This is a genomic window from Parafannyhessea sp. LCP19S3_B1, from assembly GCF_052121955.1.
Classification (GTDB): Bacteria; Actinomycetota; Coriobacteriia; order Coriobacteriales; family Atopobiaceae; genus Parafannyhessea.
Genome location: NZ_JBQKDH010000014.1, coordinates 1 through 56,788 on the forward strand (window position 1 = coordinate 1; position 56,788 = coordinate 56,788).

52 protein-coding genes, 1 pseudogene and 1 CRISPR repeat array (1 of these 54 cut by a window edge) are annotated in these 56,788 nt (G+C 58.3%); of the genes and pseudogenes, 36 read left to right on the forward strand and 17 right to left on the reverse strand.

Features of this window, described 5'->3' with window-relative positions; translation table 11 throughout:
- From ACTQWE_RS08570 to ACTQWE_RS08595, 6 genes are all read left to right on the forward strand, one after another.
- The coding region (locus ACTQWE_RS08570; RefSeq protein WP_441921582.1) for a leucine-rich repeat domain-containing protein at positions 1 to 861 on the forward strand (861 nt) is incomplete at its 5' end.
- 535 nt (positions 862 to 1,396) lie between these two features.
- Positions 1,397 to 1,648, forward strand: coding sequence for a helix-turn-helix domain-containing protein (locus ACTQWE_RS08575; RefSeq protein WP_441856317.1), 252 nt, complete (start codon positions 1,397 to 1,399; stop codon positions 1,646 to 1,648).
- 57 nt (positions 1,649 to 1,705) lie between these two features.
- Positions 1,706 to 2,851, forward strand: coding sequence for a Mu transposase domain-containing protein (locus ACTQWE_RS08580; RefSeq protein ID WP_441921584.1), 1,146 nt, complete (start codon positions 1,706 to 1,708; stop codon positions 2,849 to 2,851).
- Entirely contained in the window at positions 2,844 to 3,602 is a 759-nt protein-coding gene (istB, locus tag ACTQWE_RS08585; RefSeq protein WP_441856315.1) for an IS21-like element helper ATPase IstB, read from the forward strand. Before ACTQWE_RS08580 ends, istB begins: the two co-directional genes overlap by 8 nt.
- A 78-nt stretch (positions 3,603 to 3,680) precedes the next feature.
- Positions 3,681 to 4,148 (forward strand): ATP-binding protein, encoded by a 468-nt coding sequence (locus ACTQWE_RS08590; protein ID WP_441856314.1) that lies wholly within the window; start codon positions 3,681 to 3,683, stop codon positions 4,146 to 4,148.
- A 276-nt stretch (positions 4,149 to 4,424) separates the two neighbouring features.
- Complete coding sequence (locus ACTQWE_RS08595; RefSeq protein ID WP_441856313.1) at positions 4,425 to 4,811, forward strand: hypothetical protein; 387 nt, start codon at positions 4,425 to 4,427, stop codon at positions 4,809 to 4,811.
- 146 nt (positions 4,812 to 4,957) lie between these two features.
- On the opposite strand, the gene ACTQWE_RS08600 is transcribed toward ACTQWE_RS08595, so the two are convergent.
- From ACTQWE_RS08600 to ACTQWE_RS08610, 3 genes and pseudogenes are all read right to left on the reverse strand, one after another.
- Entirely contained in the window at positions 4,958 to 7,786 is a 2,829-nt protein-coding gene (locus tag ACTQWE_RS08600) for a TrlF family AAA-like ATPase (protein WP_441856312.1), read from the reverse strand.
- A gap of 435 nt (positions 7,787 to 8,221) precedes the next feature.
- Positions 8,222 to 8,956, reverse strand: a complete 735-nt coding sequence (locus tag ACTQWE_RS08605) for a transposase (RefSeq protein ID WP_441856311.1) — start codon at positions 8,954 to 8,956, stop codon at positions 8,222 to 8,224.
- 665 nt (positions 8,957 to 9,621) lie between these two features.
- A pseudogene (locus tag ACTQWE_RS08610) lies at positions 9,622 to 9,720 on the reverse strand (helix-turn-helix domain-containing protein); the annotation flags it as partial.
- A 294-nt stretch (positions 9,721 to 10,014) separates the two neighbouring features.
- Between ACTQWE_RS08610 and ACTQWE_RS08615 the strand changes: the two are divergent.
- The 5 genes from ACTQWE_RS08615 to ACTQWE_RS08635 all read left to right on the forward strand — a co-directional run bounded on the left by ACTQWE_RS08615 (position 10,015) and on the right by ACTQWE_RS08635 (position 16,351).
- Positions 10,015 to 10,956, forward strand: a complete 942-nt coding sequence (locus ACTQWE_RS08615) for an ABC-three component system protein (RefSeq protein WP_441856309.1) — start codon at positions 10,015 to 10,017, stop codon at positions 10,954 to 10,956.
- Between the two features lie 8 nt (positions 10,957 to 10,964).
- Positions 10,965 to 11,201, forward strand: a complete 237-nt coding sequence (locus ACTQWE_RS08620; protein WP_441921600.1) for an ABC-three component system middle component 6 — start codon at positions 10,965 to 10,967, stop codon at positions 11,199 to 11,201.
- The gene (locus ACTQWE_RS08625) at positions 11,188 to 12,891 is read left to right on the forward strand and encodes a DUF2326 domain-containing protein (RefSeq protein ID WP_441856305.1); all 1,704 of its coding nucleotides are present in this window, start codon (positions 11,188 to 11,190) and stop codon (positions 12,889 to 12,891) included. The genes ACTQWE_RS08620 and ACTQWE_RS08625 overlap by 14 nt, the downstream gene beginning before the upstream one ends.
- A 702-nt stretch (positions 12,892 to 13,593) precedes the next feature.
- Positions 13,594 to 14,523, forward strand: coding sequence for a hypothetical protein (locus ACTQWE_RS08630; RefSeq protein ID WP_441856304.1), 930 nt, complete (start codon positions 13,594 to 13,596; stop codon positions 14,521 to 14,523).
- Between the two features lie 1,135 nt (positions 14,524 to 15,658).
- Positions 15,659 to 16,351, forward strand: a complete 693-nt coding sequence (locus tag ACTQWE_RS08635; protein WP_441856302.1) for a hypothetical protein — start codon at positions 15,659 to 15,661, stop codon at positions 16,349 to 16,351.
- 297 nt (positions 16,352 to 16,648) lie between these two features.
- Here the strand turns inward: ACTQWE_RS08635 and ACTQWE_RS08640 are convergent, their stop codons facing one another.
- Positions 16,649 to 16,909 (reverse strand): hypothetical protein, encoded by a 261-nt coding sequence (locus ACTQWE_RS08640; protein WP_441856300.1) that lies wholly within the window; start codon positions 16,907 to 16,909, stop codon positions 16,649 to 16,651.
- A gap of 119 nt (positions 16,910 to 17,028) precedes the next feature.
- Between ACTQWE_RS08640 and ACTQWE_RS08645 the strand changes: the two genes are divergently transcribed.
- From ACTQWE_RS08645 to cas2, 8 genes are all read left to right on the forward strand, one after another.
- The gene (locus ACTQWE_RS08645; protein WP_441856298.1) at positions 17,029 to 18,981 is read left to right on the forward strand and encodes a CRISPR-associated endonuclease Cas3''; all 1,953 of its coding nucleotides are present in this window, start codon (positions 17,029 to 17,031) and stop codon (positions 18,979 to 18,981) included.
- A gap of 76 nt (positions 18,982 to 19,057) precedes the next feature.
- Positions 19,058 to 21,376: a CRISPR-associated helicase Cas3' gene (gene cas3, locus ACTQWE_RS08650; protein ID WP_441856296.1), complete on the forward strand. Its 2,319-nt coding sequence runs from the start codon at positions 19,058 to 19,060 to the stop codon at positions 21,374 to 21,376.
- A 224-nt stretch (positions 21,377 to 21,600) separates the two neighbouring features.
- Positions 21,601 to 22,287: a type I-C CRISPR-associated protein Cas5c gene (gene cas5c / locus ACTQWE_RS08655; protein ID WP_170104763.1), complete on the forward strand. Its 687-nt coding sequence runs from the start codon at positions 21,601 to 21,603 to the stop codon at positions 22,285 to 22,287.
- Complete coding sequence (cas8c, locus tag ACTQWE_RS08660; RefSeq protein WP_441856294.1) at positions 22,287 to 24,044, forward strand: type I-C CRISPR-associated protein Cas8c/Csd1; 1,758 nt, start codon at positions 22,287 to 22,289, stop codon at positions 24,042 to 24,044. Before cas5c ends, cas8c begins: the two co-directional genes overlap by 1 nt.
- A 1-nt stretch (position 24,045) precedes the next feature.
- Positions 24,046 to 24,948, forward strand: coding sequence for a type I-C CRISPR-associated protein Cas7/Csd2 (cas7c, locus tag ACTQWE_RS08665; RefSeq protein WP_441856292.1), 903 nt, complete (start codon positions 24,046 to 24,048; stop codon positions 24,946 to 24,948).
- A 13-nt stretch (positions 24,949 to 24,961) separates the two neighbouring features.
- Entirely contained in the window at positions 24,962 to 25,612 is a 651-nt protein-coding gene (gene cas4, locus ACTQWE_RS08670; protein WP_441856290.1) for a CRISPR-associated protein Cas4, read from the forward strand.
- Positions 25,609 to 26,640, forward strand: a complete 1,032-nt coding sequence (gene cas1c, locus ACTQWE_RS08675; RefSeq protein ID WP_441856288.1) for a type I-C CRISPR-associated endonuclease Cas1c — start codon at positions 25,609 to 25,611, stop codon at positions 26,638 to 26,640. The genes cas4 and cas1c overlap by 4 nt, the downstream gene beginning before the upstream one ends.
- 10 nt (positions 26,641 to 26,650) lie before the next feature.
- The gene (gene cas2 / locus ACTQWE_RS08680) at positions 26,651 to 26,941 is read left to right on the forward strand and encodes a CRISPR-associated endonuclease Cas2 (protein ID WP_441856286.1); all 291 of its coding nucleotides are present in this window, start codon (positions 26,651 to 26,653) and stop codon (positions 26,939 to 26,941) included.
- 171 nt (positions 26,942 to 27,112) lie between these two features.
- Positions 27,113 to 29,707: a CRISPR direct-repeat array (repeat unit 33 nt; unit sequence GTCGCCCCTCGTATGAGGGGCGTGGATTGAAAT).
- A 13-nt stretch (positions 29,708 to 29,720) separates the two neighbouring features.
- Here cas2 and ACTQWE_RS08685 read toward each other — a convergent pair.
- From ACTQWE_RS08685 to ACTQWE_RS08695, 3 genes are all read right to left on the reverse strand, one after another.
- The gene (locus ACTQWE_RS08685; protein WP_441856284.1) at positions 29,721 to 30,653 is read right to left on the reverse strand and encodes a carbon-nitrogen hydrolase family protein; all 933 of its coding nucleotides are present in this window, start codon (positions 30,651 to 30,653) and stop codon (positions 29,721 to 29,723) included.
- Between the two features lie 92 nt (positions 30,654 to 30,745).
- Entirely contained in the window at positions 30,746 to 31,069 is a 324-nt protein-coding gene (locus ACTQWE_RS08690; RefSeq protein ID WP_441856282.1) for an AzlD domain-containing protein, read from the reverse strand.
- Positions 31,066 to 31,827 carry an AzlC family ABC transporter permease gene (locus ACTQWE_RS08695; protein WP_441856281.1) on the reverse strand — a complete coding sequence of 254 codons (762 nt, stop codon included), beginning with the start codon at positions 31,825 to 31,827 and terminating at the stop codon, positions 31,066 to 31,068. The genes ACTQWE_RS08690 and ACTQWE_RS08695 overlap by 4 nt, the downstream gene beginning before the upstream one ends.
- Before the next feature lie 366 nt (positions 31,828 to 32,193).
- Here ACTQWE_RS08695 and ACTQWE_RS08700 point away from each other — a divergent pair, with 366 nt between their 5' ends.
- On the forward strand, positions 32,194 to 32,823 hold the full coding sequence (locus ACTQWE_RS08700; protein WP_441856279.1) for a lactate utilization protein: 630 nt from the start codon (positions 32,194 to 32,196) through the stop codon (positions 32,821 to 32,823).
- Between the two features lie 167 nt (positions 32,824 to 32,990).
- Positions 32,991 to 33,158: a hypothetical protein gene (locus ACTQWE_RS08705; protein WP_441856277.1), complete on the forward strand. Its 168-nt coding sequence runs from the start codon at positions 32,991 to 32,993 to the stop codon at positions 33,156 to 33,158.
- A gap of 163 nt (positions 33,159 to 33,321) precedes the next feature.
- Here the strand turns inward: ACTQWE_RS08705 and ACTQWE_RS08710 are convergent, their stop codons facing one another.
- A complete protein-coding gene (locus ACTQWE_RS08710) occupies positions 33,322 to 34,482 on the reverse strand; it encodes an iron-containing alcohol dehydrogenase (protein ID WP_441856275.1) in 1,161 nt (386 codons plus the stop codon).
- A 220-nt stretch (positions 34,483 to 34,702) separates the two neighbouring features.
- Entirely contained in the window at positions 34,703 to 35,401 is a 699-nt protein-coding gene (locus ACTQWE_RS08715; RefSeq protein ID WP_304215425.1) for a YoaK family protein, read from the reverse strand.
- A gap of 364 nt (positions 35,402 to 35,765) precedes the next feature.
- Here ACTQWE_RS08715 and ACTQWE_RS08720 point away from each other — a divergent pair, with 364 nt between their 5' ends.
- From ACTQWE_RS08720 to ACTQWE_RS08735, 4 genes are all read left to right on the forward strand, one after another.
- A complete protein-coding gene (locus ACTQWE_RS08720; RefSeq protein WP_304215424.1) occupies positions 35,766 to 35,954 on the forward strand; it encodes a twin-arginine translocase TatA/TatE family subunit in 189 nt (62 codons plus the stop codon).
- Positions 35,955 to 36,291: 337 nt separating this feature from the next.
- Complete coding sequence (locus tag ACTQWE_RS08725; protein WP_441856273.1) at positions 36,292 to 36,744, forward strand: MarR family winged helix-turn-helix transcriptional regulator; 453 nt, start codon at positions 36,292 to 36,294, stop codon at positions 36,742 to 36,744.
- Positions 36,745 to 36,863: 119 nt separating this feature from the next.
- Entirely contained in the window at positions 36,864 to 37,703 is an 840-nt protein-coding gene (locus ACTQWE_RS08730) for a DegV family protein (RefSeq protein WP_441856272.1), read from the forward strand.
- Between the two features lie 87 nt (positions 37,704 to 37,790).
- On the forward strand, positions 37,791 to 38,525 hold the full coding sequence (locus tag ACTQWE_RS08735; protein ID WP_441856271.1) for a PrsW family intramembrane metalloprotease: 735 nt from the start codon (positions 37,791 to 37,793) through the stop codon (positions 38,523 to 38,525).
- A 13-nt stretch (positions 38,526 to 38,538) separates the two neighbouring features.
- On the opposite strand, the gene ACTQWE_RS08740 is transcribed toward ACTQWE_RS08735, so the two are convergent.
- Complete coding sequence (locus ACTQWE_RS08740; RefSeq protein ID WP_441856269.1) at positions 38,539 to 38,919, reverse strand: DUF4143 domain-containing protein; 381 nt, start codon at positions 38,917 to 38,919, stop codon at positions 38,539 to 38,541.
- Positions 38,877 to 39,536, reverse strand: a complete 660-nt coding sequence (locus ACTQWE_RS08745) for an ATP-binding protein (RefSeq protein ID WP_441856267.1) — start codon at positions 39,534 to 39,536, stop codon at positions 38,877 to 38,879. The genes ACTQWE_RS08740 and ACTQWE_RS08745 overlap by 43 nt, the downstream gene beginning before the upstream one ends.
- A gap of 549 nt (positions 39,537 to 40,085) precedes the next feature.
- On the opposite strand from ACTQWE_RS08745, the gene ACTQWE_RS08750 reads away from it, so the two are divergent.
- The 3 genes from ACTQWE_RS08750 to ACTQWE_RS08760 all read left to right on the forward strand — a co-directional run bounded on the left by ACTQWE_RS08750 (position 40,086) and on the right by ACTQWE_RS08760 (position 42,477).
- Positions 40,086 to 41,324, forward strand: coding sequence for a tyrosine-type recombinase/integrase (locus tag ACTQWE_RS08750; protein ID WP_441851287.1), 1,239 nt, complete (start codon positions 40,086 to 40,088; stop codon positions 41,322 to 41,324).
- A 141-nt stretch (positions 41,325 to 41,465) separates the two neighbouring features.
- Positions 41,466 to 41,696, forward strand: a complete 231-nt coding sequence (locus tag ACTQWE_RS08755) for a helix-turn-helix domain-containing protein (protein WP_059053538.1) — start codon at positions 41,466 to 41,468, stop codon at positions 41,694 to 41,696.
- 391 nt (positions 41,697 to 42,087) lie between these two features.
- On the forward strand, positions 42,088 to 42,477 hold the full coding sequence (locus ACTQWE_RS08760) for a hypothetical protein (protein ID WP_090862517.1): 390 nt from the start codon (positions 42,088 to 42,090) through the stop codon (positions 42,475 to 42,477).
- 203 nt (positions 42,478 to 42,680) lie between these two features.
- Here ACTQWE_RS08760 and ACTQWE_RS08765 read toward each other — a convergent pair whose 3' ends face one another.
- Positions 42,681 to 43,244, reverse strand: a complete 564-nt coding sequence (locus ACTQWE_RS08765) for an MIT C-terminal domain-containing protein (RefSeq protein WP_197674327.1) — start codon at positions 43,242 to 43,244, stop codon at positions 42,681 to 42,683.
- 1,265 nt (positions 43,245 to 44,509) lie between these two features.
- On the opposite strand from ACTQWE_RS08765, the gene ACTQWE_RS08770 reads away from it, so the two are divergent.
- The gene (locus ACTQWE_RS08770) at positions 44,510 to 45,730 is read left to right on the forward strand and encodes an MFS transporter (RefSeq protein WP_441851315.1); all 1,221 of its coding nucleotides are present in this window, start codon (positions 44,510 to 44,512) and stop codon (positions 45,728 to 45,730) included.
- Positions 45,731 to 45,810: 80 nt separating this feature from the next.
- On the opposite strand, the gene ACTQWE_RS08775 is transcribed toward ACTQWE_RS08770, so the two are convergent.
- Positions 45,811 to 46,611, reverse strand: coding sequence for a helix-turn-helix domain-containing protein (locus ACTQWE_RS08775; RefSeq protein ID WP_002575858.1), 801 nt, complete (start codon positions 46,609 to 46,611; stop codon positions 45,811 to 45,813).
- 559 nt (positions 46,612 to 47,170) lie between these two features.
- On the opposite strand from ACTQWE_RS08775, the gene tet(W) reads away from it, so the two are divergent.
- Positions 47,171 to 49,090, forward strand: coding sequence for a tetracycline resistance ribosomal protection protein Tet(W) (gene tet(W) / locus ACTQWE_RS08780; protein WP_441921586.1), 1,920 nt, complete (start codon positions 47,171 to 47,173; stop codon positions 49,088 to 49,090).
- Positions 49,091 to 49,273: 183 nt separating this feature from the next.
- Here the strand turns inward: tet(W) and ACTQWE_RS08785 are convergent, their stop codons facing one another.
- The 3 genes from ACTQWE_RS08785 to ACTQWE_RS08795 are packed head-to-tail and all read right to left on the reverse strand — an operon-like array spanning position 49,274 to position 50,693.
- A complete protein-coding gene (locus ACTQWE_RS08785; protein ID WP_157692221.1) occupies positions 49,274 to 50,086 on the reverse strand; it encodes an IS3 family transposase in 813 nt (270 codons plus the stop codon).
- Between the two features lie 10 nt (positions 50,087 to 50,096).
- Positions 50,097 to 50,441, reverse strand: coding sequence for a transposase (locus ACTQWE_RS08790; protein WP_157692175.1), 345 nt, complete (start codon positions 50,439 to 50,441; stop codon positions 50,097 to 50,099).
- Positions 50,442 to 50,498: 57 nt separating this feature from the next.
- Positions 50,499 to 50,693: a hypothetical protein gene (locus ACTQWE_RS08795; protein ID WP_441921588.1), complete on the reverse strand. Its 195-nt coding sequence runs from the start codon at positions 50,691 to 50,693 to the stop codon at positions 50,499 to 50,501.
- On the opposite strand from ACTQWE_RS08795, the gene ACTQWE_RS08800 reads away from it, so the two are divergent.
- The 6 genes from ACTQWE_RS08800 (at position 50,680) to ACTQWE_RS08825 (ending at position 55,698) form a co-directional block, all read left to right on the forward strand.
- The gene (locus tag ACTQWE_RS08800; protein ID WP_441851341.1) at positions 50,680 to 51,279 is read left to right on the forward strand and encodes a relaxase/mobilization nuclease domain-containing protein; all 600 of its coding nucleotides are present in this window, start codon (positions 50,680 to 50,682) and stop codon (positions 51,277 to 51,279) included. The two genes, ACTQWE_RS08795 and ACTQWE_RS08800, sit on opposite strands and share 14 nt — an antisense overlap.
- Before the next feature lie 203 nt (positions 51,280 to 51,482).
- Entirely contained in the window at positions 51,483 to 51,893 is a 411-nt protein-coding gene (locus ACTQWE_RS08805) for a hypothetical protein (RefSeq protein WP_441851339.1), read from the forward strand.
- Positions 51,890 to 53,092, forward strand: a complete 1,203-nt coding sequence (locus ACTQWE_RS08810) for a relaxase/mobilization nuclease domain-containing protein (protein ID WP_441921590.1) — start codon at positions 51,890 to 51,892, stop codon at positions 53,090 to 53,092. Before ACTQWE_RS08805 ends, ACTQWE_RS08810 begins: the two co-directional genes overlap by 4 nt.
- Positions 53,089 to 53,613, forward strand: a complete 525-nt coding sequence (locus ACTQWE_RS08815; RefSeq protein ID WP_441921592.1) for a hypothetical protein — start codon at positions 53,089 to 53,091, stop codon at positions 53,611 to 53,613. Before ACTQWE_RS08810 ends, ACTQWE_RS08815 begins: the two co-directional genes overlap by 4 nt.
- Positions 53,614 to 53,877: 264 nt before the next feature.
- Positions 53,878 to 55,086 carry an AAA family ATPase gene (locus tag ACTQWE_RS08820; protein ID WP_157692176.1) on the forward strand — a complete coding sequence of 403 codons (1,209 nt, stop codon included), beginning with the start codon at positions 53,878 to 53,880 and terminating at the stop codon, positions 55,084 to 55,086.
- Positions 55,087 to 55,698 (forward strand): RloB family protein, encoded by a 612-nt coding sequence (locus tag ACTQWE_RS08825; RefSeq protein ID WP_090862553.1) that lies wholly within the window; start codon positions 55,087 to 55,089, stop codon positions 55,696 to 55,698. It begins immediately after the preceding gene.
- Between the two features lie 13 nt (positions 55,699 to 55,711).
- Here ACTQWE_RS08825 and ACTQWE_RS08830 read toward each other — a convergent pair whose 3' ends face one another.
- Positions 55,712 to 56,788, reverse strand: partial view of an ArdC family protein gene (locus ACTQWE_RS08830; protein ID WP_090862556.1) — the 3' portion only. The gene runs 33 nt beyond the window's last position; the window shows 1,077 of its 1,110 coding nt (coding positions 34-1,110); the start codon falls outside the window, past its right edge — the gene reads right to left on this strand; its stop codon occupies positions 55,712 to 55,714.

Sequence of the window (56,788 nt, forward strand, 5' to 3'; positions counted from 1 at the left end):
TCCAACCACGCCTTCGCCCACAGCGACGGCGTGACGCTCTCCGTGGCCCGCGGCAGCTACGCCGCGGACTGGGCGAAGGGCCACGGCGTCAAGTACACCGTGCGCGAGCCGGAAGAAACAATTACTGTGTCATCAGGCTCGTCAAGTGCCACAAGCGTGGATGATCAGAACAAGGTATCCGAGAAGCTAGTGGCAAAGTCTAGTCGTACGGATGTAACCGCGGAAGGACACAACCCGTCGGATTCAAATGCTACCGACAAAGGAGGAAAGGCATCTGAAGAGACGGCTGGTGCTGAGAATAAGCAAGGAAGCGAACAGGAAGTAGCTCCCAAGCAAGGCAGATGTGGGGAAGCTGTTACTTGGTCTCTCGATGAGAGTGGGACTTTAATCATTGATGGACACGGTAAGATGGAAGACTATTCTGACGATAGACCTGCGCCTTGGGCGGAACTGTCTAAGAGCATCGTTTCCATCCACATTGGCCCGAAGGTGGAAACGGTTGGCGCGTATGCCTTTGCTGGCCTTGATAAGGCGAAGGCCGTCACGTTTGATGACGGAAGCGAGCTTACGGAAATTCACGACTTTGCATTCAGTGGATGTAAGAATCTAAGAGAAATCGAACTTCCAAATAAGGTCGCAAAGATTGGACAAGGTGCTTTCGAAAGATGTGAGAATCTTGAGATTGTTGGGCTTCCTGAATCCGTTACTTCTATCGGAGAAGTACTTGTCGAGCAGGAGTCCAAGCAGCCTACTGCTGGGCAGGCACCTGTGGATGCTTTTGCGGGTAGCCCATTGGTGAAGGTCGAAGCTGAAAGAGGTAGCTATGCCTCACAGTATGCTGATGAACATAAGCTCTTGTAGCGTATTTCTCGACGCATAGTTGCTCGTTTCATGGCGACTCCTTCTGGAGTCGCCATTCGTATGCGCAGACGCTCGTGCAGTGCTGCAACATCTTTTGTTCGGCTTCGGTACCGGCAAGATTCTTGCGCACTTTGGCAGTGTCGAGAAAGTTGGTGTAGCGGTCCCGGGCAGAAACTCGGCGAGAGGCCTCGGAATCTGAAATCCTTGTCTATCCTATGTCGCCTCCATCGTGTTCGCAGGCTCCAGGATCGCCCTGATGGCCTGTCGAACGATGAGGAGAGGCTCCCGCCGGCGCTCCTCCGACTGGGCGACGGGGTCGGACCTGCCCCTGCAGAGGGGGTACCGCTTTTTCGTACCGTTCTCGCTAGGCCGCAAGGGCTAGGCTTTGCCTGTATGTGTATTCGCTAACGTAGGAGTCGACGGAACGCTCAGCAGGTTTTCGACACTTCGCTCATGGGCATGCTGACCACCCCGCAAGGGGCAGACTTTGTTGTGCATCGGTTGCGACAGGGGAGGCCCGGGAGGAATGACCGGCATGGACAGAGTCGATTCCATGCGAAGGAAGTACCGCAGAGGCGAGCCCGTGGCGGCCATCGCCCGCGAGCTGGGCGTGTCGCGCGACACGGTCTACAAGTACGCGAGGATGGAGGACCTCTCACCGGAGCCACCCAAGGCGAGGAAGAGGAGGCCCTCGAAGATGGACAGGTGGGCGCCGCTCGTGGACCAGTGGCTCACAGACGACTTCAGGGAGAACAGGAAGCAGAGGCACACGGCGCACCGGGTCTAGCGCCGGCTCGTCAACGAGTGCGGCGCCGACGTCTCCGAGCAGACCGTCAGGCGCTACGTGAGGGAGGCGAGGCTTCGCCTCGGGGGCGGCCCGGGCTGCTTCCTCGACCTCGACTGGCCCGCGGGGGTCGCGCAGGTTGACTTCGGCCACGCGGCGTTCGTCGCGGGGGGCACGAGGCGCGAGATGCCCTTCTTCGTCGCGAGCTTCCCCTACTCCAACGTCGGGCTCGCGCAGGTGTTCCCCGGCGAGAACGCGGAGTGCGTGTGCCAGGGCCCCGGGAACGTCTTCGAGTTCGTCGACGGCGTCCCCACCAGGGTCGTCTTCGACAACGCGACCGGGGTCGGCCGGCGCGTGTGCGACGGGGTCCGCACCACCAGGCTCTTCGAGGCCCGCGGCGCCCACTATGGGTTCGAGCACCGGTTCCGCGAGCCCTGCTCCGGCCACGGGAGGGGCTCCGTGGGGAACGAGGTCGGGACGCAGAGGAGGAACCTCTTCGTCCCGGTCCCGCGGGTGTGGGACGTCGACGGGCGCGACGAGAGGCTGCCGGGGAGGTCGCGCGACATGTCGCGCAAGGAGCACCACGGGAGGGGGCGGCCCGAGCCCGGGCTGTTCGAGGACGACCTCGCGGCGATGCTGGCGCTCCCGGCTCGCCCGTTCGCGTGCGTCGAGTACAGGAGGGCGCGCGCCGACAAGAAGGGCAAGGTACGCGTCGACGGCAGGCACTGGTACTCGACGTCGCCGGAGTGCGCCGGGCGGGAGGTGGTCGTCGGGCTCTGGGCGACGAGGGTCGCGGTGATGGACGGCGACGGCGCCGTCGTCGCCGAGCACGCGCGCGCCTACGGCGACGCGCCCACCGACACCACGGACCCCGCGTCCCAGCTGCCGCTGCTCGCCAACAGGCTCGGCGCCTGGCGGGAGAGCGGGGCCGGGGCCGCGTTGCCCGACGACCTCCGGGAGCACATCGACGCCCTCGACCGGATGGGGCTCGGGGAGGCCGCGGGGTGCATGCGCGACCAGCGCGCGCTGTCGGGGTGGGACGCGACCGCGCGCGCCGCGTCGGTCTCCCTGAGGGCGTCGGGCAGGACAGGCCCCTCCGCGGTCGCCCTGGCCGTCTCCCGCGCCGAGACGGGCGAGGTCTCCTACGACGAGGCCGTCGACCTCGCCGAGTACGACCGTCTGGCGGGGGTGGTCGCCGATGGGTAGGCCGGCGAGGTCGTCGCTCGACGGGGGGCTGGCGGCGAACGCGAGGAGGCTCTTCATATCTGGCGACGTCGTGAGGGGCTTCCTGGACGGGGCGACGGCGGCCGAGGTCCGCGCGGCCAACAGGCTCCTGTCCGCAGAGCTGGAGAGCCGCGACGTGCACAGGAGGGAGCGCCTCATGCGCAGGGCCAGGTTCCCGCAGGTCAAGTCGTTCGAGGGCTACGACTACTCGCAGGTGGCCTTCCCCGACGGCTACGGGCCGGCCGACCTCGAGTCGCTCTCCTTCCTGGACACCGCCGAGGGCTTCGTGTTCCACGGCAGGACCGGGAGGGGCAAGACCCACCTCGCGACGGCGATGGGCGTACGGGCCGTCTCGATGGGTCGCCCGGTACGGTTCCACTCGACGGCGCGCCTGGTTATGCAGCTGGAGCGCGCCCGAGCGGACGGCAAGCTCGACGGCGCGCCGGGGGACGCCACCAACGCCGACCTCGTGATCCTGGACGAGTTCGGCTACGTCCCGATTGACGTCGCCGGGGCGAGGCTGCTCTTCCAGGTGGTGTCGGACTGCTACGAGAGGAGAAGCCTCGTCATCACGACCAACATCGAGTTCGGGAAGTGGGGCACGGTCCTCGGCGACGACAAGCTCGCCGCGGCGATGATCGACCGCGTGGTGCACCACAGCAGGCTGGTCGAGTCCGACGGGACGAGCCACCGCATGGACCAGGCGCTCATGCTCTCTGGTAACGGAAGCTAGGGGTGCGGGCATGCCCCGAGCGAAGTGTGGGAAATCGACAGAGCAAACTGTCGACTTTTACTTGACTGAATGCAGTTCGTGCGCGACGCCGAGGACCTCGTGTTCTACGGCCAGACGGGGCGCGGGAAGACCCACATGGCCACCGCGCTCGGAATCGCCGCGACGTCCGCGGGCTACCCCGCGGGGTTCTGGCAGACGGCCCAGCTGGTGCCGCGGCTGGGCAAGGCCAAGAGGGAGGGCACGCTCGACAGGCTGCTCGCCGACGTTGCCAAGGCGAGGCTGCTGGTCCTGGACGAGTTCGGCTACGTGCCCTTCGACGTGGACGGGGCGAGGCTGCCCTGCCAGGTGATCTCCGAGAGCTACGAGAGGAGGAGCGTCACATTCACCACCAACGTCGAGTCCGGCAGGTGGGGCACCGTCTTCGCGGATGGCAAGCTCGCGGCGGCGATCGCCGGCCGCGTCGTGCACCAGAGCGGGCTCGTGGAGTTCGGTGGGCCGAGCCACGGGCTGGAGGAGAGCCTTATGCTCGGGAAGTCGGGAAGCTAGGGAGGAGCCGGCGGGCCCGTGACGAAACCCGAAATACTTTCGTGCGCGAACCCGAAAGAGATCCATGCTCAAAACCGAAAGTCAGGCTTGACTAAACACAGACGAGGAGTGGTCGGGGTCGCACTGCTTCTCGGAGAGGAGGACGGCCGGGCTCTACGGGGACGGACCCAAGCCCGAGCCGCCGACCGAGGAGCGCGGAGAGGGGACTCCGACTCGTGGCGGAGCAGGCAATCAAGGCGGGCCCCGCGCTTGCGGACGGGATGAAGGCGGCATGGGATGCGGGGAAAGATTTCGGGTCCCACAGGCGACCCGCTCGCTCGGCCGGGACAGGCGCGGCTCCTGCCCTCGGGCTTACACCAACTTTCTCGACGCTACCCGGAAATACTTCGTGTCGCCGACGGAGGCATTGAAAAGATTGCCAACTCCCTACGTCCCGAGGATGTGCTCGTGGTAATGGCTGATCACGGAAATGATCCTACGATTGGCCATCCTCACCACACACGTGAGCGTGTGCCCCTACTTATTGCTCATAATGGGGCTCCGGTCGGGAGCATTGGAACCCGGAAAACGCTCTCCGATGTAGGCGCGACCGCCTGTGAGTACTTTGATGCTGGGAAGCCGCAGAATGGAGAGAGCTTCTTGGCAAAAATTGGGGTTAGGTGAAATGTCCGCTGCACCATTTGGGGTTGGTGCACCGGACTGTAAAGAAGAGGCGCGCCTAACGGAGAGGTGTGGTCCGCAAGACGAGCTTGAACCTGATGATAGCTAACTTTTTGACGGGCACACTGGGAGAGCAAGTCAATCAATTGTTAGAACTCCATGGAGTACTTTTTGCGTCGCTGCTCCAGTGCCTCGCGACCTCCTTCGAGAATCTGGCATACGTGCTCTTGTATACTGCAGCTATCGAGGAAGGAGACATCATCCCTGTCCTTTGGCTGCACGGTGTTTTCGATGGCTCCACTGCGATAGTCGAACTGCCTCTGACAGGTGTTTTCGCGGCCGACGCCATGTTGGTTGGCTACGATAATTTCTTCCGCGTCTGCGCCGAGTGCTATGTTCGCATTGTGTGTGACGATGATAATCTGCCGACGCTTCTTGCTGTCCTTTATGAACTTCCTGAGATCGGAATAAATAGACTGGTTATCAAGATCATCCTCGGGCTGGTCAATTAAAATCGGGCAATCGCCCTGCTCGAGTTCTATGATTAGCTCTAGGAGTACGAGCCCCTTCTTGCCGGGTGACATCCTGTCAAGTCGATCGCCATCGCTTGTGACGATGTAATGAACGTTATACCAGTTGTCAAACACCTCGTGTAAGAAGTCACCCTCTCGGGCGCCTCCCCTCAGCTGAAGGTTGCCATTTTCCTGTTTGCCGAGAATGGCATCCCAAAGACTGTTCAGGAAGTCATCGGAGTAATCTTCGTCCTTCAACTCAGTGAGGTCATATTCTGTCTCGCGCCTGAACCCGGAAAACTTTCGGGCATCAAGTAGAGAGGATATCGACTGTGAGAAATCGATTCGTCGCCATATGGGAGTTGCTGAGAATTCCAGATTTGATTCGAATCCCCTAGCGGCACATGCAACCTTTGCGCAATAGTCTTCGCTTGCTTTCAAAAATTCGCTTCTGGAGGAAATGATTGCAGAGCGTTTGGATGCTTGGCGTTCTCGTAGGCCATTGATTTCGTCTTCTAGCTTTGTGGCGGCGATAAGGCTCTGGCGCTCTTTATTGAGCTGGTTCATGGCAGCCGTCAGCTTGCCGGTGTGCTCCATCTTGGGCTTTAGTTCGGCAATCTGTTCATCAATCTTCGTGATCTTCTCCGCTAAACTCGCCTTTGCAAGAGCGCGGCTCTCGGTAACTTTGTTGATGGCGATACTCCACCGCTTCGCTACCAGGTCATTAATAGCTCCAACTTCTTTCCTGAACTCTTCTGCTGCGTCGTCTGAGAGTGCATCTAGGTAGGGGATTCCGTTGTATGAGGGTTCCACTATCTGGGGAGCCATGAGGGCTTGCAAAATATTGATATCATCGCAGATGGTGTTGCATGTCTCTTCCAGCTCGGTCTTCTGCCTGCCGAGGCTCTCGTAGGTCTTCACCTCTTCTATCGATGCATTCTCCGGTCCGAGGAGCTGTACGTACTCATTTTGCAGTCTCCGTTCCGTCTCTCTGAAAAGTTCCGACGAACCAGTCTCTCTCAGTTTTTGCTCTGCTTGCTTGAGGCACTCTTCAGCCGCAAGATAGTCATCGATATCATTACGGAGCTTTCGCTCTATTCCATCACATGCGCGCTCATACTCTTCGTGTGCTGCCTTCATTGCATCGTTTTGGAGGAGTACGTCACGGATGATGCCGCTGGTTCCCTCGTCAGACTGAGGGTCATCGACCGTCCGGTTCAGAAAAGTCTGCGGTAGGTAGATAATCTTCCGTTGTTCCGCTGTCCCGTCACGCCAGATGACCTCTGGAGATCCCGACAATTCAAGATCCGCCAGCGATGATCGCTTCTCACGCTCTTCTGCTTGTTCGGGATCAATAGCCCTTGCAAGTTGTCGGAGCAGTAGCGACTTGCCTGTCGATTTACCTCCGATGATGCATGTGAGGCTCTCGCTGAAAGGTATAGGTCTGTCTGGAAAGCGATTGTCGGAAAAGCGTATAGACTTAATGGACCGGTGCGGGTCATGGGGCTCAGGTCTTTCCTCCTGTATTGCGACTCTGTCTTTCGGCTCGCAAAGTATCTGAAGAAGCCCGTCGAATGTAGGGTCGGCTTTAACCCAACAGTAGCGGTGCTCATCGGGCTCGAACATCCTATCGAAGGAGTGAGCATCGGAGCCCCATATACATGGCTTTATCGAGCCAAATTCGACTATTCGTCGCTCTTCGTTGCCCTCTGCAAGGGCCCACTCTCTAGTTTTCTGATTAGAGCTTAAGTAGCAATGGCATTGTTGGTAGATGACTTTCTTTTGCAGATAGTCTCTGCCAGCCCAACTAACGCTTGAGAGATCCTCATCCACGGGGACAGTAATGATGAACTGGTCATCGAAATCCTTGCACTCTTCGAGCAACTTCTCCACTTCATCTGCGCTGACTGATACATGTTCGAGACCAACCAGGTAATCACTTCCAGATTTCCCATTCTGTTCTTTCACCTGACGGCCGATTTCTTCGATGTTCATATGCGTAAGGGTTCGTGAATAGCCCGAATCCGTGTGACAGGTTAGCCGATGAATGAAATTTTCCTCAATCGATGTGGGAGGGACGCTGTCTGAAAAGATGACATGGTAGTCGATTGAGTTAGAGGTACTTCCTTTTGAGATGAACTCACCCAGTCTGAACTCTATGTTCGGAAATATGAACATATCATTAATGCGCTCACGCGTATTCTGGTCGGGAAACAACCCTTCTAGTTTTTCTGGGCATTCAAGGTACTCGTTCTTCAGACGTTTGTATCCGTCTATCGAGAAATAGTCAGTTACGCCTATCGCCCAAACCTCTTTCTCGATAGCCCTCGAGAAAAGTTCTACGACATATTTATCGAAGTCCTCCTGGCTACTTGCGTCTAATCCAAATTGGTTGTTAAGGATGGAGTAGGGGGTGTGGACGTGAAAGTCCCACTTACGCCATTCGGAACCTGTCGTGCTGTTCATATCTCGCCCAACCCATCTCCGTCTGATTGTTCAGTAACAACAACTTGCTTTTGAGGTCTTTTCTTGGTCAATTCCGAGGTTTCTTACGCGTCTTCTTATATTGAGACAATATACGCTGTCAGCTGTAGTGGCGGGAAATCTGGTGCAGATAACCCGTGGGCGGGTATCAAAACGCTCCGATAAGACGGGTGAATGTTCGGGCACATAGGCTATCAACACCTGGTCTGCAAGCTTGTGCTCATCTCTATGGCCCCGTTCGCATCATCTTGCCTGGAGTCTCTCGCGTTGCGGCATCTGAAGACTATAACAAACAGGTGGCATGTAGGCCGATTCTGGCTAATGCGTCGGGAGCCGATTGCCTGACTTATGCCGCATGTGTTTGATTGCCTCTGACTTACGGGTTGGGGGTGGTACCGCTTTTCCGTACCTCCTCGCCTAGGCCGCCAGCCCCAGGCTCCGTCGGTATTGTAGCGGGCTCATCGAGCCGAGCGACCGTTTGATCCCGGTCGCGTTGTGGCGCTCCATGTAGGCGTCGATCCTCCTCCCGAGCTCGTCGAGCGCCGCGCCCGCCCAGTCCCTGCCGCGGAACATCTCGGTCCTCATGGTGCCGAAGAAGGCCTCCATCCTGGAGTTGTCCGGCAAGCAGCCCCTTCGCGACACCGACCGGGCCATGCCGGCCTCCCCGCAGATGCCTACCCACCCGGGCCGGCGGCAGCGGCAGCCGCGGTCAGAGTGGACCACGAGGCGGCGGCGCTCGCGGTCCGCGGTCGTGTCGAGCGCGGCCCCGGGCATGGAGTTGGCCATCTCGGCGTCCGGCGACGTCGAGGTCGTCCGGCCCGCGATGGCGCCGTCGAAGCAGCCGGGCACCGGCGAGAGGCAGGGCCTCCCCGCGGGTATCGAGAACTGCGTCACGCCGGCGGGCCACGGGAAGTTGGGAAGCCCCGCCTCGAAGCCCTGCCCGGCCTTGTTGCCGGGATGCTCCGAGACCTCCCCCTCGTAGGAGCCGTGGCCCCTCTTCGGCTTCGCCCTCCCGCGCGCCCCCGGCCCCTCCTCGGCCACTATCCGCCTCATCCTGCGCTCGCCGACGAAGTGGCCCTGCGCCTCGGGCTCGTCGCGGGTGCGGCGCCTCCCGTAGGTGCCGTCGTTGGCGTCGAAGACGGCGCAGACCATCTCCCTCGAGGGCGTCTATGTCGGCCTGCGTCGCCCGGACAGCCTTCCCGCCCCCGTCGCCCGCGCCTTGCGCGGGGGCGCCGCCCTTCGCCTCGGTCATGTCGGGCCCTCTCCGAGCAGCTCCCTCTTCCACTTGCAGAGGGTACGCCGGGACGAGCCGGCCTCGTCCGCGATCTCCCGCGCGCTCCCGGCCCGCCCGACGAGCGCCGCCGCGGCGCGCCGCCTCTGCTCGAGGGCGAAGGTCCCGGGCTCGGTCGTCCTGCGCTCGCCGGGCGCCAGCCCTTCGATCCAGTCGGCAAGCTTCTGGCAGCTCTTGGGGTACCCCAGCCCGCGCCCCGCGTGGGCGTTGCGGCGGCCGTGCTCCAGGTAGTGGTCGACGGCGGCCCGCCTCTGCTCCGCCGAGTGCGCCTCGGAGGCCCTGCTCCTCTCGTGGAGCGAGCCCCCGGTCTCGAGCCATTCCCTGTGCCAGGCTGCGAGCTGGACGCGGGATGGATATCCGAGCTCCCGTATGGTCGCCGTCGCCTTGAGGCCGTGCTTGATGCAGGGCTCGACCGCTCTTTTCCTCTGTTCAATTTCCTCTGTTCAAGGGTGTACGCGCAATCCTCCAAGCCTCATCGTTTGGTACGGATTTCCGGTACCACCCCCAAACCGAAAACCAGGCTTGACTAAACGCACGAGGCGGACCTGCCGACTTCGTCAGCGATCTTCCTGATTGGCAGGTTGCGGTCGAGGCCCTCCTCGATGGACCTCCTGTCAGCCTTGGCGAGGCGCGAGTACGTCCTCTCCCGCTTCCCCCCTCTGCCTGCTTGGCCTCTTTGCCAACTTTGGTCATCCCTTTTCGGCGATGTCTCAAAGCAGCGTCATTGCCCCCCGATGTCACTGCTGTCCACAACACAGCCGTACTAGTTCGGGATGACTTTGAGAAGCGTTCGGGTGAAGTCTGAATTCAAGGAACAGGAGGCGTATATTCTCCGCTCGCATCCAGGAGAGATATCCCAGAGCGTAGACTGTTACAATACAGGCGTTCAATCGTTGCTTGGATTGAGAGGGGGCACATCATGTGTTTGACGCTCCCCGACTCCGATTGGAAGCAATGGTATCGACTGAATCACAGAGATGCTTATGAGCGCCGCTCGGGCGAAGAATTCGAGCACTATGTAACAAGTGTGTTGGAGTTCCGGTATCGGGATTTCATCGACCCCGACCCGATGGGGCAGCTGGGTGATGGTGGCTGTGACGGTCTTGCTGACAATGGAAGAATCCTGTTTGCATGCTACGGACAAAGGGCCCAATCTAATCAAGACGAAAAGACCAAAAACAAGATATGTCACGATTTCCAGCGAGCTATAGAACAGTGGCCTGATTTTTCAGAATGGGTCTTCATCACCAATGCACAAATAGGGCCTTCCTCGGCAAAGTTGGTGACTGAGCTCCGGCGGAAATATAGCCTCGCCAGCGATAGGCCTCTTAATATCTTTGTCATTAAAACGGAGGGCATGTTCTGGGATCGCTTCGTGTCACGACTCACTACTGCTCAACTCAACGCCTTGTTCCCAGGTGTTCCCCATGCGCAAAACGTTGAACTGGCGGACTTAGTAGAGCTGATTGACTCTATTCGGATGCCCACCGATAAAGAAGTACGGCAGCAAAATATGGAAATCAGGCCCGTGTCCATTCGCAAAATGGATTTCAACAATATTCCTGAGACAACGCGTATTGAGCTCAACGAGGGAAGAATCCTCTCTCCAGAAATAGACAAGTGGTTTTCGGAACAGATTAACCCTGAACTTCGCGATGATAAGGCGATTGTCTTTCATGGCCTGTACGAAAAGGCAAGGCAAGTTACCGATGACCCTGCCGAGATAATGGAGCGGATTTATATAGCAATTGGGGGGTCTGATTACAGGCTCGACAGAGGTAGAGCGAACGCAGTCTATGCAATAGCTAGCTACTTTTTCGATAGCTGCGACATCTTTGAAGGGGTGCCTGAGGGGAATTAATAATGATAATGCCAACAAAGGGAATCAGCCCAGAAAGATGTCTTCTTGGCATTGGCGCGGACGTGCTTGATTTTCTATCAACTTCGATGTCAGTCTCAGAGATATGGGCGAAATACAAGAAGAGAAGGAACCAGACGGGCTCCGTGTCATTCGATTGGTTTGTGCTTGCTCTCGACTTGCTTTACTGCGTAGGAGCCATCTCGTTGAGCCCTGAGGGGAGGCTGGTTCGAAATGACGTTTCTTGAAAGTCTCGGTTCCGATGATGCCAGATTCAAGACGTTAATATTCCATGATGGCATGAACCTTGTGCTTGCCGAGAAAACACAAGAGTCAAGCGATACCGATAGCAGAAACGGTGCCGGAAAGACGAGTATTATTCGCTTGCTCAGATACCTTCTGGGAGGAAAGCGCGACAGCTGGATTCAGTCATTGGCTAAGTACGTTGAGTCCCCATTCTGGGTTGATGTGGAGGGGAAATGTGGGCAGATACGCATAGAGAGGGAAGCGGGTAGTACCGCCGTCGTGATTGGTGATAGGACGTACAGCAGCGAAGAATGGAGACAAAGAAGCGGAACTCTTCTTCTCGGGTGGGATGAGGACCATGAAAAACCGACTGCCCAGCAGATATTCGCTCAGCTTCTGCGAACGGATTTTAGCTCTCCGGCGAAGATAAATCCGCATGAATCAGATCTCGAAACGGGGATTAGAGTTGCATATCTTCTAGGGTTGTCGGATGAAACTCTACAAAAGCCTCTGCAAGCGTCAAACTTCAAGAAGGACAAGAAAGCGCTGGCAAAAGCCATCCAACATGGAATCCTAGGAGACATGAGGTCTGAAAAGGCAGAATACGAATCCCAACTTTTCAGGCTCGAGGATGATCTCCAGAAAAAAAGAGCTGCTCTTGCAGAATTCAAAGTCGACGAGAGCTATGCCGAACACCAGAAAGCGGCTGATAGGCTCAGCGCTGAAATTGCCTCGCTCAATAACGAGAACGTTTCCTTAAGACATCGGAAGCGCGACTTAGCCAATGCGATGAGTGCGGAGACCGAAGCAAAACAGGATATTAAAGATACTCTTATGCGAGTAGCGCGCCTCTATGCCGAAGCAGGGGTCATTATGTCCGATGCGGCATTGAAACCATTCGAAGACGTTGTCGAGTTTCATAAATCGGTATCAGATAATAGGAGATTTTTTCTCAGGGACGAGCTTGATAAAGTATCAAGAGCTATTGAGGACAACTCCCGTAAAGTCAGAGACTTGGATAATGAAAGAAGCAGGATATTAAGGCTCCTTGATACGACGATGGCATTGGAAGCATTCACCGAGGCTCAGGAAGACTGTACAGCGATAGCGGCGAGAATAGAACGTCTGAAGGATACGCTGGCGGACTATGAGCGACTCGAGGATATGGATTCCTCGCTGAAGAAGATGGAGGTCGATGCAAAGGATGCAATGCGGCTTGGCCTAAAAGAGAATGGCGATTCGGTAAAACTGGCCACTCAGCTATATGCCAATCTCTGCTCAGAAATATATGCAGATCGCACGGGCAGCTTGCTATTAGAAGTGAACGATTCTGGAATCATGAAGGTGACGCCTAAGATTGATGGCGATGCATCAAAGGGAATCAATGAAGTATCAATATTTCTATTTGATATTACATGTGCCGTCGTTGGTCTCAAGAACGGGGCTATTCCAGGTATTCTCGTCCATGACAGTCAGTTATTTGACTCGATGGATGACAGACAACTTGCTTCATGCCTGAACATAGGTGCGCGGCTTTCAAAGCAATACGGTTTTCAATATATTGTGACTATGAATACCGATCGTCTAGAAGCTGCAGAGAAGAACGGCTTCGACCCTGCAGACTATCCCATCTCCACAGTCCTCAACGACAAAGGGGAGGCCGGCGGGTTATTCGGTTTCAGATTCAGCTGAGTTGACAATTGAGTGTTGGCAGGGTAGATAAATGATCGAAATAAACGCATAGGTATGTACCAAGCAAGCTGATGCTTGCGCCTTTGATGTGGCAACAATACTCTCGCACGAGCACCTCTCGCCGGGAAGGACCCGAAGGTTAACATCGACTAGTTACCTCCTTGTGGATATACTTCCAGCCTGTGCCCTAGTAGACGCTCTCACGTACACCTCTGTTGGGATAGAGGAGCTGCGGACATTCTCGTCCAAACTCCCCCTCGAACTTCGGCCAATGCAATGTTGCGCTCCTCCGTGGTGCCGAATGCCTCGCAGGCCGATTCCATCGACACATGCCGCGGCTTTGCTATCGTCCTCCTCGACATGCCCTGCTTTGATTGCAAAGCTGCATCACAAAGCTCTGACCATATCCTCGTTGAGCTCGGTCCCTCTCCACTTGAGCGCGTGGCGATTCCGATGCTACGGGTAGGAGATGTGATGTGGAAGACGTGAAATGGGCGTTACTTAGGGTGCACAATACTCACTCTTGCTCCAACATTTCCGACGATGCCCTAGCGAATCGTGTCTCAAATGTTGGCGTAAGTCCCGAATCGGTCTATAGTTTGCGAAACCAAGCGCGGGGCAACATATCAAGAGGACTGCGAAGAGAGTGCTTTACTTTATAGCGGTATCCAAAAACAAAAAGAATTGTGAGAGAACTTAAGAATGAGCGAGCATGCGCATAGGTTTACTTCGCTCCGAGCCGATTACCTACAAGAGGGACCCGTGCTCGGAGGGCCATCCCAAGCTTCGGTGCATTTGAACTGCGATGGCATTGACTATGAGCTTGCTGTTGAGCAACCCTGCAAAAGAAGAACGATTACTGTCAAGGCGGAACATGCGGTTGACTGGAACTGTATCCAAAAGCCCCTCTACATTCTTGAGCGCCTCTTGATGATATTCGATGGTGCATTCGTCAATCTGGAGGACATCTCATTTTTGGGGTCACCCGATGGTGACAATGGAAAAGCAGAGAAAGTGCAGGTGCTCGCAAAGCGCTTGAGCTACTTCAGGACGGACAGTCGCTTCACAATTCATGACAAACTCGTCGAATACCAGGATGTTCTCAACGATGGACTCATGAGAAAGTGGGTGAGCCTCCTCGACGAGCTTGACATTACAAATCAGGTTTACCTCTATATGTTGGCGGATTCCGGGATGCCCGTTGATTTGCGTCTTGCCTTTCTCGTAGAGTTGGCTGAGCCAATGGTTGAGATAGTTAACAAGGAAAAGGGCATTTATCCCTCTCTGCATCCTGGAGAGAGGGGCACGAATTTGAAACAATGCCTGAATGCATTGATCAACACCTATGGTGATGTCATCTTTGGCAGAGAACAATCGAACCATGAGTATGATGATCTTCTCTCTGCTCTTGTTAACGGCAGAGTTCGAGTCATGCACATTAAGGCAAGTATGCCTGCCAGTAAGTACTTCGATGGTATGCATAGCGTGTACTACATGCGGAAAATGAGTCTGTTGTATCGCTCCGTGTTACTAGACTTGCTAGGAATTCCTCGCGATTCGTATCAGCCGAAATTGACGAGGCGCGTTTCGACCTTGGATGCACACTTTCAAGAAATAAAGGTGATTGGCTAGAGTCTAATTGCGGACCTAACGGCTACGGCCGGTCGTGGGTGGGGAGTGGGGAATGCGGACGGGAGGTTGTCGTTACGTCCTACGGCCGTGCGAGAACGGCATCATCCCAAACCTGATACCCTGCATATCCAACGTGGCCTCCATATTGTCCACGAACTCGAAGCTGTGTCGTTTGGTCTGCGCGACGATGAGGCGCGGCTCGAGCTGCACGTCGATTGACAGCTCAGCTTGTGCCCTTCTCCGCGTAGGATTCAACGATTTTGCCAAGCCCGGGTCGATGCAGGCTTATCCTGTTCCGTGTTTTGTCAAGACGATTTGAGCGCAGTTGACTCCTAGGTTAGCGAATACAGGGAGGAGCGTGCTCATGCTGGTGACCACCGTGCTCAAGTACGTCGGCTAGAGCGTATGGGGGTCGTGGCACTACCTGGACGTGTTGCCACTAGATAAGTAGAGCTATACCGGACGGGTCGCACACCTGTTAGAAAGTGTGCAAGAAGCTTGACGGCACCAGTGCGAATCGTGCGGCTTGGTTGATCCTCTGAAGCTATCAGTAGGCGCTTTGGCGATGGTAATGTCTGGCAAAAGGCGCAGGAATCCCGGTCGCTAGTTATTTGCAAACGGTTACAGCAATATGCGAATGGACCTCTTTAAAGTATGCTTGGACCACATGAAAGAAGCCTATATATTAGGAGGGCACGTAGGCCTGCTCCCAAATTTCATGTGCATTTCCATGCGTGGGGCAGAAAGGAAGCTCAAATGCGAATGAGAACGAAAAGAGGCTAAGCCTTGCCATGAGCGCGGTGCTTGTGTTTGGTACCTGCGTTCCCGTGGAAGGCGTGCGGGCGCTGGCTGACGACGGCGCCGCGCAGTCTGTGGCCTCTCAGGGCGAGTCCCCTCTCAACCAGAGGGGGGACAGGGAGGCTCCGACTCCAATGGCGCCTCCTCGCAAGACAGCGCCTCCGCGGGCGAGAAGGACCAGGACGTCCCGGCCTCGAAGTCTGTGTCGCGGAAGGACTCTGGCACTTCTCCGCCTGCGCAAGGCGACAAGCCTTCGGCAGCCCCTGCGGCCGCCCAGGCCAAAAAGACGGCCGCGGCAAACGCCAGTGCCGCCCCCGCATCGCTGGTTGCTGTGTATGTGGACGGCACCAACGGAAATGACGCAAACGACGGCTCCTCGTTTGACGGCAAGGCGGTTAAGACGCTTGCCAAGGCGCTGCAGATCCAGGCGGCCAACAAGTCCGTCGACACGATCTACGTTAAGGGCAGCCTTTCGCTTTCCGCTACGGCTAGCATCCCCTCTGGCGCGACGCTCTCCGTCGCCTCCGAGGGAGCCACCATCAGCGGCAGCGGCAACAGCATCGACGGCATCGTCCTCAAGAGCGGATCCACCCTCACCGGCGCGGGGAAGCTCACGATGACGGGCTTCAAGACGGCGCTCACGTCCGAGAAGGGCTCCACGATTACCGACGGCACGTACGTGCTCAAGGACAACGCCGGAAAGAGCGGCGCCCTCTTTGGCGCGCAGGCCAGCGGCTCCATCGTCTTTGGGGAGAACTGCCTTGTCGAGACCTCAGCCAAGAGCAACGCGGACAACGGCGCCGGCCAGACGGGCAAGAACTTCGTTGTGACGGGCGGCTCTTACCTCGTGAAGTATGCCACAGGCTACAACAGCAGCTACGGCAGCACCTTCTCCAAGGACAGCGTGTTCAAGAAGAACCCCGACGTGTTCGCCATCTCCACCGACAAGGGCGGGGCGAGGTTGCCACCGTCAAGAGCAGCCCGAAGGTTTCTGACAAGAAGACCCTCGACGGGCTCCTCAAGTCGCTGAGCGACAACCTGCGCTTCTCGTTCGTCGCAACCTTTACGGCGCCAGACGGCGTGTCGCTTCCGGCCGACCTCGACGCGAGCAAGGTGACGATGCACGGCTTTGGCGACGGCTTCAAGGTGAGCGAGTCAAGGTGAGCGGGAAGACCGTCAGCGTGACGTTTGCCCTAAGCGACCCTGTTGCCATAAAGACCTATTCCGACCTGGAGAAAATCGTGGACGCCGCCGGTGACGGCGATGGCTGGATGAGGCTCACCGTGCCCGGCGTCGTACTCGATAAGGATGCGGAGATTGGCGCCCATCACACCATCGTGGGCATGGTAGACGCCTCCTTTGGCGCCACCGCGGAGTCCGAGGCGGGCACGCACAAGGTGTTCAGCTTCGCGTGGAAGGGCGTGCAGCTGGCTGATGGCAAGGATGCCGTCGCGACCGATGACGAGGTCATCCAGCTGACGGTCAAGCCGGTGAAGAGCGCCGAGCCCAATCCCTCGAACCCGACCCCCACGAAGCCGATCCCCTCGAACCCGAGCCCCACGAAGCCGAACACCGCGAAGCCGAGCACCGGCGACGCGGAGAAGTTCTTCTCGTCCCGAATTAATGTCCACTCGATGTGTCACAGTCTAGGGGGACAGTTGGCAATGGCGCGTGCGCCGACTTTGTGGGCGCGAAGGGGACGAGACCATGGCGGGTTCCGATGGGTTTGGAAGCTTGTCCGCGGCGGCGAGGTCGCTGTGGGGCAAGTCGGACTACGGCGAGGGGGAGTGCTGGCTCCCGCTGTACGTGCACATGGCCGATGCCGCCGGTGTGGCCGGCAGGCTGTGGGATCGATGGCTGCCCAAGGCAACACGGGGGATCGTTGCCAGGGCGGTTGGCGGGGCTGATGATGGGAACGATGCATTGGCCAGGACCCTGCTTGTGTTTCTCGCGGGCGTGCACGACGTTGGAAAGGCGACACCGGTGTTCCAGGCGAAGGGCGTGCCGTTTGGCATGGGCGACGCTCGGGGAATTGCCTGGAAGCCAGAGCGCGCGGGGTTCGTGCTGAATCGCGACCTGGTGGGGAAGCGCGAGCCAACTCATCCGATTGCCGGCGAGCTGATACTGGAGAGGTACTCTGGCCGGTATGCCGCATCGCCTTGCGGCGCGTCCGCAAGGCGATCGCTCCCCAGCATCGTTGGTGCTCATCACGGCAACTTTCCCACGCGGTCTCGCCTGCATGACGGTGGTCTTGACCTGCGTGCGCTGGGCTGGGGCGGAGAAGGGCACGACGTTTGGGAGGCGGCCCAGGACGAGCTCGTGGGCTATGCCGCACGGCTTGCGGGAATCGACGACGAGCGTCTGGGCACCCTTGCACGGCTCCCGCTTGACGTTGCGGTGGAGAGCCTGCTTACGGGCATGGTGATCGTAAGCGACTGGCTTGCGAGCGACTGCGACCTGTTCCCGCTGCTCGACCTCTATGGCGCCGATGGCGACATGGGCGCCGCGGCGCTGCGCAGCCGGCTCGACCGCGCCTGGTCGAAGGCTCATATCCCGGCGCCATGGTCTGAGCCAAGGCCTTGCGTGGAGCCGTTTGGGGAGTTCTTCTCGCATAGGTTTGGGCTGCCGGGTGGCGCCGAGCCGCGACCCATTCAGAGGGCTGCCGAGCAGGTTGCGTGGGACGCAAAGGATCCTGGGCTCATGGTGATCGAGGCGCCCATGGGCGAAGGCAAGACGGAGGCGGCGTTGGCTGCCGCGGAGCTTCTGGCGTGCCGTCGGGGGCTGGGGGGCGTCTGCGTGGCGCTGCCGACGATGGCGACGACGGACGCGATGTTCGCGCGCGTGCGGGACTGGCTTGACAGGCTTCCGCGCGATGGGAACGTGGAGGAGAAGGACATCTATCTTGCGCACGGCAAGGCTGGCCTGAACGAGGAGTTCCAGGGGCTTGTGAGGGAGTCTAGGCGGCATCGGAGCCTTGTGGGCAACGGACGCGAGGGCGACGCGGGGGAGTTTGCGTCCGAGAGCGCGACGGTCTCCGCATGGATGTACGGCCGGAAGAAGGGCATGCTGTCGAACTTTGTGGTGTGCACCGTTGACCAGGTGCTGATGGGCGCTCTGCACATGAGGCACCTCTCCCTGAGGCAGCTTGCGCTGGCGAACAAGGTCGTGGTGATCGACGAGTGCCACGCGTACGACCTGTACATGAGACAGTACCTTGGCGTGCTTCTGCAATGGCTGGGCTATTGGAGGGTCCCGACGATACTGCTTTCCGCGACATTGCCGGATGGGCAGCGGGGGAGCATGGTGGAGGCTTACCTGTCTGGACGAAGGCTGTCCGAGGGAACGTCGACTCCTGTTGCGGAAAGGCGACATCGTGCAAAGAAGCTACCCGCCTACCTTAGGAAGAAGCAACAGGAAGATGCGCCGGCCAATGCGGCGATGCCGACTGGGGCAACAGCTCCCGTTGTGGGGACCCAGGTTCTGGAGCAGTCCCCGGACATAGACTTCGACCTGCTTGTGACCGACGTTGCGCCCGTCGACCTGCTGCTTCAGCGACTTGGCAGGACGCATCGCCACAAGAGGGGTGAGGGGGAGTGCGAGCGGCGTTATTGTAGACGTGAACGCAGGGGATTAAGTGAGACGCTGCAGTGTAACGAGTAATTCTGTGTGCATAAACTGCTTAGATGCACAAATCCTTGCAAGCTTACTCAAAATCTGCCTGGGGAGGAAGGCGCTTGTGCGTAAGAATAAATCTCAAGGAGAGCGGCGCTGTATTGCTCATCTGCGTGAGGACGGGACGGAAGAGCTTGTTGAAACACATTTGATGGAAGTTGCAAGTCTTGCTGCCAAGTTCTCTAAAGAGTATGGTGCTGAGCAATCGGGACGTGCAGTTGGCTTGATTCATGACATAGGCAAGTTTTCAAGTGAATTCCAGCGAAGAATCCGGGACGATGGGCCCAAGGTTGATCATTCAACAGCTGGCGCATACGAGCTGGTTAAAAATGATGCTTCGTGGCTGGCTTATTGTGCAGCGGGTCACCATGGCGGACTTCTCGACTGGCGCTCGCCCACAAGCGATGCAACTTTGTACAGCAGACTCAGGAAAGCTGCTTTGGGGAAAATTCCCGATTACCATTCGCATGCGAGCAATATAGTCCTGCATGAGCTTCCTTCATTGGCATCGCTCCAAAGCGAGCTACTCAACAAGGCTCAAAACTGTCCAAAGCAGACTGTTCACGGTATTAACGAGTCGCTTCAAAGGTCGTTTACCGTTTCCTTCTTTATCCGGATGTGCTTCAGTAGCTTAGTCGACGCGGATTTCCTTTGCACGGAAGAATTTATGCAAGGTCGGCCTCGAGAGGCGGTTCCGACTGACGACATTCAGGCGTTGCGAGATCGTTTTGAGCGGAAGGTTCAATCCTTCTATCCACCCAAGGGAATGCTCAATGAATTGAGGTGCGGCGTTTCGGATGATTGCCGCAATGCCGGGATAACCATGGAACCGGGTGTTTTCTCGTTAACGGTGCCAACCGGAGGTGGAAAAACGTTGGCATCATTGCGTTTCGCTCTGCAGCATGCATGTCATAACGGTATGAACCGAATCATCTTTGCCGAGCCATATACCGCGATTATTGAACAAACCTCTGCAAAATTTCGGGAGTACCTCGACAGTGGCTCGACCGAGAACATTCTCGAGCACCACTCTAACTTCAACTTCGATGCACTGGATGATGACCCCCTAAGAAAAAATCTACGGCTGGCCTCTGAGAACTGGGACATGCCAATAGTAGTTACGACAAACGTGCAGCTATTCGAGTCCCTCTATGCAAGCGGTACGTCTCGGTGTCGAAAGCTCCACAACATAGCCAATAGCGTCATCATTTTGGATGAAGCTCAGGCAATCCCCCTGGAAAACGTGGATGCTTGCATTCGAGTTTTGGTTGAATTGGTGAACAACTATCACTGCTCTATAGTGCTCTGCACGGCAACGCAGCCTGCTTTTGATGAGCAATTTGCTCAATACGGGCTTACGGTCAAAGAAATAGCCAAGAATCGCGATGAGCTCTTTGTAAGTTTAGGAAGGGTAACATACAAGAATCTCGGATGCCTCTCGGACGATAGCCTGATGTCTCGCCTTTCGACGACTGAGCAAGTCCTCTGCGTTGTAAACAGCAGAGCTCAGGCGAAAAACATTGCTAATGGCTTAATGGGACGCTGTGACCAGGAAAGTGTATTCCACCTCTCTACTCTTATGTATCCCGTGCATCGCCAGCGAATGCTGAAGCGTATTAACGAAAGGCTTTCAACCGGTCTTCCGTGCAGGGTGGTGTCTACTAGTTTGATTGAGGCGGGCGTCGACCTTGACTTTCCCGTGGTGTACCGCAGTCTTGCCGGACTCGATTCTATTGTTCAAGCTGCGGGCCGTTGCAATCGCGAGGGAAAACGACCTTCCAAGTCTAGTTTGGTGTACGTATTTACTTCAGGTGCCAACCCAGATACTGGGCAGCTGTATCGTTTACCTGAAGATGTGAAGAAGCGTGCGGGGATTACCTCGTCTACGGTTTCCGTCTCCAAAGATGGTTCTGTGGACTACGGCTCCCTGGAGAACATCAGGCGGTATTTTCTCAACTTGGAGAGCGTATATAGATCCGCACTTCATTACGAACGCAATGCTCTGGAAGATTTAAGCGTAGGGATAAACATAAAGAATAATTTCGGTCCAAACGGAAATGCCGCTGCTTGCTGCGCCATTCAATTTGACTCTGCCGAGAAGGACTTTAAGTTCATAGACGATAAGTCAACATCGGTAATAGTTCCTGATGGTGACATCGAAGATGAAGTCTTCAGAGTGAAGAATGGGATTGCTTCTCGAAGAGATCTGCGCCGTATTAGCAGGTATTCAGTTTCGGTGTATCAACATACGCTCGAAACGCTCGTGCAGGCGGGCAAGGTCGAACAGTCAAATGGCACGTATATCCTATCTAGCATGCAGTGGTACTCGGATAAGACAGGTCTCGATTGTGGTGATCAACAGGGAGAGGGCATGTTCTGGTGACTTACCTTGGTCGGGATGAATCACCAGAACATAAACCAACATATTTCAATCCACGCATCAACGAGAAATGCTTCCATGACGCGACACCACAAACTATAAGGCATTTCCTTTGATTGCTCACGTTCACATTCGATTCAGTACCATATGCCTAACATAAACTAACATGAAGTAGAAATGCTATAATGCTTCTAAGTACAGAAAGAGCAACGAAGGGAGGTACGCAAATGTCCTTTGGATTCAAGCTCGATGTCTGGGGAGACTATGCTCTCTTCACCCGTCCCGAAATGTCGGTGGAGAGGGTTACATACGATGTCCCGACCCCAAGTGCTGCTCGTGGTTTGGTTGAGAGCATCTACTGGCACCCAGGCATGCGTGTGGTAATCGACAAGATTCATGTCTTGAATCCGATTAAGTTCACCAGCGTTCGACGAAATGAGGTGAAAAGTAAGGCGGATGCTTCAGGAATGAAAAAAGCTGTAACCGACACGCTTAAGCTTAGTAGTATTGAGTTGCCTTCTATTAATGCAAAGAATGACATACTGCAGCGAGCGTCTCTCATATTGATGGATGTTCGCTATGTGATTGAGTTTCACTTTGAGATGACCGTAAAGGCATCAGAAAGCGATAGCCCTGCCAAGTTTGCCGAGATATTCAGAAGAAGAATCACGCGAGGTCAGTTTTATTCGCAACCATATCTTGGCTGCCGTGAGTTCCCTGCAAACTTTAAAGCATGGCCAGACGACAAGCCAGTTGAAGGCTACTACACCGGAAGGAATCCAACAGATCGAGATTTGGGGTTCATGCTCTACGACATGGACTATAGCGACCACCAGAACATTGTGCCGATGTTTTATCGTCCGCACATGGTCAATGGAGTAATCGATGTTGCAGAGAGCGAGGTGTATCGGTAATGCTTCTATCTGAGCTCAACGACTACTACAACCAAGTTCTCCAAACTCATCCCGATGAAATCGCTCATCCTGGCTGGGGAATCTGCAAAGTGGGCGCACTTCTGATTCTTAATCCAGACGGAGAAATTCGTTCGATTGTGTCTACAGGGGATACGCATGGTGTCAGCATGGTTGTTCCCGAGCATCAAACTCGCAGCTCAGGAATTAAACCGTTCTTTCTCTGTGATACTTCTAGTTATCTCCTTGGGGCCGATGATAAGGATAAGCCGGATCGAGCTCTGCAAGCGTTCAGCAGCTCAAAAGAGCTTCACCTAGAGGTTCTTAATGGGGTGAATTCTCCTGCCGCTAATGCGATAAAGAAGTTTTATCGAAGCTGGGATCCCATGAAGGCGCGCGATAATGTAGCACTTTCTGGTCCAGAGGCATCCGGGCTTGTTTTTTCAGGACGATTTCTACTCTTTGGTGTGTCAATTGATGGCTTGTTAGTGCAGCCCATCACAGATGAGGCGATTCAATCTGCCTGGTCAAACTATTACAGCAAACCACAGCAAGGCGATAAGGTTATGCGTTGTCTGGTAACGGGGAAAAAGAAACCCATCGCTGTACTCCACCCATCAATTAAAGGTGTTAAGAATGCCCAGTCCTCTGGAGCTCAGTTGGTCAGCTTCAATGTCTCGGCCGGAGAAAGCTATGGGCATCAGAATGAGCAGGGCCTTAATGCGCCAGTTAGTAAAGAGGCGGCACAGGCGTATGGAACTGCCCTGAACTATCTGCTTGCCAGCCCCATTCACCATGCATATTTTGGAGATATGACAATTGCTTACTGGTCGCGTGAAAGCGATGACTGCAATTCATTATTCTTCAGCCAGTTGATGCTCCTACAGTCTGGAAGTGATTCTGAACAAAAGCGCTTAGACGGCATCGTAAAGTCGGTGGTTTCGGGCAGGAGCTTAGATGAATTTGGGCTTCAGCTTGACTCTCCCTTCTTCATTGTGGGGCTTGCACCGAATGCAGCTCGTATATCGGTTCGGTTCTTCTTATCAAGTACATTCGGACAGTTTGTAGAGAACATTGCGGAGCACTACGATCGTATAAAAATCGTGCATGCGCCCACAGCGAAGGAATTTATTTCTCCCTATGCGCTGCTACATGCTGTTGAGAATCCCGGCTCAAAGAAGCCCGCTTACGAGTCGGTGTTCTGTGCTCCTCTCATGCGCTCAATCCTCAACAACACTCGATATCCCGAAGGAATGTATCAATCGATAATTGAGCGCATTCGGGCGAGCCAAAACGACGAAGAGAAACCGACGAAAAAAGTCACCAGGACCAGGGCTGCGTTCATTCGTGCCTATCTACTGAAAAACGTTGGGTTAAGCCGAGAGGAGATTACCGTGACGGAAAACGAAAATACATCAAGTATTTCCTATAACCTTGGAAGGCTCTTTGCCATTCTTGAGTCATTGCAATATCAGGCGAATGGTTCATCGAACCTTGCCAATCGATATATGAACTCTGCCAGCGTAACGCCCGAGCTTGTATATCCCATTCTGCTTCGTCTTGCGAATGCACATCTCAATAAGGTTGGACACGACAAGCCTGGTTTGGCCAGCTGGTACAAGAACCAAATAGCTGGACTCATTGGTGCTGAGCGTGTAGAGCGCTTCCCCAAACGCTTGAATCTTACCGAGCAAGGCGAGTTTTTCCTTGGCTACTACGAGCAATATGCCAGCAAGAACACCGAGAAGAAGGAGAAGTAACATGTCTGAGCCGATCAAGAACCGCTATGATTTCGTTCTTTATTTCGATGTTATGAATGGTAATCCGAATGGAGACCCGGATGCCGGAAACCTTCCTCGCGTTGACCCCGAGACTGGCTTGGGGCTGGTTACAGACGTCTGTCTGAAGCGGAAGATTCGCAATTACGTCGATACGCTCAAAGAAGGTGCTCCCGGCTACGATATCTATATCAAGCGTGGGGAGACACTCAATCAGAAAGATTCCCACGCCTTCGAAAAGCTGGGAATTGATGCGAACAATATCAAGAAGCTAAAAAAGAGTGATCCTGAGCTCGACAACAAAATTCGTGACTGCATGTGCAAGACCTACTTCGACGTTCGAACCTTCGGTGCGGTAATGACCACCTTCGTAAAGAACAACCTAAACTGCGGCCAGGTCCGTGGGCCAGTCCAGCTCACTTTTGCACGCAGTGTTGACCCCATCGTTCAGCAGGAGGTCACTATTACGCGCATGGCCCTTACCACCGAAGCGGATGCCGAGAACAAGAACAACGGCATGGGTCGCAAGAGTATCATTCCGTATGCTCTTTACCGGTGCGAGGGATTTATCTCTGCAAATCTTGCCCAGAAAACCACTGGTTTCTCGAACGATGATTTGGAACTGCTTTGGGACGCAATTATTAATATGTTCGAGGACGATCGATCGGCTGCACGTGGCATGATGGCAGTTCGCTCGCTAATCGCATTCAAGCACGACTCTATCCTTGGCAATGCGCCGGCCTACCAGCTATTCGATGCCGTGTCTACAAAGAAACGCGAGGGGGTTGACAGTCCTCGCTCATTTACGGACTATGAGCCGATTTCTGTTGACCAAAGCAAAATTCCGGAGGGCGTAGAGGTACTTCAACTTTGGCCTCGTGTCTAGATGAGTATATGCCATGTACAGCGAAGATGACTTCCTGATGCTTTCGGGCATACAACACTTCTGCTTCTGCCGTCGTCAGTGGGGTCTCATTCACATCGCTGGGGAATGGAAAGAAAACGTTCTGACCGTGGATGGCAATATCATGCACAAGCGTGCCCATGACCAGTCTATTCGAGAGCATCGAGGGGATACCATCGTCGTGCGCGGTCTCACGGTGCATTCTTCGACTATGGGCGTGGTTGGGCAGTGCGATGTGGTGGAGTTTCATAGGTCAAAACAAGGCCATCCTCTCTACGGGGAGGATGGCCTTTGGACCGAAACCCCTGTTGAATATAAGCGTGGTCACTCGAAAACAAGTGATGCCGATCGTCTGCAGCTTGTAGCTCAGGCCATATGCTTAGAAGAAATGTGCGCGTCTAATATTCCCTATGCTTATCTCTATTACGGTGAAACAAGATCACGGGAGAAAGTGGACATGACCGATGACTTGCGCAGCACTGTAAGGAAGAGCTTTGCCGAGATGCATAGCTTGTACGACAAGCATTGGATTCCAAAAGCTAAGTTTGGCAAGGCCTGCAAGTCGTGCTCACTCTTTGACATCTGCATGCCTAAGACCCGAGACGTGAAAACCTACATGGATGAGATGCTGAAGGGGTCGATATGAGACGCCTGGGCAATACGTTATATATCCTGTCTGACGACCTTTTCCTAACCGTTGATAACGAGAATGTCGTTGCGAAACGCTCTGGGGAGGTAGTGGGTCGCGTACCGTTGCATACCCTAACGAACATCTATTCGTTTTCATATATGGGTGCAAGCCCAGCACTCATGGGAAAGTGCGCCGAAGAAGGCATTGAACTTGCTTTCTTTACTCCGCGCGGAAAGTTTTTGGCAGATGTTGCAGGAATGCCGAAGGGCAATGTTCTACTGCGGCATGCGCAAAGCCTTATGACTGTGAACGAAAAGCGTGTGCTGGAGATTTCAAAGCACTTCATCATGGGGAAGGTCTTCAATTCAAAGTGGGTGCTCGAAAGATGCATACGTGATCACGGCGTAAGGGTGGATACTGACTCGCTCCAACGGATATCGCAGCATTTAAGCGAATCTTTGAAGTCCATAGAGAATTGCACTTCTATCGATACACTGCGGGGTATCGAAGGAGATGCCGCGGCGGAGTACTTCTCGGTGTTTAGCGAACTTATTTTGAATGCCGATGATGCCTTTATCTTCAACGGCAGAAACAAACGTCCTCCACTCGACCCAGTTAATGCGATGCTTTCCCTTTTCTATACCGTGCTTGCTTTGGACTGCGGATCAGCATTAAGGGGCGCGGGCTTGGATCCTTATATTGGGTTCATGCACACTGATAGGCCAGGAAGGAGGTCATTGGCTCTGGACTGTATGGAAGAGCTTCGACCTGTTATGGTCGATCGCTTTGTGGTCACATGCATCAATAACCGCACGGTAAAGGCTAGGCATTTTGAGAAGCACGAGGAAGGTGAAGTAACTCTTACCGATGAGGGGCGAAAGCTGCTATTTAATGCCTGGCAATCCAAGAAGCGGGAGACCATTACTCATCCATATTTACGCGAGAAGATGCCATGGGGCCTTGTACCGGTAGTGCAAGCTCAGCTTGTTGCCCAGTACATTCGGGGAGATATTGACGGCTATCCACCTTTCCTGTGGAAGTAGGGGGTGCCTTATGTTGGTGGTCATTGCATACGATGTGGATACAACAACCAGTGCTGGACAAAAGCGGCTCCGAAAAGTAGCCAGAATCTGTGTAGCGTATGGACAGCGTGTTCAAAATTCCGTCTTTGAGTGTGATATAGATGCGGCCACTCTGGCCGAACTCAGGAACGAACTGATAAAGGTTATAGATGAAAGTGTGGACAGCTTGAGGTTCTATAACCTGGGCGATAACTACAAGAACCGGATCACTCAAGTGGGCGCCAAGAAAAGTTATGACCCAGAGGGCTTCCTTGCGCTGTAGGCGGCATCCATGAGGTGCGAACCTTGGGCAATCAGGGTTCACACGACTCCTTCGCACCTTGAAAGCCGTATATTTATATGAGAGAGAAGCTTTTTTCGGATGTGACGAGACTTCTTTTGTATTGCGATACAACATATAGTGCATTGGATTTCAATTGCACAATATGTTGCGGTCGCCCCTCGTATGAGGGGCGTGGATTGAAATGCGTCCTTGGACATCTCTGCCGTCCTGTCGTGAGGTCGCCCCTCGTATGAGGGGCGTGGATTGAAATCTGACCCACTCGAAGCCGCCAAAGCAGGCATTGAGTCGCCCCTCGTATGAGGGGCGTGGATTGAAATTTTAGTACTTGTACTTGTTAATGTACTTGTTACGTCGCCCCTCGTATGAGGGGCGTGGATTGAAATAAGAGCAACGGAGAAGGTAGAAAGACTCAGGTATGTCGCCCCTCGTATGAGGGGCGTGGATTGAAATTTGGTCAGGTTCGCGCTGAGGTTGCCAGTGTAGGTCGTCGCCCCTCGTATGAGGGGCGTGGATTGAAATACCAAGGACGAGGACAGGAAGCGTCGCGAGAACGGTCGCCCCTCGTATGAGGGGCGTGGATTGAAATCTACAAGCGGACCGACAGACCACCAGCCGCCTCCGTCGCCCCTCGTATGAGGGGCGTGGATTGAAATCTTTAGAATCGCCCTGCGTTCAGGGCCTCCTGCATGTCGCCCCTCGTATGAGGGGCGTGGATTGAAATATCACGAGCGCGGTCGCTTGTATGCCCGTGCGGCTGTCGCCCCTCGTATGAGGGGCGTGGATTGAAATGAGCTTGACGGATGCAGGGGCACTTTGTACAAGCGTCGCCCCTCGTATGAGGGGCGTGGATTGAAATTCGATGCGCAGCTTGTGTCCTGCCTTGCGCACCTGGTCGCCCCTCGTATGAGGGGCGTGGATTGAAATATGACGGTTCGCGACCTCGCGACAATCGCGGGTAGTCGCCCCTCGTATGAGGGGCGTGGATTGAAATTGCTCGAATGGCGAGAAGGGGGAGGACTAGCGATGGTCGCCCCTCGTATGAGGGGCGTGGATTGAAATGCGTTCGTCGCCTACGTCACGAGAGCGCAGGTCGTCGCCCCTCGTATGAGGGGCGTGGATTGAAATCAGCCGTGCTTTGTCAGGTTGGCGCTGAGGTTGCCGTCGCCCCTCGTATGAGGGGCGTGGATTGAAATATTGAGTTGGGAGAGGACAACGGGCCGCTCGTGCGTCGCCCCTCGTATGAGGGGCGTGGATTGAAATATTACAAAATGTAATGAGAAAATCCCCCGCCCTGTCGCCCCTCGTATGAGGGGCGTGGATTGAAATAGGTCGCCCTTGCCTAGGCACACCAGGTGGTTCGTGTCGCCCCTCGTATGAGGGGCGTGGATTGAAATTTCGACCACTCCGCGTTGGAGAGGTTCACGGCGCGCGTGTCGCCCCTCGTATGAGGGGCGTGGATTGAAATACGTCTCGGTCGTAGAACCCGAAGGACCAACCCAGTCGCCCCTCGTATGAGGGGCGTGGATTGAAATTGTGCTGCGTGATACTGAAGCTGCCCGTGTGATTGGTCGCCCCTCGTATGAGGGGCGTGGATTGAAATGCGTCCAGCACCTCGAAGGCGCTGCCGGACTGAGTCGCCCCTCGTATGAGGGGCGTGGATTGAAATTCGAAGGGCGCGTCGGGGAAGTACCGCAACGCCGCAGTCGCCCCTCGTATGAGGGGCGTGGATTGAAATAGCGTCCGGAGCAGGCTACCGTCCCTCAGCGTGGTCGCCCCTCGTATGAGGGGCGTGGATTGAAATGTGATGGCGTCGCCGACGTTGCCCCACGCGGCCGTCGCCCCTCGTATGAGGGGCGTGGATTGAAATAAGACGCCCGAGTACAAGATGAAGAAGAAGCTCATGTCGCCCCTCGTATGAGGGGCGTGGATTGAAATGCCACAGAGAGAAAGACCGAGTACATGACGGAGGTCGCCCCTCGTATGAGGGGCGTGGATTGAAATAGCTCGTGGTCGCGCCAGTCCACATCGGAGCAGTCGTCGCCCCTCGTATGAGGGGCGTGGATTGAAATTCCGTCATGGCGTCATCCGCCGCGATGCTGGCCGCGTCGCCCCTCGTATGAGGGGCGTGGATTGAAATACGAGCGCGAAGTCGTTCCAAGGCGGAGACGAGAGTCGCCCCTCGTATGAGGGGCGTGGATTGAAATTCGCGTCGCAGCTGCCGACCATCGCGTCGTACGGGTCGCCCCTCGTATGAGGGGCGTGGATTGAAATGCATCTGTATCGCCACTTGTCGCACCTCCCGTTTCGTCGCCCCTCGTATGAGGGGCGTGGATTGAAATACGCCGAAGCGGTTTGACGCGCTCCTCGCGCCGCGTCGCCCCTCGTATGAGGGGCGTGGATTGAAATGTCGGCGGCATCGCGGACTGGATCAAGAGCCACAAGTCGCCCCTCGTATGAGGGGCGTGGATTGAAATATGCGCTTCAGCGAGGAGTCCAGCGACCCGACGCTCGTCGCCCCTCGTATGAGGGGCGTGGATTGAAATCTCCGCAAGGGCCTGCGCGTGGCGGTGAGCGGGCGGTCGCCCCTCGTATGAGGGGCGTGGATTGAAATTTCCATCGGTGGCAAAAGATGATTAACGCTGGAAAGTCGCCCCTCGTATGAGGGGCGTGGATTGAAATTGTGGCTCGCGTCCATCCCGCAGTGGGCGTACTGTCGCCCCTCGTATGAGGGGCGTGGATTGAAATACTTTTATGCTCCTTAGATGTCGTTCACCACGAGGCGCACGGCGTCAGGGCGCGCGTAGTGGCCGATGGGGTCGAACTCCCACCGGCTTGCGGCAACCTGCTGCATGTCGAGCGTTGCGTACAGGATGCCATCGGTGTCCCACAGGGGCTCGGCGCCGGGGACGTAGTGGCCGGCCGGGTCCACCACGCAGCTGCCGCCGCGGTAGACCACCTCTGGCAGTCGGCTGACTTCGTCCGTGGCGCGCAGGTCCGCCGGGTAGTCGTCGCGCACGATGTACGGGGCACAGTTCACCACGTAGCAGCGGCCCTCGATTGCGATGTGCTGCACCGTGGCCTGCCACTCCGGGTTGCCGTTGGTGTTGGGCGCGAGGTAGATGCTGACGCCCTTCTGGTACAGTGCCGCGCGTGCGAGCGGCATGAAGTTCTCCCAGCAGATGAGCGTGCCCATGGGACCCCACGGCGTCTGGCTCACGGGGAAGAAGTGGTCCTGCGCGTCGCCCCACACCAGGCGCTCCGCCCCGGTGGGCTTGAGCTTGCGGTGCAACGCGTCGAGGCGCCCCTCGGGCGAGAAGATCATGTTGCTGTTATAGAGGGTGCCGGACGTGGCATCGCGCTCTGACACGCCGACGCTCACCCACGCCCCCGTGCGTCTGGCGGCGTCCGCGAGCGCCTGGCACTCCGGGCCGCCGACGACCACGGAGCTGTCGTAGTAGCGCTTCCAGAGCTCGCGGCTGCCGGGCTCGCGCGCACCGACGACGAAGCCAAACGTGAGGCCGTGCGGGTAGCCGGGAATGAGCAGCTCGGGCAGGACGACGAGGTCGCTTGGGCGCTCCTGGGCGACGCGCTCGATGGCGTCGATTGCGCCGGCGAGGCAGGCGTCGCGATCGAACGGGCGCGGGCGCGACTGGACGATGGCGATCTTGCAGGTGTCTTGCAGGTCTTTCATGCGGGCTCCTTTGCGGGTGGTGGGTTGTGGACTTGCCGGGCGCGGGGCCGGTGGCGCGCGAGGCCGGCGTTCGGCGGTGCTGGCCGGCGGTGCTATACGAGCGAGAGAAGCACGTATGCCGCGACGCCGGCGACGCAGCACCACAGCATGGAGCGCGTGCGCCACGCCACGAGCACGACGATGCCGGCGGCGGCTATGGGCATGAGGCCGTGCCAGACGCCCGCATCGAACATGGTGGGGGAGAGCAGGTCGTTTGCGACGAGCGCGGCGAATGCCGCCGGCGGGATGTAGCCGAGGGCCTCCGTCACGCGCGGCGAGAGCGGACGCCCTCTGAGCGCGAGCGCCGGAAGCACACGGCACGCCAGGATGAACGCGAACGAGGACAGCCACAGGATCAGGAACTGGGATTGGGTCATCGGGGACCGTCCTTCTCGCCCGTGGGCGCATTCGCCGCGGCTGCGGGGCGTTCGTGGTTGAGCTCGTGGCGGTTATGGCGCCCGCGGCGCGCGTGGGGGAGCGCGCCTGCGGCGAGGCCGGCCGCGACTCCTAAGAGTGCTGCGACAGGCACGGCGACTCCGGCGGCTCCCGCCCACTTGCACGCGGCGACCGTGAGCGCTGCCGCCGCTGCCGCCGCGGCCGTGGGACGGGTGTGCGGCTGCGCCCACAGCAGGTAGATGAAGAGCGACGTCATCGCGAAGCCCGCGATGGCGGTGGGGACGTTCACGATTGCGCCGAGCGCCGCGCCGGCCGCGCACGACGCGGCCCACGTGAGCTGCACGCAGAGGTTGAGCGCGAGGGCGTCCCGCGCGGACCACGCGGCCCCGCTGGCGAGCTTGTCCAGCGTGATGCCGTACGCCTCCTCCGTGTAGCTGCACGAGATGGCGAGCGCGCTGCGTCGCCCGAAGCGCTCCAGGTAGGGGGCGAGCGACGCGGAGTAGAGCGCGAAGCGGGTGGACACCGCGGCGACGGACGCCACGATCGATCCCAGGGGGACGCCGGCGAGCCACAGGTTGCTCATCATGAACTGCCCGCCGCCGGACAGGAACGTGAGGGCGAGCACGAAGTTCTGGAGCGGGCCCATGCCGGCCTTTGCGGCGAGCACGCCGCACGGCAGGCCGACGGCGACGTACGAGACCATGACCGGCCATGCGGCCGAGATGACCTCTCGTCTCATACGCACCCCCCCTTGGCGTGAGTCGTGCCGTGAATCGAGCCCGCGTCGCGGGCGGTTGTTGCATGGTACGCGCGGCGGGCACGGCGGTGCGCGGGAGGGGTCGCATTGTTACAGGCTCTTCGCATTTTGGACGGCTTGGGGCCGAGGTCCCGCCCGCGGGCGCGCGGTTTGCACGCGGGGTGCAGAACCTGCGCGAGGATCTTCTCTAGCACTCTTCTTGCCGCGCGCATCCCTGCTCCTAGGGGTGCGCCGCGCCGGCCGCCTGGGCTGCTTGCTTTGGCGCGCGGTCCTCCGTGCGCGTAGAATCGTGACAGGGGAGAAATGCGGCGCGCCTTCGCTGCGCGCCGCCCGTGTTAGGGGGAGCGTATGGATCAGAACCTCACCAAGCGCAACGAGCTCTTGGCCCAGACCGTCATCAAGGGGCTTGCCAGGAGGAACATCAAGGCGGAGTACGCGGCAACCAGGGAGGAGGCGCTGCAGGAGGCGCTCGCGTTCATAGGCGAGGGTTCGACTGTCACCATGGGCGGGTGCACCAGCGCGCGCGAGATCGGCCTGACCGATGCCCTGACCACCGGAAACTACAACTTCATCGACCGCGACAAGATGAAGGACAAGCGCGCGGCCATGCTCGCGGCCTACGACGCGGACGTGTTCGTGGCGAGCGCGAACGCCATCACGAACGACGGCGTGATCGTGAACATCGACGGCAATTCCAACCGCGTGAGCGCCATTGCGCAGGGGCCGCGCCACGTGCTCTTCATCGTGGGGATGAACAAGGTTTGCGGCGACCTGGACGGCGCCATCAAGCGTGCGCGCAACGTGGCCGCGCCCATCAACGCGCAGCGCTTTAACCTCAACACGCCGTGCTGCAAGACGGGCGCGTGCGCCAACTGCAAGTCCGAGGACACCATCTGCTGCAACTTCCTGATCACGCGCTTCAGCCACCACCCCGGCCGCATGCACGTGATCCTGGTGAACGACAACCTGGGGTTCTAGACCGGACACTGCATGAGCGCGGCTCGAACGTCGCGCCGTGCACGAACCTTACGAAGTCGTAAGGTGGCCGTAAGCAGGTCCTATGGCAGCTCCGTCGTCCCTGTAAGACCATATGGTCGTCAAAGGGAATGCGCCGCGGACTACGGCGCCAAAAGATGGGAGCAACCATGGGAATCGCCCAGGAGTTTGTCGAGAACCTGTTGTTCGTGGCGGTGAGCGGCCTGCTGTTTCTGATCGTGGTGATCGGCGACGGATCGGACGCGATGGAGTCCAGGAACATCTTTGGGCGCCGCGACCGTCGCCATCGCAGGTACGGCCACGGGCGCAGCCGCTGACGCCCGCCCGATTTAGCCGACGCCCGTGCGCGAAAGTTACGCGCAAGGAAAGTCACGCGCAAGATGGCGAGAAGAACGCACCGGCCATGGTTGGTACCATGACCGGTGCGTTGTCTATCACGTGCCTGTCGCGCGTTCGAGGGGCTTGCGCCCGAGGCGGTTCCTACAGGGCGGCGCGGTAGATCTCGACGATGTCGTCCTTCGACAGAGGGACGAAGGAGCCCTTGCAGCCATCGGCAGCCTTCTGGGCCATGACCTCGAAGTTCTTCTCGTCCGTGATGCCCACCTCGCGAAGGGTCGCCGGCATGTGCATGGTCTGCGTGAAGAACTCGCGCGTGCGGACGATGGCCTCGCGCGCGACGGCCTCGTCCTCCGTGCCGGTGAGGCCCCAGACGTTGCGGCCGTACGTCGCGAAGAGGGCGACGGTGTCCGCGCTCAGCACGTGCTCCATCCACGCGGGCGTGAGGATGGCGAGGCCCTCGCCATGAGTTATGTCATAAAACGCAGAGAGCTCGTGCTCCATGGGGTGGACGCACCACGCGGGGGAGCAGCCGTCTCCCACCAGGCCGTTGATGGCGTGGCTGGCCGCCCACATGAGGTTTGCGCGCGCGTCGTAGTCGTCCGGGTGGGCAAGCGCGATGGGCCCGTAGTGGATCATGGTCTTAAGCAGAGCCTCGGCCATGCGCTTCTGCACGTAGGCGCCCTCGTCCATGCTGAAGTAGTTCTCGAACGTGTGGCTCATCATGTCCGCGGTGCCGGCAGCGGTCTGGCGCGCCGGGACGGAGAACGTGTACGTGGGGTCGAGCACGGACATGGTGGGCTTGAGGCACTCGCCGGCGGTGCCCCACTTCTCGTTCTTGGTCATATCGGATATTACGGCGAACGCATCCATTTCCGAGCCCGTGGCGGAAAGGGTGAGGACCGAGAAGATCGGGAGGGCGTCCTTGATGAGCTCCGGCTTGATCACGAGGTCCCACGCGTCGCCATCGTACTTTGCGCCGGCGGCGACCACCTTGGCGCAGTCGATGGTGGAGCCGCCGCCGATGGCGAGCACCATCTGGATGTCGTTCTGGTGGCAGAGCTCGACGCCGCGGCGCACGGTCTGGATGCGCGGGTTGGGCTCCACGCCGGAAAGCTCGAACACCTGGACGCCGGCATCCTTAAGGATGGAGAGCGCCTGGTCGTAGATGCCGTTGCGCTTGATGGAGCCACCGCCGTAGCACAGGAGCGCGCGGCTGCCGTAGTTGGCGAGCTCCGCCAGGTGCGAGATCTGGCCCTTGCCAAAGTGGATGGTGGTGGGAACGTGGAACGTGAAGTTATACATGCTGCTCCTTAGGGTCCGGCCGCGGCGCACGCCCTCGCGCCACGACGCCCGGCAGCGCGGCCGGGCTATGCCATGAACAGATTCGTTATACCCAGTTATAGAAGCAGATGTCTGCAAGATGCGCGGGCGGTGGCCTGCGCGCGACGAGCGCGACGAGCGCGACGAGCGCGGGCGCGCGGGCGAGAAGCGCTGGGGCGCGGATGGGCGGACTGCCTTCGGGCTACCTGCCCTGCGCCTGCGTCGCGGGATGCTCGTGCTCGCGGTCCTCGAACATGAGGAAGAAGGCAACAAGAAGGAACAGGCTGCTGGCCATGATCGCGTGCAGGGAGAACGCGCCCAGCAGGAAGTTGCCAAGGATCGCGCCGCAGACGAAGGTGAGGATCACGAGGTAGTACAAGAACGCCGTGCGGAGGTCGCGGCGACGGCGCTGGTGCACGTAGCTCACGAGCGCCTGCGTGCCGCTGCGCAGGTTGCCGATGCACATGGTCGTGGCGAACGGGCGGCCGTGCAGCTTGCGGAAGGCCTGCACCTGCATGCCGCAGGCAAGGGACGTGAGGCTGTTGGCGACGAGGTTGACGGAGCCCGGCATGAGCGAGACCGCGACGAGCAGGACGGCCTCCGCCGCGACGACGATCTGGCGCCAGTGCATCCCGCGACCCTTGCGGAGGCGAATCTCGTGCGCGACGGCGCATCCCGCCGCGAACCCGACGATGGGGCAGAGGTAGTGCGGCACGTTCTGCCACGCGCCGGTGGAGATGTTCACGCCCAAGAGCAGGAGGTTTCCGGTCTGCGCGTTGGCGAAGACCTTGTCGCGCCCCAGGAAGGAGTACGCGTCCATGAGACCGCCGGAGCAGGCGAGGACCATTGCGAGCCAAACGGACTCCGATGTCTGGGATGCGCGCTTCCTGAGCAGGTTCATGCTTGCTTCCTTCTGTTGGCGACGGCCGCTCGCTGGCGTTGCACGGCGTGTCGCGACTCTTGGCAAAACAACTGATAGACGAGAGAGAAAGATACTACAGTCAAGCTGAATAAGGCGGGCGGTAGTGAAATTGTTGCGAAAGTAGCGTTGTGGCCAGTCGTAGAGAGTTGTCGTTGTACGTATGGTCGGTAGTTGCGATATCGCTACGTGCCGCCATTGCGCAGGTAGCTGCAAGTAGATTCAGCTCCCATACAAACAGTATATGGATGAAGCAAATACTTGTATTTTACCTATGGCAGCGCTGGGCCTACGATCTTGGGGACGGACGGGACGTCCGAGGTCCTCGTCAGAAAGGCAGGAAGATATGAATCCCGACCACCTCATCATGGCAGCCTTGTTTGCGCTGCTGCTAATCTACGGCCCCAACAAGCTGCCCCAGCTGGGAAACGCGCTTGGCAAGACGGTCAAGAACGTTCGCGACGGCATGGACGGCGTCGGCGACGACGAGACCGCAATCGTACATGACTCCGTGGCGGACGCCGACAGGCAGTAGGCTAGTGCGACGGAGCGCGGAACGTGGCATAAGGTGACCATCAAGGTGTCGCGCCCTTCTCGCCCTCACTAAGACGAAAGGCTAAATCAAGGTATGTGCCCTCGGCGGGATGGTCCTGCTGGGGGCGCGTTGCCATGCTGGAGTTCGCGATTCTTGCAACAATGCTTGCCACCTCGATTGTGTTGAAGATGTTGACAACGCAACAACAGTGTCGAATCCAACCGACGCTGCTATTATGTTGACAAGTCAACAAGGGCATGCGTGCGCGCATGGTAGAATCAGGCTCGTGCACCTGGTGGAAAGTTCCGCCCGCGAGGGCCGAGCAGGGGAGAAGAGCGTGGCTAACCAGAGGTTCGAGAACTTCGTGGGCGTGATCTATGCGCTCAACAAGGAGGTCGGACGCATCAAGACGCAGAAGATGGCGTCGCTTGGCCTGCGCGGGACCGACACCATGGTCCTGTACTACCTGGCCCATGAGGACGGGGACCTTACGGAGGCGGACCTGGCGCGCCTGATGCGACAGGACCGCGCCGCCGTGACGCGCATCGTGTCGCGGCTGGAGGCGCAGGGCCTGATCGAGCGCGGACACGCGAGCGAGGACGCCAAGGCGCGCGGGTCCAGATACCGTGCGCCGGTTTTGCTCACGGAGGCGGGCCGCAAGGCGGCGCTCGAGATGGACCAGATCATAAGCGACGTGGTGTGCGAGGCGAGCGCGGACATAGGTCCCAAGGAGCGCGAGCGCATGTACACGTGGCTGACGCAGGTGCTGGAGTCGCTCGAGCGCATCTAGGCCGCGGCGCGGCGGCGGTCCCGCAAGCGCGGGCGGCGCGGGCCGAGCGGGCGCAGGCGTCGCAAAGACATCCGAAATACAACCTAAAGACAGGAAACCAGGGCGCGAAAGGAGCGGCCATGGCCACTCGCATCATCACGGACTCCGCATCGGACATCGTGGATTTCCCCAACCCCAACCTCACCGTGCTGCCCATGACGGTGGCGTTTGGCGACACCGTGTACCACGACGGCGTCGACCTCACGCACGAGCGGTTCTTCGACCTGTTGGTTGAGTCCGACGAGCTTCCCACCACGGGGGCGGTGTCGCCGGGCGTGTTCGCCCAGGCGTACGACGAGGCGCGGACGGCGGGGGAGGACGTCGTGGTCGTGGCGCTCTCGTCAAAGGTCTCTGCGACGTGCCAGAGCGCGCGCCTCGCGGCGGAGGGACGAGGCGACGTGCACGTGGTCGACTCCCTCAACGCGTGCATCGGCGAGCGCGTGCTGGTGGAGTACGCGCTCATGCTGGCGGAGCGGGGCCTTCCCGCGGCGGACATCGCGGCGCAGCTTGAGCGGGCGCGCTCCCGCGTGCACATGCTCGCCCTGCTGGACACCCTGGAGTACCTGCGTCGCGGCGGGCGCATTGGGTCTGCGGCAGCGGCGGCGGGCGCGCTGCTTGCGCTGAAGCCAGTCGTCACCATGGCGAACGGCGAGGTGGAGCTGCTGGGCAAGGCGCGCGGCTCCAAGAACGCAAGAAACCTGCTGGTTGAGCTTGTGGGAGAGCATCCCATCGACTTTGCCATGCCCTTCTCGCTCGCATGCACCGCCGGCGGCGAGGCCATGCTCAAGAAGTACGTGCGCGACTCCAGCGACCTGTGGGAGGGCATCGTGGACGCGCTGCCCATCTGTAGCGTGGGCGCCACCATCGGCACGAACGTGGGTCCCGGTGCCATCGCCGTCGCGTACTTCGAGCGGGAGTAGCGCTCGGCCGGCCCTCTTGCCCGGATGTCCGCGCCGCGCCCGCAAGGGGTACATACTGGTGCAAGGTATCCCAACAAGGAGGGTCCCATGTTCTTTCTGCTTTCGAACGGCCTGACGCTGTACCTTGCGATCTTTCTGGCGCTGGCGGTTGGGCCGGCCGTGGCGCTTGTGCGCTACGTCTACAACCTGGACGCGCTGGAGCGCGAGCCCGCGGGGCTCCTGCTTGCGCTCTTCTGGCGCGGGGTTGTCGCGGCGCTTGTGGCCTCCGTGCTGGAGCAGGTGGGGATGGACGCGTTTGGCCTGCTCTCCGGCTTGGGGCGGCAGGACCCGTGGTTCTTGCTCCTTTCCGACTTCGCCGTCGTCGGCGTGATAGAGGAGGCGTGCAAGTACGTGCTCATGGCGCGCGCCACGTGGCACGACCCCAACTTTGACTGCAGGTACGACGGCGTGGTGTACGCCGTGGCCACCTCGCTTGGCTTTGCCGCGGCCGAGAACGTGACGTACGGGCTCGCCTACGGGCCCGGCGTGCTGCTGGGGCGCGCCATGATGGCGATCCCGGCGCACATGGGCTTCGCCGTCGTGTTCGGCTTCCTGTACGGGGAGGCAAAGCTCCTCTCCGTCCGCGGACACCGCATTGGCGCAGGCTTGTGCGTTGCCTGCGGGTACCTGCTCTCCGTGCTGTTGCACGGGCTGTACGATTCCACCGCGACGCTCTTTGGCAACGGAGACGCCACGTTTCTGCTGGTGGTTGCAGTTATCTACCTGATCGTGTTCCCGGTTGTCCGCGCGATGGCCAGGCACGACCGCCGCTTCCTGTACTAGCGCCGCGACCGCGCTACGGCATGGCGAGCCACGTGTCGGCGTTTCTCACCTGTGCGCCGTCCGCCTCGAAGTCTCCCTCCGCGCGCTCCACCACGAAGCGCCGCTCGCGGGGGATGCCGAGCTCGTCGCCCACGCTCGAAAGGTGCCGAGAAAAGCCGGGTCTGTAGGTTTTCGAAGACCTAATCTCTGCAAGCAGGCTCCCGTCGGGGTCGGTCAGATCAATCAGGTCGACTTCAACTTTGCTCTCGTCGCGATAGAAGTAGAGATCGGGCTCCCTGCCCGCGTTGAGGTGGGCCTTCATCCTTTCCTCGATTACGAGGTTCTCGAACACCATGCCTAGATACGGGCTTTTCAGCAGCTGGTCAAGCGTTCTGATGCGCAGCAGGTAGCACAAAAGCCCCGTGTCATAGAAATAGAGCTTTGGCGTCCTGGTAAGTCTCTTGCGCAGGTTGAAAGGCCCCTCACGCCAAGGTAGCCTTGCACGTCGCGCTCCACGTACGTTCGGAGGTACGACGAGAAGAACGTGTCCTGCGGCATGTCAACGTCGTAGAGGCGCGGATATCCTCCGCGAAACATGAAGAGGTCGGTCGTCAGGTTCGCCCTTGCAGACTTCGCCTCGGAAAACGACAGGGGCAGCAGCCTCAGCATGCCGACCCGTCCAGCCAGCGATTGCGTTATCTGCTTAAGGAGAAGGAAGTTCTGCGATCCAGAGAGCACGTACTGTCCTGTCCGGTTGGTCTCGTCGGAAGCGACTTGAATCATCGAGAAGAGCTCCGGGGCTAGCTGGGCCTCGTCAATCACGAGTCGATTTGGCCTGCTCTCTATGAAGCCGACGGGATCCGCCAGGGCCTGTTGCCTGGTCTGAGGATTCTCCAGATTGACGTACTCGTAGTCGGGGAATACCTTCCGGACGAGGGTGGATTTGCCGCTCTGGCGTGGACCGGTGACCGAGACTATGGGAAACCAGGTCGATAGCTGAATGGCGTGCGAGGCCATGCTTCGTGGAATCATCAGATCTCCTCTTGTAATGCATGCCCAATTTATTGCACCTGGGATTGAATTACCGAAATTGTAAGGTAGAGAGCTCCGAGATTGTAAGGTAGGCGGGTCCACGATCGTATGGTAACCCAGGGTTTGGCCGAAAGGGTGTGGACCAGCTGCGCGGAGACCAGCTGCGCGGATCGGGCGTGGACCAAACGTGGATCAAAAGAAAGCAGCCCAGAGACATAGCCTCTGAGCTGCGAATTTATGGTGGGCGTTAGAAGATTTGAACTTCTGACCTCTTCCGTGTCAGAACGCTTATATGGGGTATCCGCATCGTGCTCATTCATGCCAAATCGTGCCAAAAGGGCTGGTAGACAGGCCAGATGACCGTCCACCCAGTATCATTTCGTGTCGAGCTTAACCGGGTTGCGTGCACTCCGCGTGCACTCTTCGCGTGCACCCGCGTGCACTCGGGGCGGAGGGTAGCTTTTCGCATACATGGCCCCTCCACTTGCAGGTTCCGAACGCCGGGGAGCCGACGGGGGCGCCCGCAGCAGCGTGGCATGGAGGCAGGGGATGTACCAGGTAAAAGAAGACATCTGGTCCGAAGGGTCGCTGATAGACCTCGGCAACGGCCGCTGGAAGTGCCGATACTCCCGCACGGAAGACGGCAAGAGGCACCAGGTCACCCGCAGCTTCCGAGCGTCGGGGAAGCGCGCCGCGAGGAGGAGGGCAGACGAGATACGAAAGGAGCTCGACGACGAGGTGCGCAGGCAGGAGCTCCCCCTAGGCATCACGAGGGAGGACATGTTCGTGCCCACCTTTCTCGAGCGCTACATCCGCTCGCTCGAGAGCGGGGCGGGCATCGCCCAGACCACCGCTGCGAACTACCGCCACTGTGCGAAGCACGTCTCGCGCTACCTGAGCGCCATGCGGATAGACGAGATCACCGGGGACACCATCCTCCAGATGCAGGCGGCGCTCCTGGAAGATGGGCTCTGCAACAACACGGTCGCCAAAGCACATCGCTTCCTCAAGCAGGCGCTCCAGTACGCGGCGGACAGCGGGATCATCGAGCGGAGCCCCTTCACGAGGCGGATCAAGCCGCCGAAGCGCGAGGCGAGGGAGCCAAACGCACTCGACACTGACGGGCGTGAGAGGCTGCTACTCGCACTCGACTCCATGCAGGACACCGAGGTGACGCTCGCGATAAGGCTGGGGCTCGCCTGCGGGTTGCGCAGGGAGGAGATGTGCGGCCTCAGGTGGAGGGACGTCGACCTCGATCGCGGCGTCCTGCGGGTGAGGGTCGCAGTCTGCCAGTGCGAGGGCAAGGCTGTGGTGAAGGAGCCCAAGACGCCAACGAGCCGACGCGAGGTCCCGCTCGAGCCGGACCTGGCGTCGAGGCTCGCGAGGCGCAGGCGTCGCCTCGTCACGCTGCTGGGCGGAGGGCCAGAGGCAATAGAGGACCTCTACGTCCTGGGCGACTCCAGTGGAGCGTTCTACTACCCCGACCGCCTCACGAAGGAGTTCGCCTCCATCGCGAAGATGCTCGATCTGGTGGGCACCACCGGGAGGAGGGTGACGCTGCACGACCTCAGGCACACCTATGCCACCTACCTCGTCGCCGCGGGCACCGACATCAAGACGGTGAGCTCGCTCATGGGTCACGCGAACGCGGCGATGACGCTCAACACCTACGCGAGCGCCGACCCGCACGCGAGGAGGTCCGCCGCCAGGACGATCGCCGAGCAGATGGCGGCAAGACCCGGCAGCGGACAGGACGAAGGGAGCGAGACGATGCTGCGCGTCGTGTAGCCGGGCGGTTGTGTCCCCTTTCTGGTGGGGAACGCACGGGAAGCCCGGGAAACGCAGCGCCCCGAGGCGACGGCCGCACACTTCGGCATGCGACGTAACGTCTCGGCATGGCACGGAATCTCGAAGGAGGAGGTACGCGAGATGGACAGGAAGCCGACGGGCCCCACGGAGAGGTCGCTTTCGGACACGTCGCCGCTCTGCGACAGGCCCGAATGGCTCGGGCCAAGGGACATCCAAGAGGTGTTCGGCGTCGGGAGGACGAAGAGCTACCAGCTGATCAATGCCCTCCCGCACATCCGTGTTGGCGGGCTCCTCAGGGTCAACAGGAGGACCGTGCAGAAGGAGCTCCTCGACAAGGGTAGGCTTCCGTAGATGTGAACGACAACTCGTACGTGTGACTAATCCATCGCGCAGAGTCATATTTCAATCGGAGAATCGCCGCGGAGACGCGTGACGCATCGGTCACGCGTCCCCGCTTCTCTTCAGAGAGCAGCGTTTCCGACACGCCGCTGCGCCGGGGACTGTGAGGGGTCCCCTGTCCTCGCGCCCCGTCGAAAACGCAAAGGGCAAGGGCATGACCTCCGGGCCCCCGTTGGGACCAAGGTAGCACAGGGGGCAAGCACCTCTTCCCGCCCCCTGGCGCCACGCCACCGCGGAGCCCGCAGCGCCACGCCCGCAAGGGCGCGGCCCCCGCGTCGCCGTGGCTTGCTCCCTGGGCCCCAACGGGGGCAAAGGGAGCCCCCACGTCCTAGGGAGGTCAGCCATGACCAGCACAAGCGAGAGCCAGGCCGCAACGACCATGACCGAGGAGGAGCTCCGCCAGACGGCACTCGGGCTCTGCACGGACTACCTGCAAGGGAGGGGCCTGCGCGACGTCCACGCCGACGGCGACCGCATCGTGGCCACGGACGGCGGCGAGACCGTCCTCGTAACCGTCAGGGCGACCATGGAGCCGGGCTCCGAGGCCCTGCCGACGCTCGACCTCGAGGACGAGGACGTCGCCGCCATGCGCCGCGCGTGCCTCCTCTACCTCGCAGACCACGGCGACGTGGACGCAATCCGCCACGACGCCATATCCATCGCCATAACGGGAGAGCGCCGTGCGAAGCTGCGCCACCTCGTGGGGGTCTGGCAGTGGGCGGAGCGCATGTGACCTAGGACGTCTAGACGATAAAAAACCGCTCACGGTCGGAAAGGGGCCGCTCGGGGAAGTCCCGAGTGGCCCCAATCTCCTCCCGCCACGGCCGCAGCCAAGCCCTCCCGCGGCCGCCCTCCCCGCCGTCAGGAACACCTAACGACGGCGGGGAGGGGAAATGGCAACCACCGACTCGCTAGGTGAGTGGGTAGGTCGTATTCTTATCTATCTTTACGAAGCCGTCTGTACACGACCTCGAACTGCTTGACGCGACGAAACTCCGGCATCCCCGCCTCCACGCAGAACGCGTCGCCGGCATCGAAGCGCTGCCATATGTCCAGCCCGCGGTCGAGCATCACGTCCCACTGGCAGTTTATCCTCACGTGCCGCGCGTGGATGGTGTGTGACTCGTCCAGCTCGTAGGTAAAATTCAGCCCCATCGGCCTCGTGGCGTCCGCGATCTGGTCCAGGTAGTACGTCTGCTTGGAGTCCGGGAAGTCGTCGGGCGCGGTCAGCAGGTGCACCTGAATCTCCGGCACCCGGTAGTCGAAGTGCCTCAGGATAACCTCGAGCAGCTCCATCAGGTTGCGGCACTGGTAGAACTGGCGAATGTAGGGATCAGTAATGTCAACCTCCCGCACGCCATCGAGGTACGGGCCAAGGAGCGTCTCGTACGAGACGCCGCGCTGGTTCTCGCGGAACTCCTTGTGCCCCTCGAAGAGCCTGGAATCCGCCGGCGCCTGGGAAGAACTTGTCTCGGTCGGTGTAGAAGCAGACGCTGCCACCGACGCCGCTGATGCATCCTCGCCGAGAATGCTCATGTACGGTAAGGAAGCAAGCAACCGAAAACAAGAGATAGACCGCCAGCACTACACTATTCCGAACCAAAGACCAAAAGATAAGCATTTTGAGAAAATCTAAACTTTTGGATTTTCCTACAATGCCGACTACGGCGGAATCCCTCCCACTCCTTATATATTTCTTTCTGTATACATTGAATTTGTATTTAGGTCAGTTTACAAGGAACTACACGCAGACCGTGAAACGGGCTGCTGACAACAAACGGCGCTATGCTCCCGGCTGGGTGCATAGCACCTGTTTGTTGCGGGGGTTTCCAAAGGGGGCAGCGCCCCATTTGGCACACGACTTTGCGGAGCAAAGTGTAGTGTGTTATACGCTCTGTCGGCGTTGCCCTGAAAATACCGTTGCCGCCGGGGAGGGCAAGGGCATTTGACGCGGCAGGAAAGCAGGGCTTTGTTTGGGGCTGGTAAGCCGGAAACAAAGGGCTGATTTCAGCAGCAGACAGGGCGTATTATGAAAGCCCCCGTCCCTCGTCCTCCGCCCCCGGCCTATGGGACAAAAAGTCCCAAAGCTCTGGACACCGTGACCAGATGTGTGGCCACACTCCGGGAAAAGTAGCAGGACGGCAGGAAACCGTCAAGGCTGAAATGAATGGGCTGACGCCCGGCCTTGACCGTTCCCCGCCGCCCCGCTGGATGGGTGGACAAGGTGGCCAATCCCTAAAAGTGTTTGGCCGCACTCGTTCATTTTGGGGCCTTTCTTCTCCCAAAATTGAAATGGGCGGGAAAGCCCTAAAATGGCTTTCCCGCCTTGATTACCCATTAGCAAAGACGGGCGAGACTGTCAACGGCGGCGCTGAAAGCGCCGCCGTTGACAGTCTCGCCTGGCTTTGCTACTGCCCGTAAGAGATGGAAAAACAAGATGGAAAACAAGGTTAAAAATGGTTGACAAGTCTATCGGATGTGTGTTATACTGTGCAAAAGTTTGAGATTGGAAGGAGGCTTACGTGTGTTAATTTGTGTACGCTAATAAGCAATAAAAAGTAGAAGTACCTTTCCACATGATGGTGGGCTTTTTTTGCGTGCGTATGCAAAGGAACACGTAGGTTTGACACGAGCAGTCTTTGAACTGTATCGTGGTGTTTTTTCGTGCTTTGTTGTTATGCAGGCGTCTGCCCTCTCTGTGGGACAACGCCTGCTTTTTATTGCAGAAACAAAGGAACAATGCAATAAAAAAGGAGGTTCGCATTATGACCCAAAACAACAATTCATGGAGAAAAACTTATTTTACACTTCTTGCCGGACAAGCAATATCCTTTATTAGCAGCGGTATTTTGCAAATGGCCATTATCTTTTATTTGGTTGCGAAAACTAATTCTGCAATCATATTGACGGCGGCAACACTGATTGGATTTTTGCCGCAAGCCTGTTTAGGCCCGTTTGCAGGTGCTTTTGTTGACCGGCACAGCCGTAAAAGCGTAATGATTGGTGCGGATTTGATAATTGCCGCCGCTGGCGGTATTCTGGCGCTGGTGGCGTTTTACATGGAATTGCCCGTATGGTCTATTATGGTTGTCCTGTTAATCCGAAGTGCGGGAACTGCTTTTCATTCTCCAGCATTCAACGCAGCAACACCTATGATTGTGCCAAAAGAGGAACTTACAAAATGCGCTGGTTACACGCAGACCATGCAAGCAGTAAGTGCGATTATCAGTCCAGCTGCCGCAGCGTTTTTATATGCTGTTTGGCCTCTTAATGCAATTATATTGTTAGATATTGTGGGTGCAATCCTTGCCTGTGTGACTGTTGCGATTTCGTCCATACCAACGCCTGAACTATGTCCAGAAACGAAAAGACAACAGTTTTTACAGGATATGAAAGAGGGGTATGTGGTATTAAAGCAAAACAGGGGCCTCTTTGCTCTGCTCTGGATTGGTGTAATTTATATGTTCTTTTATATGCCAATCAGTACGCTTTTTCCTCTCATCTGTATGTCATACTTCAAAGGAACACCGGCCCATGCCTCTGCCGCTGAAATTGCTTTTGCGGTTGGTATGCTGCTTGGCGGAGTCATTCTGAGCATTTGGGGCGGTTTTAAGAAACGGCGGTACACCATCGGTCTTTCCGTTCTCCTGATGGGCGTTAGCAATATGCTCTCCGGGCTTTTGCCGCCAGACGCATTTCTTGTCTTTGTTGTGTGCTGTACTGTTATGGGAATTTCCGCTCCATTTTACGGTGTGCAAAATGCGATTTTTCAAGAAACGGTCAAACCAGAATATCTGGGGAGAGTTTTTTCTCTACTGACAAGCGCCGCTTCCCTCGCCATGCCGTTTGGCCTTGTCATTTCCGGGCCTCTGGCGGAGCGGCTGGGAGTTGAGAAATGGTTTGTCATTTGCGGAATTGGCATTATCATCGTTGCGCTTGCCGTATTTTTACTACCCGGTTTGAGAGAGATTGACAATACGCAATAATCAACTGCACCTTTTTCTATTACTAAACAAAATGCCTGGATGGTGGTTCTGAAAAACCAGAACCGCCGTTCAGGCATTTTTTATCTTCGTCCTCTCTGCGGTTTTGGATTCTTCAGCAAGTCGGATTTTTCCGCAATCTTTTTCAGCCACTTCCGTTCTTCTACTGACAGCTTCCTAAAATTCAGCTTGAGCCGTTTGCAGATAAACGCCAAGTACGCTTGTTCCGTGTCGCTGTCCTGGCTGACGATTTCACCAGCAGTTTCCAGCATTTCTTTTAGCGGGTTATCCTCTGGGACGCTGAAAAAATCGTCCTTGTGTGTTTCCCGCAGAGCAAGGGCAATCCCGTTTATGTCCCGTTGTATCACATAGCGGCAAAACTCGTCCTCATCAATATGGGCGGTGATAAGCTGTCTTAACTGCGTATCACTCATGCCAGGATTATGCTTTTTTATAACAGTTGCGCTCATCGTGTCCACTATGGCGTTTGCACCCTGCGCCTGTTTCAGTGCCGTTCCGTTCACATAGATTTCAAGGTCAGCCATCAGCCGGGGGAAATCCGGGTGCGCCGCCAGCTCACACAGCAGGGTATTGTCTATCCTCCCGCTTTTCAGCAGGTCAATCATTTCATCACTCAAACGCAGGTCTGCAAGATCGGCGTTTGGGTGATTTTTCATTTCAGACAGCCCCAGCAGATAATCAGCGGTCACACCGTAAAACTTCGCCAGCCGGATAAGGGCATAGTGGCTGATGTCCTTGAAGTCTTCCGTTTCGTAACTGCCCAGCGCAGACTTGGAAAGCCCGGTCTGCTCCGCAAGCTGCCCCAGCGTCAAGCCACGCTCCACACGTAGGTCTTTTAATCGCTCTTGTATGGATAAAGACATATTCACCCTCCTTGCTAGCTCAACGAAAGAGAAGCCGTTATGCTATGTACTATGCTCATAGCATAACGGCATAGGCATTTACAGTTTTATTTTAGTAAAATGCAGACAACACCACGGATCGGCTTTTGGCTGGACAATTCCAACCAAACACCGCAGCAGACAGTAGAAACCATTCTGAACGTTAGGAAGCCGGTATGATTGTTACATATAAGGGGAAGAAAAATTTCTTTTAGATACTTGTTTTCCTAAAACTGATGTGATATAATAATTCAAGTCCAGAAAAGGAGAAAAAAATATGCGGCAAGGTATTCTTAAATAAAACTATAATCAAATAGTGGGAACAAAGGATTATGATAGTCCCTTTTGTAGGGGCTTAGTTTTTTGTACCCAATTTAAGAATACTTTTGCCTTATCAATTTTGACATATCCCCAAAAACAGCACTCACAAACAGGTGTATGCTGTTATGTGTATGTCCGCAAATTATCATCCCCAGTGGTAAAAGTATTTTACTGCTGGGGATTTTTATGCCCTTCGGGGCAGTAAAGGGAGGACAATCACATGAAAATAATCAATATTGGAATTCTTGCCCATGTAGACGCTGGAAAGACGACCTTGACGGAGAGCCTGCTATATGCCAGCGGAGCCATTTCAGAACCGGGGAGCGTCGAAAAAGGGACAACGAGGACGGACACCATGTTTTTGGAGCGGCAGCGTGGGATTACCATTCAAGCGGCAGTCACTTCCTTCCAGTGGCACAGATGTAAAGTCAACATTGTGGATACGCCCGGCCACATGGATTTTTTGGCGGAGGTGTACCGCTCTTTGGCTGTTTTAGATGGGGCCATCTTGGTGATCTCCGCTAAAGATGGCGTGCAGGCCCAGACCCGTATTCTGTTCCATGCCCTGCGGAAAATGAACATTCCCACCGTTATCTTTATCAACAAGATCGACCAGGCTGGCGTTGATTTGCAGAGCGTGGTTCAGTCTGTTCGGGATAAGCTCTCCGCCGATATTATCATCAAGCAGACGGTGTCGCTGTCCCCGGAAATAGTCCTGGAGGAAAATACCGACATAGAAGCATGGGATGCGGTCATCGAAAATAACGATGAATTATTGGAAAAGTATATCGCAGGAGAACCAATCAGCCGGGAAAAACTTGTGCGGGAGGAACAGCGGCGGGTTCAAGACGCCTCCCTGTTCCCGGTCTATTATGGCAGCGCCAAAAAGGGCCTTGGCATTCAACCGTTGATGGATGCGGTGACAGGGCTGTTCCAACCGATTGGGGAACAGGGGAGCGCCGCCCTATGCGGCAGCGTTTTCAAGGTGGAGTATACAGATTGCGGCCAGCGGCGTGTCTATCTACGGCTATACAGCGGAACGCTGCGCCTGCGGGATACGGTGGCCCTGGCCGGGGGAGAAAAGCTGAAAATCACAGAGATGCGTATTCCATCCAAAGGGGAAATTGTTCGGACAGACACCGCTTATCCGGGTGAAATTGTTATCCTTCCCAGCGACAGCGTGAGGTTAAACGATGTATTAGGGGACCCAACCCGGCTCCCTCGTAAAAGGTGGCGTGAGGACCCCCTCCCCATGCTGCGGACGTCGATTGCGCCGAAAACGGCAGCGCAAAGAGAACGGCTGCTGGACGCTCTTACGCAACTTGCGGATACTGACCCGCTTTTGCGCTGCGAGGTGGATTCCATCACCCATGAGATCATTCTTTCTTTTTTGGGCCGGGTGCAGTTGGAGGTTGTTTCCGCTTTGCTGTCGGAAAAATACAAGCTTGAAACAGTGGTAAAGGAACCCTCCGTCATTTATATGGAGCGGCCGCTCAAAGCAGCCAGCCACACCATCCATATCGAGGTGCCGCCCAACCCGTTTTGGGCATCCATAGGACTGTCTGTTACACCACTCCCGCTTGGCTCCGGCGTACAATACGAGAGCCGGGTTTCGCTGGGATACTTGAACCAGAGTTTTCAAAACGCTGTCAGGGATGGTATCCGTTACGGGCTGGAGCAGGGCTTGTTCGGCTGGAACGTAACGGACTGTAAGATTTGCTTTGAATACGGGCTTTATTACAGTCCGGTCAGCACGCCGGCGGACTTCCGCTCATTGGCCCCGATTGTATTGGAACAGGCATTGAAGGAATCGGGGACGCAGCTGCTGGAACCTTATCTCTCCTTCACCCTCTATGCGCCCCAGGAATACCTTTCCAGGGCTTATCATGATGCACCGAAATACTGTGCCACCATCGAAACGGCCCAGGTAAAAAAGGATGAAGTTGTCTTTACTGGCGAGATTCCCGCCCGCTGTATACAGGCATACCGTACTGATCTGGCCTTTTACACCAACGGGCGGAGCGTATGCCTTACAGAGCTGAAAGGGTATCAGGCCGCTGTCGGCCAGCCGGTCATCCAGCCCCGCCGTCCAAACAGCCGCCTGGACAAGGTGCGCCATATGTTTCAGAAGGTAATGTAAAGATACATAATCGTCAAGACGGCAACAATCAGAAGTTATGGAGGGTAACAATGGAATATCGTAAGGAAGATTTAATGGAAGCAAAAAAGCAAATGAAGTGGCTGAGTTTGTTTGACACGGATTTGCTTCTGCTACCGAAAGTCCTTGCCTAATGGTGCCCCAATCCTAGCCTTCCGGTCGTCCCTAGGCCACCCTCTCGTTGATTCCCGCGTAGTACCAGCTTGCCGGCGTGTCGTACCCCAGCGACTGGTGAATCCTGGCGTCGTTGTAGTAGCCCACGAACTCGGCGACGAGGCGCCCCAGCTCCTTGGGCGTCGAGTACTCGTGTGTCCTCAGCCACTCCGACTTCAGGGTCCTGAACCACCTCTCCATCAGCACGTTGTCCCTCCAGCGGGCCCTGCCGTCCATGCTCTGCGTGACGCGGTTCGATGCGAGGAGCGAGACGTAGACGTCCGAGCCGAAGACCGACCCCTGGTCGGAGTTCATGACGGAGGGTGTGCCGTGCTCGGCGAAGGCCCGCCGCACGCACCTGACGACATCCTCGGCCCGCATCGTGTCCGACAGCCTCCAGCCCACGATGTAGCGGCTGTGCCAGTCGATCACGGCGGTGAGGTACATGTGGTGGCCACCTATCTGGACGTAGGTGATGTCCGTCGACCACACCTGGTTGGGGAAGAGGATCTTCTTGCCTTTGAGCAGGTAGGGGAACCTCTTCGAGCGCTTGGATGGTTTGGAGAGCGAGGGAAGCGGGCAGCAGGGTCGTATGTTCATCTCGTGCATGAGGCTCGTCACGTGCCAGCGGGTGACGTCCTCGCCGTCCTTCCTGAGCTGCCTGGCGATCTTCCTCGCCCCGTACGCGGGGTTGTCCGCATGGATCCCGTCTATCTTTGCCATGAGGCGCTCGTCCTCCTCGGAGGTCTCCTTCTTCTCCCTGCGCTCGTAGTAGGTGGAGCTTCTAGGTACGCCCAGGAGCTCCGAGGCCCTCTTGCGGGTGATGCCGGCATGCTCACCCGCGGCCTCCCGGCACCTCTCCCGGGTCGTAGCCGCACTCGTCGCAAAACCGCTGGAGGAAGTCGCGCTCGACGGTGAGCTGGCCGATCGTCCTCAGCAGCTCGTCGTGCTCCTTTGCAGCGGCTTCCTCCCTGGCCTTCCTCTCGCGCTCCTGCTTGGTCTTGCCGAAGACGTCGGTGGCGCCCTCGTCGAGGAGCTGGTCCCTCCACTCGGCGGCGAGCGAGGGCGCTATCCCGTTCTCCGACGCCACCTGGGAGAGGGTCTTCTCGCCCTTGTAGACCTCAAGCGCGACCCTCATCTTGAACTTGGGGTCGTACTTCCTTCTCGTCGTCTTGCCCATGATTCCAAAGCCCTTCCGTGCCTTTCGGCACATCTTAGGGCTTTCGGTAGGCATGGCTCAAACGTGTCTAGATCTGGGCAGCCATATCACGGCAGGATCGGCGGCAACCTCAATCAGATTGCCCGGTATCTGAACGAATACGGCGTACCCTACAACACCCTTTCCGGCGAAGTACGCGCCGCCATATCCGACCTTGCCGTCCTCAAGTATGAAGTCCTCAAGAAAGTAGGTGACGCGGTTGGCAACACTCAAGCATATCAACTCTAAAAACGCCGACTACGGAGCCGCCGAGCAATATCTTCTCTTTAAGCATGACGAGTTTACCATGAAGCCCGTCCTTGATGAAACCGGCAGGCTTATCCCCCGCGAGGACTACCGGCTGTCCACGCTGAACTGCGACGGGGAGGATTTTGCCGTTGCGTGTATGCGGGCCAATCTCCGCTATCAGAAAAACCAGCGGCGGGAAGATGTGAAAAGCCACCACTACATCATCAGCTTTGACCCGCGGGACGGGCCGGACAACGGCCTGACCGTAGACCGGGCGCAGGCGTTGGGGGAACAATTCTGTAAAGAGCATTTTCCCGGCCACCAGGCCCTTGTCTGCACCCACCCGGACGGGCATAACCACAGCGGCAACATTCATGTGCATATCGTCATAAACAGCCTGCGGATTGAGGAAGTGCCGTTCCTGCCCTACATGGACAGGCCGGCCGATACGAAAGTCGGCTGCAAGCACCGATGTACCGACGCTGCCCTGCGCTACTTCAAATCCGAAGTCATGGAGATGTGCCACCGGGAGGGGCTTTATCAAATCGACCTCTTGAACGGCAGCAAGTAGCCTAACTTGTACGTACCGTCCGAGTTAGAGGGGTCCGCGGCGTCCCCGCGCAGCGCTTCGCCCGCGCGGCCCGGTGCGTCTCCTCCCAAACCGTCGACCCATGACGTGACGTCATGGGCCTCCTCGCGGGGGATCCCCCGCACCCCTATACTCGTACGTACCGCGCCAGGCACACAGCTCCCCGCCCCTTCCCCGGGAGGGCCATGGGCAGGTACGCCTCCAGGTTCGAGCTCAGGCTCGGCGATGACGACGAGCGGGCGCTGCGCGACGCCGCCGCGCGCTTCGGAATGGGCAGGGCCGAGCTCGTGCGCACCCTCGTGCGCTTGGCCGCCCAGTCGAACGTCTGTGACGCGGGCCAGGTGCTCGTGGACCCGCGGACCGCCGTGCGCATCGAGCGCGACGCGCGCTCGCTCGGCTACCTCCTGAACCAGTGCGCGCACGCCCTGAACGGCATCGCAAAGTCATGCCGCGAGCAGGAGGTCGACTCAGCATCGCTCGCTGAGGCCCTCGAGGGCGTGAGGTGGGACCTCGCCGCCGTCTCGGAGGGGGCGCAGGCAGTCCAGGAGGGCCTGGGGCGGCTCGCCGGTAGGCAGGTCCTGCGGGTGCGGCCGTGACGTACCTGAAGGCCATATCCGGTCACACCGGCACCGGCGGGATAAGGCGCTACCTCGAGAGGGGCGGCCGAGCGCTCGCCGTGGACCTCCTGAACCTGGGAGACCCCGCGCTCTGCGAGGACTGGGCGGCGGAGATGGACCGCACGCGGAGGCTCGCGGGCAACGACCGTGCCTGGGGAAGCAGGCGCGCCCGGACGTTCAAGCACTACGTCGTCTCCCCCTCCCCGGAGGACGGCGTCGGCCTGGACACGCTCAGGGAGCTCGCCACCGAGTGGGCGCGGCGGAGCTTCCCCGACCACGAGGTCGCGATCGTCTACCACGACGACAACGAGCACCACGTGCCCCACGCCCACGTCGTCGTCAACAACACCAACCTCGAGACCGGACGGAGGCTGCAGGACCCCGACCCCGGCGCCCTGAACGGGTCACTCCAGGAGGTCTCCCGCGGGCTCGGCCTCTCGCACTTCCGCGGCCGCGCGGGCGGCGGCCCAAGGACGGACGACCACACGCAGAGGCGCGCCGAGGGCAGGCAGGAGCGGGCGATCTCGGGGCGCGGCGCCTACTCGTGGGTCGCGGACATCCGCTCGCGCGTCGCCGTCGCCAGGGACACCTCCACGAGCGAGCGTGAGTTCCTGCGGGCCCTCGAGGGGCTCGGCGTGGTGGCGAGGCCCGCAAGCGCCAGGACGGGCGGCGGCTGGATCTACCAGCTCGCCGGCATGACGTCTCGTCAGGTGTCCGGCGCGAGGCTCGGCACCGCCTACACGAGGGAGGGCGTCCTGGCGCGCATGGCGTCTGCCGCCCTCCCGCATCGGGTAGCATTCGACGCCGTCGCGGCCGCGAGGGGCGCCGTCGAGGTGCGCGACCTCTCGGAGCTTGCGAGGGTCGCCTCCGCCGTCGAGGCGGTTCGGTCGAGGGGGCTCAGGAGCCTGCACGGCGTCGACGCGGCGATCGCGAGGGCGGAGGCCGAGGGGCGCGCCAAGGACGCAAGGCTCCTCTCGGACGCGCGGGAGTGCTGCGAGGAGCACGGGCTCCTTCCCGAGACGGCACACCATACCAGCGGAAACGCCAGGCCCTCGAAGCGCCACGCAAACAAGCGGCGGTCCTCCGCCGCGGGCGGCACACGCCACGCGGAGGGCGCGGGGCAGAGGCAGATGGAGGTCCGGAGGGACGACCGCGGCGAGAGGGGCGACTCAAGGTGAGGATCACGGTCTGGTACGAGGACGGCGGCCTCGAGGAGTTCGACACGACGGCGCTCACCACCGCCGGGGCGCTCGGTGCGCCGGACGCGATGACTGACGTGGCCGTCCGGCTCGTAGAGGGCGACGGCATGTGGGCCGAGCTCAGCTGGTACGACTCCGCATCCATCGGCGGCGGTGACGAGCAGCTCGCCCCCAGGCGCGCAGGCTGCAGGGCGCACCTGCTCTCGGAGGGCGAGCTCGCGCGCGTGAGGTCGTGCGACGTCGACGGCGCGCGCTGGCTCACGCGCGTGGGGCCGGACCTCGTCGACGAGCGCAGGCTCTCGGAGCTCCTCGCGCTCCTATACGAGCCGCCGGTCGAGGGGATGTCCCTCGCGAGGAGGTCCGTCTGGCTGCTCGGGCACCTCGCGGACGCGGACGATGGCCTCGGCATGGACGGCGCCCTCTCGCTCATGGGCATGACGCGGGCGAGCTACCAATTCCTGTCCCGACACGATGCTATCGTCCCGGACGAGGTGGGATAGCCGTCCGACAGGAGGTGGGCAACCATGGCAAGGAGACTGGTCAGGCTCGTGTTCTCGTTCTTCCGCTGGCTCTGCAGGGTCGTGCTTTTCTGGGTCTAGTCACGGATCCCCGATTCGTCATCCTCCGCTCGGCGTTGGCAAATTGGTCGTTCATAGGACCCGTTTTACGGCGATTTCGTAGAATTACAACGAAATTCGACTAAAATGGCCATGTCCGAGAACAATATTGACGAATGTCAAAGCAAACAGAAGGAGGGGGCGCTAATGGGGAACGCGAAGCTTTTATCGTTCAGGATTGCCAACTATCGGTCTTTCTACACGCCGCAGTCCTTCAATTTTTCAGATGGAGACGGACGGCCAAGGCCACTGACCGTAATCTATGGCCCAAACTCCAGCGGAAAATCGAACAGCGCATACGCCCTGCAAGACTTCAGGGCATGCATAGTGAACTCAGCAAGCGCCAACTGGCGTCTCCCATACATCCCGTTCATGCTGCGTCAGGGGGCAACGGGCAAGCCAACCGAGTTCGAGGCGGTATTCACTTTCGAGGGAAGACGTTACAGCTACTCCTTTGCATTTGTCTCCGAGCGGGTGATCGAGGAGACCCTGAGAGCAGAGTCCCCCAAGACAGGTCGCATGAACCTCGTCTTCCATCGTGGAGACAGGGGCGTTGACTCAAAGTCCGCAAGCAAGAACGGTTTTGGAAAGACGCTGCAAGAGAGAACGAGGCCCGAGACACTCCTCGTCACAAAGGCACATGAGGACAACAACCCCTTCTCGGCTGCCGTCTTTTCTCTCGTCGAATCCACCCCGATAATGCTGGATCGGGGTCCAGATCGCACGCCGCAATTCGTTGACATGCTCAAGGGAAATGAGGACCTGCGAGGAAAGATTCTCAAGCTCCTACGGGATTGCGACTTCACGATACGTGACATCGCGATTGGCGAAACGAGGTTCTCTGAAGACGACTTGTCGGCGATTCCCCTTCCAGCAGAAATCCGGCAGGCACTGGCCGCTAAGGGAGGCACGACCTTCAGCACGCTCCATGCAGTTCGCGATGACGAGTTGAGCATCGTTGGGATGGGGGCGATGGACTTCTGGTCTCTCGAGTCAAACGGCACAAGGAAGTTCTTCGAGATGGCCGTACCCATCGTTGACGCACTTGACAACGGATATACGCTGTACCTCGACGAATACGGTAGCTACCTCCATCCCAGCCTCGCGAAGGCGCTTGTCGCCCTTTTCAAGAGCGCGGAGAACAAGAGGGGCGCCTGCCTTATCGTGAACACGCAGGACACATCGCTCATGGGGGACGTCGCTGAGCGTGACGACATTCTCCTCGTTGACAAGAACATGGCAGAGGAGTCACGTGTCTCCTCGCTCAAGGACCGTGGTGCACGCACGACAGAGCCTCTGGAAGACCGGTACCTACGGGGGCTGTACGGTTCAGTTCCACGAGTTAGGACCAGGTAGATGGCGCCGAGGAGGCGGCAGAGACTGCCGCGCATCCTTCTAATCGTGTGCGAGGGAAAGACAGAGAAGGCGTACTTCGACATTCTCGGTGATATCTATCGGCCCCCACAGTTCGTCAAAGTCGTGGTCTATGGTCAGCAGGGACAACATTTGGCTCTAATCGACAAGGCTGTCGCAAAGCGGGACGAGTTGTGTAAAGAGTTGGAACTGTCAGAGGATGACGTTGAGTGCTGGGCCGCCTGCGATGAAGACCAGATGCCCTGCAGCTATTCTGAGCTCGTGCACTACGCGGAATCGCACGAAGTTCGGCTGGCGTTCTCCGCTCCACAGTTTGAGATGTATCTACTTCAGCATTTTGTGCAGTCCGGCTCCGTTGACAAAGTTGACGTATTCCGCCAGCTTACCCAATATCGGAATCGATACGGAGGCGAAGGGGACTACTGCGACGAGACGAAGTCGGACCTTACCTGGATGGCAAGGGCAATTGATGCCACTCCAAAGATTGTCAAGACCGCGATCACGAACTCCGACATCCGGGACCGCTCAACCAAGAGACCGTTCTTCACGGTTCAGGAGCTGTCTAAGCGCATACTTGAGCTGTCCAACTGGTGACTCGGAATTCTCATCATCGAAGTCTCCCAGGCAGTTGTCGTGTCTCTTCAAGCGATACGTCGCTCATGCTCAAAGACGCGTCTCTGGCATTCGTCGCCCTGCTCGCTAGCGACATCAGATCTGTGCGGGAGAAGCGGAGAGGTTGCCTACTTGATAGCTCTTCCTTACGAAGTCTTTCCCTCCTGTCCGTGACGAAGTCCGCAGCCTTTGACGCTTGCGTTGCGGCCTTCGCGAGCGCGGACGGGTCGTCGCGGATAGCGGTGAGCCACCCCTGCAGGTAGGCGGCATGGTTCTCGAGGAACGTCCTGCCCATGTCGGCGTTGGCGTAGGCGCCCATGTCCAGGCCCGCGTCCGCCGCGGCGAAGGCGGAGCCCAGCTCCGCCACGAGCTCCTCCCGCGCGTAGCCCTCCTCCGACCTCTCCACCTCGCGGCCGACCTCGCGCGCCGTCGAGTGGCACATCTCGTGCAGGAGCGTGCGAGCGAACGCGTCCATCGAGGTGAACTGCGTGCGGAGCGGCAGCGTGATCGTGTCGGTCGAGGGGCGGTAGTACGCCTCGTCGACGCGCTCCTCGCGGACCGGGCACCTCGATGACTCTATGAGCTCGTCCGCCACGCGCTCCACCTCGGCGTTCTCCGGGGCGTGCGCGCTCGGATCGTAGGGCTCGATCCCCTCCACCTGGGAGGCGTTGAACACGTGGTGGAGCCTCCCGCGGAGGAAGGCGTCCTTGAGCGTCTCCTCGGGGAGCCTCCCCGTGCGGACGAGCTGCTCGGCCCTCTGGAGGGTGACGACGCCGGAGCCCGGGACGCGCACGTACCAGCTCCAGAACTCCACCGTCGCCGGCGAGCGGGCGCCCCTCGCCACGTGCCAGCCGGCGTCCCTCGCCTGGTTGAACGTGCACCACCTGGGGTCGTCGAAGCCGTCCCTGCGCATCGCCGCCGCGAGCGAGAGCCTGTTCATGCCGCGGTATGTCCTTCCCGTGGCGGCGTTCACGGGCGACCAGCACCCCTTCCACTCCGCCGCCCATGCGAGCCCGCCTCGCTCCATCGCGGCGGAGATCTCCTCGACGACCTGGCGCCTCGCCTCCGCGAT

What these genes read in the sequence shown, in the direction of transcription:
- ACTQWE_RS08575 (WP_441856317.1), top strand. Translation starts at nt 1,397, where the DNA reads ATGGACAGAGTCGATTCCATGCGAAGGAAGTACCGCAGAGGCGAGCCC.
- istB (WP_441856315.1), top strand. Translation starts at nt 2,844, where the DNA reads ATGGGTAGGCCGGCGAGGTCGTCGCTCGACGGGGGGCTGGCGGCGAAC.
- ACTQWE_RS08595 (WP_441856313.1), top strand. Translation starts at nt 4,425, where the DNA reads ATGCGGGGAAAGATTTCGGGTCCCACAGGCGACCCGCTCGCTCGGCCG.
- ACTQWE_RS08600 (WP_441856312.1), bottom strand. Translation starts at nt 7,786, where the DNA reads ATGAACAGCACGACAGGTTCCGAATGGCGTAAGTGGGACTTTCACGTC.
- ACTQWE_RS08605 (WP_441856311.1), bottom strand. Translation starts at nt 8,956, where the DNA reads ATGGTCTGCGCCGTCTTCGACGCCAACGACGGCACCTACGGGAGGCGC.
- ACTQWE_RS08615 (WP_441856309.1), top strand. Translation starts at nt 10,015, where the DNA reads ATGTGTTTGACGCTCCCCGACTCCGATTGGAAGCAATGGTATCGACTG.
- ACTQWE_RS08620 (WP_441921600.1), top strand. Translation starts at nt 10,965, where the DNA reads ATGCCAACAAAGGGAATCAGCCCAGAAAGATGTCTTCTTGGCATTGGC.
- ACTQWE_RS08625 (WP_441856305.1), top strand. Translation starts at nt 11,188, where the DNA reads ATGACGTTTCTTGAAAGTCTCGGTTCCGATGATGCCAGATTCAAGACG.
- ACTQWE_RS08630 (WP_441856304.1), top strand. Translation starts at nt 13,594, where the DNA reads ATGAGCGAGCATGCGCATAGGTTTACTTCGCTCCGAGCCGATTACCTA.
- ACTQWE_RS08645 (WP_441856298.1), top strand. Translation starts at nt 17,029, where the DNA reads ATGGCGGGTTCCGATGGGTTTGGAAGCTTGTCCGCGGCGGCGAGGTCG.
- cas5c (WP_170104763.1), top strand. Translation starts at nt 21,601, where the DNA reads ATGTCCTTTGGATTCAAGCTCGATGTCTGGGGAGACTATGCTCTCTTC.
- cas8c (WP_441856294.1), top strand. Translation starts at nt 22,287, where the DNA reads ATGCTTCTATCTGAGCTCAACGACTACTACAACCAAGTTCTCCAAACT.
- cas7c (WP_441856292.1), top strand. Translation starts at nt 24,046, where the DNA reads ATGTCTGAGCCGATCAAGAACCGCTATGATTTCGTTCTTTATTTCGAT.
- cas4 (WP_441856290.1), top strand. Translation starts at nt 24,962, where the DNA reads ATGTACAGCGAAGATGACTTCCTGATGCTTTCGGGCATACAACACTTC.
- cas1c (WP_441856288.1), top strand. Translation starts at nt 25,609, where the DNA reads ATGAGACGCCTGGGCAATACGTTATATATCCTGTCTGACGACCTTTTC.
- cas2 (WP_441856286.1), top strand. Translation starts at nt 26,651, where the DNA reads ATGTTGGTGGTCATTGCATACGATGTGGATACAACAACCAGTGCTGGA.
- ACTQWE_RS08685 (WP_441856284.1), bottom strand. Translation starts at nt 30,653, where the DNA reads ATGAAAGACCTGCAAGACACCTGCAAGATCGCCATCGTCCAGTCGCGC.
- ACTQWE_RS08690 (WP_441856282.1), bottom strand. Translation starts at nt 31,069, where the DNA reads ATGACCCAATCCCAGTTCCTGATCCTGTGGCTGTCCTCGTTCGCGTTC.
- ACTQWE_RS08695 (WP_441856281.1), bottom strand. Translation starts at nt 31,827, where the DNA reads ATGAGACGAGAGGTCATCTCGGCCGCATGGCCGGTCATGGTCTCGTAC.
- ACTQWE_RS08700 (WP_441856279.1), top strand. Translation starts at nt 32,194, where the DNA reads ATGGATCAGAACCTCACCAAGCGCAACGAGCTCTTGGCCCAGACCGTC.
- ACTQWE_RS08705 (WP_441856277.1), top strand. Translation starts at nt 32,991, where the DNA reads ATGGGAATCGCCCAGGAGTTTGTCGAGAACCTGTTGTTCGTGGCGGTG.
- ACTQWE_RS08710 (WP_441856275.1), bottom strand. Translation starts at nt 34,482, where the DNA reads ATGTATAACTTCACGTTCCACGTTCCCACCACCATCCACTTTGGCAAG.
- ACTQWE_RS08715 (WP_304215425.1), bottom strand. Translation starts at nt 35,401, where the DNA reads ATGAACCTGCTCAGGAAGCGCGCATCCCAGACATCGGAGTCCGTTTGG.
- ACTQWE_RS08720 (WP_304215424.1), top strand. Translation starts at nt 35,766, where the DNA reads ATGAATCCCGACCACCTCATCATGGCAGCCTTGTTTGCGCTGCTGCTA.
- ACTQWE_RS08730 (WP_441856272.1), top strand. Translation starts at nt 36,864, where the DNA reads ATGGCCACTCGCATCATCACGGACTCCGCATCGGACATCGTGGATTTC.
- ACTQWE_RS08735 (WP_441856271.1), top strand. Translation starts at nt 37,791, where the DNA reads ATGTTCTTTCTGCTTTCGAACGGCCTGACGCTGTACCTTGCGATCTTT.
- ACTQWE_RS08745 (WP_441856267.1), bottom strand. Translation starts at nt 39,536, where the DNA reads ATGATTCCACGAAGCATGGCCTCGCACGCCATTCAGCTATCGACCTGG.
- ACTQWE_RS08750 (WP_441851287.1), top strand. Translation starts at nt 40,086, where the DNA reads ATGTACCAGGTAAAAGAAGACATCTGGTCCGAAGGGTCGCTGATAGAC.
- ACTQWE_RS08755 (WP_059053538.1), top strand. Translation starts at nt 41,466, where the DNA reads ATGGACAGGAAGCCGACGGGCCCCACGGAGAGGTCGCTTTCGGACACG.
- ACTQWE_RS08760 (WP_090862517.1), top strand. Translation starts at nt 42,088, where the DNA reads ATGACCAGCACAAGCGAGAGCCAGGCCGCAACGACCATGACCGAGGAG.
- ACTQWE_RS08770 (WP_441851315.1), top strand. Translation starts at nt 44,510, where the DNA reads ATGACCCAAAACAACAATTCATGGAGAAAAACTTATTTTACACTTCTT.
- ACTQWE_RS08775 (WP_002575858.1), bottom strand. Translation starts at nt 46,611, where the DNA reads ATGTCTTTATCCATACAAGAGCGATTAAAAGACCTACGTGTGGAGCGT.
- ACTQWE_RS08790 (WP_157692175.1), bottom strand. Translation starts at nt 50,441, where the DNA reads ATGGGCAAGACGACGAGAAGGAAGTACGACCCCAAGTTCAAGATGAGG.
- ACTQWE_RS08805 (WP_441851339.1), top strand. Translation starts at nt 51,483, where the DNA reads ATGGGCAGGTACGCCTCCAGGTTCGAGCTCAGGCTCGGCGATGACGAC.
- ACTQWE_RS08820 (WP_157692176.1), top strand. Translation starts at nt 53,878, where the DNA reads ATGGGGAACGCGAAGCTTTTATCGTTCAGGATTGCCAACTATCGGTCT.
- ACTQWE_RS08825 (WP_090862553.1), top strand. Translation starts at nt 55,087, where the DNA reads ATGGCGCCGAGGAGGCGGCAGAGACTGCCGCGCATCCTTCTAATCGTG.